We start from the raw sequence: 57,052 nt of genomic DNA on the forward strand, positions 1-57,052 counted from the left end.
TCTACACAATTGATCTGGCTGGGTCACCCGGCTTACCTGTGCTGCCCACTCTTCCCGAGAAGGACAGTCGTTACGTTCCAGGGAAAGCGGCAAAAGTGGTGAAAGTGGCCTGGGCGGATTTAGCGCATCAAGCGCCGCATGGGCATCAGCCAACTCTTGTTCACGATCGCGGTCATCGAAGCGCAGGTTGAGTGACAGCATTGTCCCTTGCTCACAGCGCTTGAGTTCTATGCGCGGCAGCAAAAAGTAGCAGTGGTTGAAGTTCGCCCACCCCGGCGTAGTAGGGTCAAAGGCCATACCACCGAAATAGTCGGGCTGCTCTCCCGGGTGGGCCGCCAGCGCGTATTGGTCGCTGTGCAACGCCGCTAGCGAGTCCAGCGCTTTGACCACGCCGACCATTGCGTACTCGGGCGCATCAAGCTCGCGAGCTTTCCAGTAAAGGCGCGGGAACACGCTCTGCACATTCAGCCAGCCTATTAAATGCTCTATCTGGCAGGGCGTGCTCAGCCGTATAAATCCCTGCGGCTGCTCAATACAAAGCTCATCCAGCCGTTGCTTGAGTATTGCCACGGGGGTTGCCAATTCCGTCATGTCACGCTTACTTCCTCAAAATACCCATTTCACAATGCTGTAAGCATGGTTCAGGCGTGCCGATCGCGTACTATTTTGTTTCTGATATAGGGCAGCACCCAGCGGTCTCCGCCAAAGCGACCGGCATTGGCGCCTGCCACTAGCAAGAAGAAGGTCAGCGCGATCATCCACGGGTTGGTCGAGACGGTGCCCGCCATCAAGAAGGACATGTTCATCACAATGGCGAAAAAAGCCGCGTAGGAGGTCAGGACGCCAACAATCAGCCCAAGCCCTACCAGAACCTCGCCGAACGGAATAACGACATTGATAATATCGGCATAAGGCAGCGCGACGTTGTCTAGAAAGGCAACGTAGTTAGGATAAACCATGCTGCCTTCACGCATTACAGGGTTGGCAACCGCATTACTCAAAAAGCCCTGAGCATCAAAGCCGCTGGTCATTTTGCCAATCCCCAGCGTTAGCCAGGTAATACCCAGATAGAGGCGCAATACTAGCCAGACAAAAGCTGCATATTTGTTTGTTCTAAATAAGTCGCTGATCATCCCGTAGGCTCCACATTAGAGGGGGAATGCCAGTAGTGTGGGGGAAAGCACGTCGGCTTTTTTTGACTTAAGTCTACTTTTTAGCACTTAATTATACATAGAGAGATGTTTTGGCCTCTGCTTATTGCATGCTGGCTCTACTAACGGTTTCTTTACCGCTGATGCCAAAAGGAATAGTCAATAAATGCTCCAATCTGTAAAACGCCCTCACTACCACGCCTGGTTACTGGCGGCGCGACCACGCACACTCCCACTGGCCTGCGCGTCCATTTTACTGGGAACTGGACTTGCCTCTTATCAGGATAGTTTTAATGCAGGCGTATTCTTACTGACCCTGTTAACGGCGATCTCACTCCAGATACTCTCCAATTTGGCCAACGATTATGGGGATGCGGTATCGGGAGCAGATGACCAGGAGCGTATTGGTCCCGTTCGAGCGGTGTCGTCGGGCCTGTTAAGCCCTCAAACGATGCGTAGAGGAATGGTAATCACAGCCACGGCTGCTGCGCTTTTAGGACTTTCATTGCTGCTTACTGCCTTCGGAAACCAGTGGGGGCATATTACCCTCTTCGTACTGCTAGGCGCCGCTGCTTTATTAGCGGCGGTGACCTATACCGTGGGGCTTGGCGGTACGCCTTATGGATATCGGGGGCTAGGTGACATCTCGGTTTTTGTATTTTTTGGGCTGCTTGGCGTGCTGGGGACTTATTACCTGTATACCCAGCAGTTAAGCGGGCTGGCGCTTCTTCCTGCGGCGACCTGCGGACTGCTATCGGCTGCGGTACTGAATGTGAACAACGTCCGCGATATCGAGAACGATGCGCGCAATGGAAAAATCACCCTGGCCGTAAAGCTTGGTCGCGCTAACGCGGTCAACTACCACTGGGCATTACTGGGTATGGCACTGCTGCTTACCTTGATTTATCTGATTGCACTTCCGGTGCCGCTGGTGGGATGGAGCTGCCTGCTGGTCGCCAAGCCGCTCTCTGATGCCGCCAGAACATTAAGCCATAGCCGCGATGGCGAGACTCTCACCGGTATGCTGAAGAAGACTGCCATTTCAACACTGATTTACAGCATGCTGCTATCCATTGGCTTGGCATTTTTTAGTGGCTAACAAGCTTTCTGTTTCAAGGATGATAAATTATGACCATCTCTACTACGCCTTTATCGGTAAATGAATTTCGTCAAGAATTGTCAGTATCAAACCAGCGCAAAATGCTCACCTGGGCTGGCTGCGAGTTACGTGTGGCCTTCTGGCGCACCGTATCAGGCAAGGAGCGACCTGCGGTAATAAAGATAAACGCGCAACGCTACTACGTCGCCTCCACCAGTGCTGACAATATGCAAACGTGGTTTGCCCGAATACAGCGCGAAAAGAACCTTCAAGAAAGCCCTGGAGACGAAACTTCTGGAGACAGTTCTGGAGAAGGTTATGAGAAAAGTTCTAAGAAAAGTTCTGAAGAAAGCTTTGAAGAAAGCAGCGAGCTGGTAATCAAGTCACTGTCGCTTGCCGAGCTTGCCCGCAACGCGCATATCCACCAGTTGGGCATCCACCTGAGCGATGAGCAGGCAGCCATGTATTTTTCAGGCTCTATCATGACACTCTGGGGAGAAACGGCCATTCTAGAGGATAAGAAAGGCCAAGAAATCATCTACCGAGCGGCCGAGGTCTTCACTTTCGAATCGCCTGATGAGCCCGACCCCATCCCCTATGGCGCTGTTCAGTACTGGCACGACGGCGAACTGGAGTACAACCCTGACCGAGATCTGAGTAAGCAACAGTCACTGCATGTGTTCGATGATCAGTGGGACTGGAACAGCCCTCTATTTCCTACCCTACCCGATAAGGTACAGGCACTCAGTAGCCTTTCATCTAACGCGCAAGCCTTTTTCGAGCGTATGAGGGTGCCACCACTGCAAAGCCCAGAGCCTGAGCCAGTACAGCCTCCGGCCCCAGAGCCTTCCTACCAAAACGCTTTTGTCGGCGCGGATAATCTCGCCTCTTTCCACTCACTGCGTGGCATGGTCGATCAGGACATCGTACCGCCTGCCGACGATATCACTCTGACAATCACAAAAGACGCCAAGCATCGTGACAAGCGCACCGACAGCACCGAACGCTGGGGAATAAGGATAAGCTTCACCACGCCCATGGGATTTAATGCCGTTTTCGACCCCGACTGGCTAGATGCTTCTCTCTGCAAAGCCAATACAACACTGCCAGACACTACAGGCGTCCATCATGCCAGCGATGTACTACGCGAGCGTATTGTCAATCATCTTGCCTGGAGCTTCTTTCAGCACGGCCGCGGCTTCGTAAAAACACTGTTCGGTACAGCCTTGAAAGGACTACTACCAAATTGCATTACCAACGGATACGGGGCTTTTCAGCTGGACTACGCGGATAAACGTTTCCCCTGTCTGGCACGCTTTCAGTGCGGTGAACTAGAAGTGGCAGTGCTTTTATTAGGGCAGGATAAAGGCAACTACGTATGCATGCCATTGAAGTTCGAGGAGATCCCGGAGGCGGATTTGCCCACGCTGGTCCCCCGTCGCAGCGAACTGATAAGCATGGAGTCAAAGAGTATAATACTTTCAGAGCACCACCATAGATTGATAATTCCCATGTCGCTTATCGACTTTCCTGACCATTGGTATCGTGGCATTCGAGTCAGCAATCAGCATATCAAATCTCAGTTTATTTTCGGCATGCGCTTCAACACCATGATCGCCGAAATGGAGAACGAACAAACTACCACTGCAAGGTTCCCTCTTAAGTGGATCATAGCAGGCTGTGCGGCAGTGGTTTTGGGCGTAATATTGGGGGTGAGTTTATAGCCCCCCCTTCCTTTGCTAGCCTTTCCATTTATCGCCGCTTGCCCTGCGCTAACGATATTGCCTATGGCTTAAAGCACCATCTCATAGCCTTCAAATTTCGGCGGTCCCAGGTAAATACCTTCTGCGATTTGGCGCCCGCATGGGCTTTGCGGAAGGCTTCTGACTGGGTCCAGGCGCGGAAGGGCTTATTATATCCATGCTGAGCAATGTCATGGCCTGACACTAGAGTTTGCTACCCCACCATGCCATAAGCGCTTAACCGGCGGAGCCCATCAATTTTGCCTAAATAAGTTAGAAACAATAAACTATGTTTTCTTAGGGCTCGGAAGCGCTGGGCGATAAACACTGAACATTGATTTTATCAAAACCCAGTGCCCACGTCTGATTAAGCACGATGAATAAGCACGCGTACTCGCCGCTTCTTATTGTTCATTACTATTTAAAAGCCTGTTGTTTTATAGGGCTTTGAACTGCTATCTAACTCAGGGATGATAACCATGACTACGGATACTTTTACACAATTCTCTTTAACCGAATTTCAGAAAGATCTGTCATCGTCGGATCAGCGCAAGTTACTTCGTTGGGCCGACTGCGAGCTCTATACGGCCTTGGTACGCAATGCGGCAGGCCATGAGGAGCCGGTGGTAATTCAGATAGATGAAAAATCTCGCTACGCCGCTTCAACAAGTGCGGATACCCTGCACAATTTATTGGCTAGCGCCAAGCTTGAAGAAGGTAGTGAAGCAGTGATCAAGCCCCTGCCGTTGGCCGAACTGGCTCGTAATGCGCACCTTTACGGTGTGGGGCTACATATAGTCGACGATGGAGAAGGTGATTATATCGCAGGCCGCACTACACTCGTGCTGGGCATGAAGGCCGTGGTGGAAACACCCGAAAATAAAGAAGTCCTCTATGAAGCGGAGATCTTCTTTTTCAAGCCAACCAATGACGTTCACATGCTGCCGTATGGGTCCGTTCAGTACTGGTACGATGCCAATCCTAAGCATACGTACACGTCGGATGAGAGCCAGGCCGCCTCTATCTACGTATTTGACGATCAACTGGACTGGAGCAACCCTCTTTTCCCTGACCTGCCCGAAGGCGCCATGCCATTGAGCACGTTATCACCCAGTGCTCAGGCTTTTTTCGAGCGCACACGGCTTCCGTTGCTACAGCGCTGGAACGATGCGCCAGCAGAGCCTATAGAACCAGAGCTTCTCTACCACAATAGCCTGATTGGAGAACCCCTTCTCTCTTTCAGCCAGCTACGCGCCATGGTGGATCAAGACATTGTGCCAGCGGCGAATGACATCATCCTTAAGGTTGCCAAAACGGTCCAACTGGAGGGAGAGCCAGCCGATGCCTCTGAACGCTGGGAAGTTAAGGTCAGCTTTACCACGCCCATAGGTATCAAGGCGCTCTTCGATCTGGACTGGGTTCAAGCGTCATTGTGCCAGGCAAATACAGAGCTACCCAATACCATCGGCACCCATAGCGCCAGCGAAGCGCTGCGCGAGCGTATCGTCAATCACCTCGCCTGGGTATTTTTACAACGGGGTCGTAGCTTCGACGTGGCAAGGTTCGGCGAATGCCTAGACGGACTATTCCCCGATCAAGTGATCAACAGTGACAAGGCCTACCAGCCGGACTATACCGACCGCCGTTTTCCCTGTCTGGCCCGCTTTCAGTGCGGCGAATATCCTGTGCCGGTCATGCTGCTGGGGCAGCAAGGCGGCAACTACGTATGTCAGCCACTAAAGGATGTAGACATACCAGAGAAGCACGCCCCTACCTCTATTCCTGGGCGCAGCAGTTTTATCGATATGACGAGACAGACCATGATGCTTTCCAATATTGGGGAAAGATTGGTGCTCCCCACCTCGCTCATCGACTTTCCAGAAGCCTGGTACGAAGGCATTCGCCTCAGCAATCAAAACCTCAAATCCAAATTTGTTTCGAGCATGCGTGTAAACACGTTTTTAAGCGAACTTGAACAAGCAGATGGCGCCACCAGTAGCTCGGCCAAATGGCTCATCGCGGGCTGTGTAGCGGTGGTGATAGGCGTGATAGCGATGATGAACTTGTAATACAGACCAAACAGATAATGCTTGTATTCTGCATCAAGGATGAAAGGTAATGTTAGAAACACTCACCAACCCACTTCCTTTTGATCAATTCAGAAAAGATGTAGAAAGTAATGCAATAGCCAAGATAATAGGTTGGGCGGATCACGAAGTTTATGTGCCGTTTACTCGTTATACGTCAGGTGAGGAGGTAGCACTATTATTTCACGGACGCCTTTTATGTCACGTCAATGCCTCTTATATGGCGGGAGCTGAACAAATATTAAGCTCCACCGAGCCATATACCCATCTTAAAGAAATAGTGATCAAGCCGCTGACGCTTGGAGCGCTATTTTGCACTGCCAATTTTCACAAACTAGGCATCAATATATTCGGTGAAGATCATCGTTTGAACTTAGGCAGTCATGCTATGTGCGTATTGGCCGAGCTTGCTCTTTACGACGATAATGAAAAGGAAGAATCACTTCATTCTGTCACCGCTTTCCCTTTTGAAAATGATGATTGCACAACCCTCCTGCCCAAAGGGGCTGTTCAGCTATGGATGCCTAGCCACCTCTCGGTAACGCTTCCATGGCCCAGCAAGCAGGAGCAAGCTCTACTCATCTTTGATGATCGACTCGACTGGACCAACCCTCGCTTTCCGCCACTGCCGGATAATGCCAAGGGGCTTAGCCAACTCCCCACTATGGCGCAAAAATCGTTTCAACGAATGCAGTTATCGCCCCTACCCATCAAGCGGGACACCCCAAAGGCTTCAGCCGTCCCAGCCGCTATTTACCATAATTCACTGCTGGCTGAGGAAAAAATCAAGAGCTTCAGCCGATTACTGTCAAGGGTAGATAAAGAGATTGTACCCAAAGCGATCAATATCAAGCTGAACGTCACCCATCCTTCAGCGCGAAGTTCCGCACAAGACAGGGCTAACTCCTGGGAACTTCAAGTCAGTTTTATCTCGCCAAGGGGGGGCAATATCATTTTTGCATCAGAGCTGGTCGACACTGCGCTTTGCAAGGCAAATGCCGCGCTACCCAATACCGTCGGTACTCAATGCGCCAACCATCAACTACGTCAACGCATCGTCAAGCATATTGCCTGGATGCTCTTTCAACATGGTCGTGACCTTAATTTCTTGTTCTCTGGGTTCTTTTTAGACCTCCACGGACTCCTTCCATACTCCATAATCAATGGTCGCGGACAATTTCAGCCGGACTACACAGATAACCGTTTCCCTTGCCTTGCACGCTTTTCATTTGGCGAACACCAAGTCCCGGTCATGCTGCTGGGGGCGGATAAGGACAACTATATCTGCATGCCGTTGGCGTCAAAAGCTTTGCCGGAAACAGATGCCCCCCGCCAGATACCTCATCGTAGCGACCTGATCGACAGGTCGACCGGATACGTGGAATTAAAGCGCAGAATCGACAAGCTTTTGATCCCCGAGTCACTTATCGACTTTCCTGATCACTGGTATCACGGGGAGCGAATCAGCAATAAGATGGTTATCGAAGAATTCATCTCACGTATGGAAGAGAAAAAGCTGCACGAAAACACCAACCAGCCAATCAAGGATGAAAGCGGCTCGCCCATGCTGTGGATGATGGGGTGTGTTGGGATCATGGCATTGTTAATTATACTTGACTTGATTCTATAGTCCCCTATTAGCAGCCCTGCATCTCCATGCTTACTTCATCGCTAAGCGCCAGTTTGTTTAAAGTACCTCCGCATAGCCTTCACACTTGGGCAGTCTTAAATATAGCCCTCTGCCCAAGCTGGCATTTCCCTTTTTTGAGTTGCGCCTGAGTGGAATCACAGATTTCACCCCCTTTGCCTCAAGAAGCTTGTTAGGCTTATTTTCTTATGAAGAATGCCGCACGTTGCAACCCAGCATTGCGACGAGCTTTTGCGCAGAATGAGATGGCGCTGCTGGGCGCATATTGAAGGCAGCGCACCTATTGGCTGCGTTCACTGACTAATCGTTGGTGAGCCGTCCCAGATAATGCTGATAGAACAGATTATTAAACACCCCTCCCGGGTCGTAATTGAGTTTGCAGTCTATTAGTGCCTGTGCGCTCGGATAGGCGCGTTGAAACTGCGGGATGGTAGGAAATCGTTGATAGACAAGATAGTAGGTCCCGCTGTGCTCGAGCGCGCGGTCTACCAACATACGAGTCCACTGCTCAGCGTGGGTTAAAGCGCTCTCGTTCAGGTCCATGTTGATGTAAAGCACCACTGCTACCTGGTTTTGCGTGGCGTAAGGCAATAGATTCTCAGTATTGGCGTGGACGTAGCGCAGGGTCACACTCAGTAGATTCACCTCATTTTCTTGCACAACATTTTTCAGCGCACGCATGAATGCCGGAAATTCGTCGAGAGGAACGAAGTACTCCTGCAGAATGTCAGTGTCGGTCTCACTGCTGTAATCGAGAAAGCGGATTGGTGGTCGCATGGCGTTGTTGCGTGATATCAATGCGGTGCTGCCGGGCTTATCCAATAGCCCCTTTTGCAGCTCCCAGCGCAGGGTTTTGCCAATATTACTGCCTCTGGACCAATTGAAGAGCAGCCTATCGCGAGCCACATGGGCCTCTTGCTGCAAAGGCTGAGGCAGGTTTTGCGCGCCCGCAGGCCGGTAGTCGATGGCAAAGCATTCCTCTAAGAAGCGCTCCCCTGGTGCGATGGAGCAACGGCCATAGTGCAGCGAGAGGGCGCTGGCATTGGTGCGCAGATGCGCTGCATAGCCTTCAAAATCGACCGGCGTGACGGTTTTTATTAGCATCTGGTCATCTACCAGTTGCAAGGTCGCATCCAGGATGACACCAAGGGTGCCGAAGCCACCGATCGCGGCGCTGAACAGCTCAGGATGAATATCCCGGCTGGCGGTCACGATCTGCCCGTTGGCGAGTGCGATGCGCATACTACGCACAGTGGAGATAATTGGCCCTTGCTGCGTATGGCGGCCGTGGATGTTGGCGCTGATCGAGCCACCGACCGAAAAAATATTGGACGACTGCATGACCGCGACGGCAAGACGCTGGGGATTGATGGCTTCCTGCACCTGCGCCCAGGTCGCCCCTGCTTGAACTGTGATGGTTTTATGCTCGGTATCTATATTCAGTACACGATCATAACCACGCATGTCGAGCATGACCGCATTCGGGTACAGAATGTGACCGCCTTGACTGTGCCCTGCCCCGGCAATCACCACCTGTTTGCCCTCGATGCGCGCATCTTCCAGCGCGCCGATTACGTCTGCTTCGGTACGCACGCTTACCACATGGTCGATCTCGACGCGATCAATGCGGCTGACGTCCTGTTGAGTCGAGGCTAGACTAAGGCTGCAGCGAAGCAGCAGCATGAGTGCCAAGGCGCACAGGCCGAGCCAGCGCGCCAGAGGCACTGCCGCCAGGCAGAGGGTTTGCGCTGTGTTGATTAAGCTGGCTACAGTGCATCAGTGCGGGTCTCTTGGAGTACTACCGAGGTGAAATAGATGAAATTCAGAGGGTCAAGTGTGGCCTTCTCCATTGCCTATTATTCTAATGAAAGGGCGTTCATCAGCTGGGTAGCGGAGAGACTCTTGATCATAGTGATGAGAGGCCAAGACACCGACGTTTTCGGGTAGTCCCAAAGATAAAATCCCTTTACTTTTTGATGATTTGCCATTGTTCCCTATTTCACAATGCGTTTCGTATAATGCCGCCAGCATGCGCGTCTACGAAATGAAGCCGAAGGTGCCATGCAGTAGCGTCGCATGCCTGGCTTTGTTAACAAGACAAAAGATAGGTTTACCTTTGTCACTCTTAGTCACTGCTAGAATTCCTGAAAATTCGGAAGTAGGCTAAAAGGCAGAAGCTTAAAATCACGCCTATCCAAACGGGTCCCTTTGTACACGCATTGATTTCGGTGGCTCCAGTTCTTGAACCTAAAACAATCCCGTTGCATTGAAAAACCGAACTCACTTCAAAGACATAAGCTGGCCCAAACGTAAGAGCCAGCATCATTGGAGTAAATGACAAGATAAACATAATGAATGGGAATGCGAACATTGCAATTATGTATAAAAAGAACGGCATCTTGTCCATGCATTTATCCATCAGGGAACTATCCATAACCCCGGATCTATCGTCTATAAGCATCCCAAGCATGAAGAACAAAAGGTAAAACCCAAGATAAAGGGCACTACCGACAACCAATCCATGAAAAACAAGAATCAAATCTTCCATGATCTGAACACCTTCCCTATTGTTAACGCTTCAAATACCGGCTTGGTGAAGTTGGCGGCTTTTTTGGAAAAAAAGGTAACAGCTTTGCCATGTCCGCGTGCTTTGACTAGTTAAGCATTTTCACGGCTTCTATGATAATACTCATCAATAATTTCAAGCAAATCATCGTAGCTAATTTTCAAGCTATTTGCTGAAATATTTACTGGTGTTCCGCACATTTTTATATTTGCACGATTTGCCATTCTTTTTAAGGCATTTCCATTATTTGCGTATATTTCAGCGTCTTTCACCTGAATGGATATAAACTTTTGCTTTTGGATTTGATATTCACCAATACTAACTATATCATCCCACGGAATCATTCCCGCTGACACACCACTAGAATTATCTAAAACTCCTTCAGAATTAATAATTAAACCTGGCGAATTATCAAACAGTTTCTTAACCCCTATAAGGCCACACAAGCCAAAAAACACAATAGAAACAACACCAACGCCGTAAACCAAAGTTGGGCTATTAAATTTCCTCTGACTTTCAATGGTTTGAATGTCCATGAAAAGAAACCACACACCAAGCAATACAAAAGCAAATGCTCCAAGCGTGAGCAGAATAATTTTTACCTTATTTAGTTCGATTACTCTTTCTTCAGGCATGTGCTCCGATTCTCTTTTAGATGCTTAACGCTTTACTCACCGGAAAATGACGAGTGCCAGCGAGTTATTTTTCCGGTGCAGTAACTTGTTAAGTTTTGGCACCCCAGACTTCAAAGTTATTGCCATGTATGACAATCGCTTGCATGTTACTAATTGGGCAAAGATCTATTTTCCCTTCATAACTAGAGATAATTCTCTCAACTAACTCTTTGAATGGAAAGTTTGTATGATGAGGAACCGGATAAAAATCAATCATACCTAATGATGAAAACGTGCCAATGTTCGACGCGGCAGTGAAATCATCCATGTCTTTTACATACTCAATATTGCGTGAAAGCACAATGGAACCGGCAGACTCACCAATATATATTTTCCCTGAATTTATTTGTTCATATATGACTTTATCCGCGCCTGTTCTTTTCAGCTCTTGAAGCAGAAAGAAAGTATTGCCACCAGTGACATAGATATAATCATTTTTTTGGAGCGTACTATCTATTGTTTCTTTGGTTGCCGTTGAAATTTCAAGCTCGTCAACAATTAGCCCGCGTTTTTCAAGGGCCTTTTTGCCAGCATCCACATAAAATTTAACATCTTCGACAAGACTCGCCGTAGGTATGAATGTAACAGTTTTGCCTGCACATTTTTCCCCGGCGAACTTCACAAATAAATCTGCTACATCCACGAAAGAAGAAGTTAAAAACATCTTTTTCATTACACCTCCTTTCTGCCCAAGCACTTCTCTAGAAACTTAACGCCTGAGTTGAGGGGCTTTTGTGGAGTACGCGCAGCGTACGGAAAAAAGTCCCTCTCCAACGATTTGTTGGGCCGCAACTTACTCCAAGACCCTTTTGAGGGTTCGAGATTCGGAAACAATCTTGTTCTCCGTTTTGCCGTGAAAGGTCGTATTGCCGATCATAGTATTTCCATCGTTTTGGACTATAAAAACGTAGGTGCCTACATCGAAACCCACACCCTTCTGATCTTCAAATAAAAGTGTTGCTTGATGCCCGTGCATTGAACCGGTGTACGCGAATTTGCGATTCGACGATTCCCCGCCGCGTGTTTGTGAACGAAGGCTTGAACCAGTAAGGCGACGCCCAATTTGTTTAAGCTCAATTTTCCCTACGACCCGAGATACTCCGTTGCGTTCCTCTACGATTTGCCAGACGCCGCTGAGATTAACGCCGCGGTAAAAGACACGCTCCCACAGCACTGGCCATAGAAAGCGCCTGGTGACATACACCAATCCCGCGGCTATCAAACTGGCGGCAACACCAACCCAGAATTCACTCATGATTTTTCACTTGCGGCCCAACGCGGAGCGAAGCGGCGGCCAGTCAGGGGCGTCCGACTTACGCGGCTTGTTAATGCTTTGTCCATCCGTCCAGCCCTCCTCTGGTTAGAACTGTAACCCAAGGGTGGTGCTCCGGATCGAAAGCTACTCCGTAAGCTGGACTCACTATGAACCCGTGCTTTTCAAATGATTGAGGATCATTAGAGAAGATAAAACCTGATAGCGCAGTAAACTGAACACTCACTTGGTCAAACTCTACTCGCTCAGCCTTTATGGTCACCTCACTCAAAAACCCACTTGGCTCAAATCGAAAAATCCGATCCCTATAATCAAATTCCTCCAAGCCTATCCGATTAACTTTGGTGCCCAATGGAGCACCAAGCAGACGGCTCAAATCGTCACGGGTTGCATTTAGGGAAACATCATCAAGCTTGGAAAATGGTTCAATTCTCATAGGCCTTTAACGCTTGCAGCATGCGCGCCCATGGAATGGAGCCGAAGGCGCAATGTAATGGGCGTCGCTGTGCCTGCACTGGTTAAATGCCTCAGACAGAGATCGGCCACTCGGGTTCGTCTTCACCAAATTCCCAAGATTTCAGGTATACCAGCTTCTTTTTTGAGTCGATCTGGTAGGCAACATAAAAGCCCTCCCAAAGCTGGCTCGTTATCCACCAAAGGCCCTGCTTTGAATCAACTGGTTCCCAACCGGGGATAAGAAAAGTAAATTCCTCAGGCTCCCCGACTTTCGCTGTTAATTCATCGATGAAATTTTGAGCTTCTTCCTTGGATGTCATATCTCTCCCCGCATTTAACAGTGATTATATACCCGTCTGCATAACCTCAATGAACGTGCTGGCGCGTTTATTGGGGTTATGCCATCAGCGAAGAAAACAATAAATTTTTGATAAATATCATATTTTCAAATCTTCAGGCAGCCTATCCACTCTTCGCGTGCCCGCTTGTTTTACTCGATTCAATCATACTTTATTCACAAACTTACCTTAGGTCACGCGTAAATTCGATGACAGCCGCCAGCCATAGGTCGTAGGCCTTCGCTCATCCACATTTCGGGCAAGCCCAATACAACACTGCCGCTCATAAGCGGCAGCATCGAATGCGCGATTGGAGCTCAAGGCTCAAAGCACCACTTCATACCCTTCAAACTTCGGCGGGCCAAGGTAGATACCTTCCGGCGATTTTGCACCTGCATGAGCTTTACGAAACGCCTCCGACTGAGTCCAGGCACGGAAGGCGTCTTCTGAATCCCACACGCTATGGGAAATAAACACGGTGTGGTCTTCCTGGCTGGCACCCTGGAGCATCTTGAACTCCTTGAAGCCCGGCACTTCATCCAGATGCGAATCACGGTTGCGCCACACGTCTAAAAAGTCCTCTTCGCGGCCTGGGGCAATCCGGAAACGGTTCATGGCGATATACATGCGCTTACTCCTTTTGAGATGGTGGCGTTGCAGTGCTTGATGGTAACGTCGTCAATCGGGCACGGATAGCCCAAGGTAGACTAAGGGGGCGTTATGGCAAAGACCGGCATCCAGGTGGTTTGGTTCAAACGCGATTTACGCATACACGATCATGCGCCGCTTTCAAACGCCGCCGCGGCAGGGCCGGTGCTTCCTGTCTTTGCCATCGAACCCGGGCAGTGGCAGGCGCCGGACAGCGCGCTGCGCCACTGGCAGTTTGCCGCCGATTCGCTTTTGGATCTGACCCAAGCGCTTAAAATCCGAGGATTGCCGCTATGCCTGTGGCAAGGCGATATATGTGATTTGTTGGCCGCTCTCAAAACGCACTATGGCGATTTCGCCCTGCACTCCCATGAAGAAACCGGCAACGCCTGGAGCTTTGCCCGTGATCTCAAGGTCAAGGCGTGGTGTAGAGAGCACAATATTCCTTGGCATGAAGCGCGCCAGCATGGCGTGGTGCGCGGATTGAAATCCCGTGTGGCTGACCGCGACGCCTGGGAAGCCCAGTGGGAGGCGCTGATGACCGCGCCGACCTGCCCGGCGCCGCCGAATGCCCGAGTAGCCCAGGGTTGGGAAGCCTTTCATCATATTGAAGTCAGCGAGCTTCATGACCTGACGCTCGGATTTGACACTACGCCCTGCCCTGAGCGCCAGCCCGGCGGCCGATATGCCGGTCGGGCGCTGTGGTACAGCTTTATTACCCAGCGTGGGCGGCGTTATCGGGGCTCTATCTCTAAGCCTTTACTGGCCGAGGAATTCGGCTCGCGGCTTTCGCCGCATCTGGCCTGGGGCACGCTATCCATGCGCGAAGTGGTGCAGTCGCTGCGCCGCCAGCGTAAAAAGCATGGTGTGGACTCTGCCTGGAGTCGCTCGCTGCGTGCTTTTGCCTCGCGGCTTCACTGGCACTGCCACTTCATTCAGAAGCTTGAAAGCGAGCCCGGCATAGAGTCGCGCACGTTGCACCCGGCGCTACGCGGCCTGCGCGAACGCGACCCCGCGCACCCCAACTTGATCGCCTGGAAACAGGGCCAGACCGGCGTTCCGCTGGTGGATGCCTGCATGCGCTGCCTGATTCACACCGGCTGGATCAACTTTCGCATGCGCGCCATGCTGATTTCCCACGCCACCTTTGGCCTCGGGCTGCACTGGCATGAGCCCGCCCTGTATCTGGCGCGCCTGTTCACCGATTTCGAGCACGGCATTCACTATCCTCAAGTGCAGATGCAGGCAGGTGCCACAGGCACCAACGCGCTGCGGGTCTACAACCCCATCAAACAGGCAGAGGACAACGACCCGAGCGGTGAATTTGTCGCTCGCTGGGTGCCGGAGCTGACCGTTCTGCCCATCGAGTGGCGCGCCACGCCTTGGGCGCTACCCCAAAGCCTGCAAAAGCGCTTCGGCTTTCAGCCCGGCGAGCACTATCCCCTGCCCTACGATTTTGAAGCCGAAGCTCGCCACTGGAAAAAGATGCTTTACGAGCTCAGGCGAACGCCCGAGGCTAAAGAAGCCAGCCAGGCCATTGTGGATAAATTGGCCAGCCAGCGCCGCCCCCCAAAACGCCACTCCAAACCGAAAAAACCCGCCAGTCGCCAGCAGCTTTCGCTGTTTGACGAAGGCGGGTCTGAAGATGCCTAACGCGGCGTATTAGCTAAGCGCTTCCAGCGACTGCTCAATAATGCTCAAGCCTTCTTCCAGCACCTCGGAAGATACGGTCAGCGGCACCAGAATACGGATGCTGTTGCCGTAGAAGCCACAGGAAAGCAGGATCAACCCTTTCTCACGCGCTTTCGCGCAAATTTGCTGGGTCATCGCGGTGTCGGGCTTGCCGTTACTATCCAAAAGCTCGAACGCGGCCATGGCGCCCAGTTGGCGGCCGTGTGCCACGGCGGGGAAGCGCTCTTCCCAGACGCCAAAACGTTCCGCCAACAGACGACCCATCTGCGCGCTGCGCTCAAGGATGTTTTCTTCCTCGATCACGTCAATGACCGCCAGCGCCGCAGCACAAGAGAGCGGGTTACCGCTGTAGGTGCCGCCGAGCGAGTTGGGGCCGGAGGCGTCCATCACTTTGGCACTACCCACGACCGCAGACAGCGGCATGCCGTTGGCCAGGCTCTTGGCGGTGGTCAAAATATCCGCCTCGATACCGCTATGTTCCAGCGCAAACAGCTTGCCGGTGCGCGCAAAGCCGGACTGCACTTCATCGGCAATCAACAGAATGCCGTGCTCGTCGCACAGCGCGCGCAGCGCCTGTAGGTATTCGGGTGAAGCAATATAGAAACCGCCTTCGCCTTGTACCGGCTCGATCACGATGGCCGCTGTGCGGTGCGGGGCGATATCGGTCTTGAACAGCGTGCGAATGGCATCGAGTGACGCTTCTTCGCTGATACCGTGCAGTGGGTTCGGGAACGGGGCACGGAACACATCGCCCGGCATCGGGCCGAAATCATTCTTGTAGGGCAACACCTTGCCGGTCATGGCGAGTGTCATCATGGTGCGGCCGTGGAAGGCGCCGTCAAAGGTGATGATGCCGGTGCGGCCAGTGGCGGCGCGGGCGATTTTCACGGCGTTTTCCAGCGCTTCGGCACCGGTGTTGACCAGCATGGCTTTACGCTCGGGGCCGCGCACCGGGGTCAGTTCACACAGCTTCTGACACAGCTGCACATATGGCGCGTAAGAGATCACCGCGGCGCTGGTGTGCATGACCTTGTGCAGCTGCGCTTCAACGGCGGCCACGATTTTCGGGTGGCGATGGCCCAGATTCAAAACGCCGATGCCGCCCGCGAAGTCGATCCAGCGGTTACCGTCGGCATCCCAAAGCTCGGCGTTTTCAGCACGCTCGGCAAAGGCCGTGTTCAGGGTCGCTGCGCCGTTGGCCACATAGCGGTTTTTGAGTTCGTTCAGTTCGTGATTGGTCATGCTCATTCCCCTTATAAGCCGCCGACGCAGACGTATTTCAATTCAGTAAATTCATCGAGACCGTGGTGGGAGCCTTCACGGCCAAGGCCAGACTCCTTCACGCCGCCAAACGGCGCCAGCTCGGTCGAGATCAAGCCTTCATTGACGCCGACCATGCCGTACTCAAGCGCTTCCATGGTGCGCCAGATACGGCGGTAGTCGGTGGCGTAAAAGTAGGCTGCTAAGCCAAACGGCGTATCGTTGGCCATCTGGATGGCCTCTTCATCGCGCGTAAACCGGAACACGGGCGCGACGGGGCCAAACGTTTCTTCATCGGCCACGGCCATGGCGGTCGTCACATCGGCGAGCACCGTGGGTGTAAAGAAGCGCTCACCGGCTGCATGAGGCTCGCCGCCGCACATAAGGCGGGCGCCATTGTGCATGGCGTCGTCCACATGGCGCTGCACCTTGTCGACCGCTGCCTGATTGATCAGCGGACCAATCACGCTGCCGTCTGCCAGACCATCGCCCACTTTGAGGGCTTTCACCCGCTCGGTGAGCTTACTGATGAACGCATCGTAAATGCCGTCCTGGACCAGAAAGCGGTTGGTGCACACGCAGGTTTGCCCGGCGTTGCGGAATTTGGAGGCGATGGCACCGTCCACGGCAGCGTCCACGTCGGCGTCGTCAAACACGATAAACGGCGCGTTGCCGCCCAGCTCCATGGCGGTCTTCTTCACGGTGCTGGCGCATTGGGCGAGTAGGCGCTTACCCACTGGTGTGGAGCCGGTGAACGATACCTTGCGCACCCGCGGGTCGGTGGTGAGCACTTCGCCGACTTCCGCTGGTTTGGAGGCGGTCACCACGTTGATGGTGCCTGCAGGCAGGCCCGCTTCCAGGGCAAGATAAGCCGCGGCCAGTGCGGTTAAGGGCGTCGCTTCAGCGGGCTTAATCACCACGGTGCAGCCGGCGGCGAGCGCCGGGGCGCACTTGCGGGTAATCATCGCCAGCGGGAAGTTCCAGGGCGTTATCGCGGCAACAACGCCGACCGGCTCGCGTAGTACTAACAGGCGCTTGTCGGCGCCGTGGCTGGGCAGGGTTTCACCCGCCATACGCTTGGCTTCTTCAGCGAAAAACTCGATAAACGAGGCGCCGTAAGTGACCTCGCCCTTGGCTTCCGAAAGCGGCTTGCCCTGCTCCAAGGTCATCAGCCGCGCTAAGTCATCGGCATGTTCAGTGATCAATTCAAACCAGCGGCGCAGCAGGGCCGAGCGCTGTTTTACCGGGGTAGCGCGCCAGGCGCTACCTGCTTCATAAGCGGCGGCGACCGCATCACGGGTATCCTCTGCGTTTAATTCAGCAACGCGGGCGATGGTCTCGCCGGTGGCGGGATTGTCCACGGCAAAGGTCTCTGTGCCCTTGCGCCACTCGCCGCCTACCAGGGCGGGGACGGCTTCGTGCAACCACTTTTCAATAAAGCTCATACAATGCTCCTATCAACGTATTTCAACACGCTAACAGGGAACTGCCCTATGGCGAATGCACCACTTTCCCGTTCAACCAGACCACTTTTCTGATTTACTGGTGATCAAAGGATATATACCTGAGACCAGAGAGTGACAATGGATGACCAATTAGCCTTACAGCAACTTTTAAAGCGTTATACGCAGCAGCCAGAAAACTTGAGTAAACAGGCACGAATAGAGCAGGCCTTAAGGCAGGCAGTCACTCAGGAGTGGCCTCATCAAACCCGCCTGCCGTCACATCGGCGGTTGGCAATAAACTTGGATGTTGCTCGGCATACGCTGTCTCTGGCCGTTGCCACGCTTGTAAAGGAAGAATTGCTAACAACATCTCATGGCAGAGGAACTTGGAGTTGTAAACCAGCGGTTTACAATACTCCTGTTCAAACCAAGGCTCGGCTATCGGCTCGTGCTTCGCGGGTGCTTCGTTGGCCCGGCGCCAGCCTGGTTCAAAGTGGCGCCTTTGTGCCAGGCATTCCCGATATCGCCCAGTTTCCCATGCGCAAATGGCGCCAGCTTTATGCTAGCGTCACCGTGCCACAAAACGCCTTGTTGCTCTCCTACTCGACCGGCGGCTACGGGCCGTTAAAGCGTGCGATACGCGATTTTCTGGAGCGCTGGCGCAATATTCGCTGCGATATTGATCAGATTATTATTACCGATGGTACGCACAACGGCATTGAGCTGTGCGCCATGGCTTTGGCGGATGTGGGAGATACCGTGGTAATGGAGTCGCCCTGCTACTGGGGAGCGCGCAACGTATTTACCGCTGCAGGGTTAAATATTGCAATGTTGCCGTGGCAGCCCGGCCAGGGCCATAGCCTGCCCGCGGCATCTGCTCCTGTGCAGCTTACTTATTTCACAGGTTCCCATCACTACCCGCTCAGCGTGCCTACCAGCGCTCACGATAAGCAACGTTTGTGTGATGCGTTAGCGCCTGCGTACATCATTGAAGATGATTACGAGTTCAGTCGCGACGACCATACCAATCTGCTGTTTGATCCACAGTCCGAGCGTCACTTTCTGGTGGGCTCTTTTTCCAAAATGATGTTCCCCGGACTACGGCTAGGCTATTTGGTGGTGCCACGCCAGCTATCCGAACCTATGAATCGGCTGCGTAGCGAGCTGTTTCGTGAAGGGCGCATGCTGGACCAGGCGGTGCTTTCCCAGTTTATCTTTGATGGTGATCTTGATGCCTGGTGCCGGCGTATTCAGCGTGACTACCTGGGTCGCCAGCAGGTAATGCATGACCAGCTGCGTACCTTGCCTCGGTTGAAGCGTATTTCACCGCCCAGTAGCGCCATCAGTCTATGTGTGGAATTTGAACCGCCTATTGATGACGTAAAGCTTGCCCAGGCACTGCTTAAGGAGCATTTGATCGTGCGCCCTTTAAGCCCGGTGTGCGCCGCGAATGATCCACGTGTTGGTTTGGTCATGGGGGTGGGTATGCTTTCAGGTGAGACGCTGGCCCGCGAGGCTCAGCGACTGCGCCGCTGTCTGGAAAACCTGTTACGCTAGCCGCTTATAGCTAGGCGTTTATAAAAAAAGCTGATACCAACAATCATAAAAGAGTCAGTGACGACAATATTATCCACAAGGAACTCATCATGCTTCGCCCTGTTGATAGTTTTCCCGCTGCGACTTTATCTTGGTGCATAACATTCCGCACCTGGGGCTTGATAGGCCTTGTTCTACTGCTTTCAGGCTGCGCGACGTTTGCGCCCAACCCACCGCAGGATCAGAGCAATATCTGCGAAATATTCCGCGAACAGCCCACCTGGTACGACTACTCGCGGGATTCTCAGGAAAAATGGGGCACCTCAATTGCTACTCAGATGGCGTTCATTCAGCAGGAATCTTCTTTTAAAAGCCATGTGCGCCCCGACCGCAAATACTACCTTGGCTTTATTCCCGGCCCTCGCCCGTCTTCAGCCAAGGGCTATGCCCAGGCCCAGGACCCGGTATGGGGAGAGTACCGCGACCAGGCCGGCAGCCTGTTTGCCCGGCGTACCAGCATGAAGCACGCCACCGATTTTATCGGCTGGTATAACCGCCGCTCCCAGCAGCAGGCGGGCATTTCGCTGACCAACCCCGAACACCTCTACTACGCCTATCACGAAGGGGCTGGTGGTTATCGGCGCGGCACTTACCGTAATAAGCCGCATGTATTGCGTGCCGGGCAGCAGATTGCCACCCGCACAAGCCGCTATCAGGCCCAGCTAAACGCCTGCGAAGCCGAGTTTCAATGCCGCCGTTTTTATCAGGTCTGGCCATTCTGCCGAAGTTAATTGCCATAGCTAATTGTCGTAATTAAGAAGTCTTAATATGTCACTACTCATCGGTTCAGCGTTTGTCCTGGTCGTTTTTTTGACGTCGATGCTGTCAGGCATCTTCGGCATGGCGGGCGGCCTGGTGCTGCTGTGGTTCCTGCTGCTTATTTTTCCTGCGGGTACTGCCATGGCGGTGCATGGCGTGATCCAGCTTACCGCTAATGGCTCGCGCGCATGGCTATCGCGGCGGTTTATTGTCTGGCGTATTGTCGCGTTTATGACACTGGGCGTGCTGAGCGCGGCGGGCCTACTGCTGCTGTTCAACTACAGCCCCAATGCAGCCACCGTTTCGATTCTGATCGGCCTGATGCCGATTCTGGTGTGGATGCCCAAGCGCTGGTTTCACCTGGATGCTAATCGCAAAAGTCACGCGCTGTGCTGCGGGATAGCGTCTGGAGGATTAACCATTGCCGCCGGGGTTTCGGGTCCGCTGATTGATATCTTCTTCGTCCGCTCGCATATGGATCGCCGCCAAGTCGTTGCCACCAAGGCGATGATCCAGGTGGTTGCCCATAGTATTAAAATCCTCTTTTACCTGGGTGCCGCACTTTCGCTTAGCACTGCGGAATGGGGCATGATACTGCTGGCAGCGCCGTTTGCCATTCTGGGTACCCAAACGGGCACGCGTATCCTGCATCGCCTGACCGATGCCAACTTCCGCACCTGGACCCGCTGGATTGTGACCGGTATTGGCGCGTTCTATTTTGCCCAAGGGATTTACCTGCTTAGCCGTTAAACCTTAAAGGGGCTGGGCAATACGCAAAGCTCGCACCTTTGATTGACAGGACAATTGTCTGGCGCTATCGTTTCGATAGATGAAAATGAGAAACAATCTCTTTATGAAATCATTTAGCCAGTAATAATACGCAGGTAAGCGACATGACCAGTGAACAGCGACAGCTTCGCCAAACCATCGTGTTTTTGCGAACCTCGTTTGAAGCGATTCAACACTCGATCGCAGGCCGTCTGGATGACCCGCTTCCCTGCTGGCTGGATGCGGGAATGCTTTCGATGTTATCGCGCGAGCTGATACGCTGCAGCCAACAGGCCAAACCGCTGTTTGCTGCGCCCACGGTCGAGCAGATATTTGTCGCCTCACAGCAATGCGAGCTGTTGTTAAAGCAGTGCCCGGGCGTGCTGAGTAGCGCCTTGTGCTACCGCCAGCTAGCGGCCATCATGCTGCCGCTCAATACCGCGCTTCAAATGATGGCGGTGCCTCCTAAACGCCGCTGGTTTTGGCAGCGTAGCTAACTAAGCCCTTGTTCCATACATTATCCAAACCCCATCTTATTTTAAGATGGGGTTTTGTTTTTATGCGTGCGGCCTTATGTATCGGAGCATAAAACGGTGGGTGGCACTTAATAGTAAACTGGTCTATTCTTGCCTGTATTGTTATCCAATCACGCAAAAGGAGTTGGCTGAATGGCATTTGAAGCGCTTTTTCAACCACTGGAACTGGGCAGCCTGTCTATCCCTAACCGCATTGTCATGGCGCCGCTGACGCGTGCCCGCACACCGGACAGCGTGCCGAGCAAGCTGCAGGAAGCCTATTACGGCCAGCGCGCTGACTCAGGGCTGATTATCAGCGAAGCGACCAATATTTCCCCGACCGCCCGCGGCTATGTTTACACACCGGGTATCTGGACCGACGAACAGGAAGCTGGCTGGCAGCGGGTAGTGAATGCCGTGCACGCCAAGGGCGGGCGCATTGCGCTACAGCTGTGGCACGTTGGGCGCGTTTCGCATGAAATGGTTCAACCCAACGGCGAGCAGCCAGTGGCACCTAGCGCATTGAAAGGCGAAGGCGCCCAGTGCTTTGTTGAGTTTGAAGACGGTACCGCTGGGCAGCACCCCACCAGCACGCCCCGCGCACTGGAGACCGACGAAATTCCCGGCATTGTGGACGACTACCGCAAGGCCGCCGAACGCGCCAAGCGCGCGGGCTTTGACATGGTGGAAGTACACGCGGCCAACGCTTACCTGCTCAACCAGTTTCTGGCGACGGGCACCAATCAGCGTACCGATCAATACGGTGGCTCGGTCGAAAACCGCGCCCGCTTCCCGCTAGAAGTTATTGATGCGGTCATTGAGGTGTACGGTGCAGATCGTGTAGGCATTCGTATGACGCCGTTCATCGAACTGTTCGGCCTGACCGATGATGAGCCGAAAGAGATGGCCTTCTATATGGCAGAGCAGCTTTCCAAGCGCGGTCTTGCCTACCTGCACTTGAACGAACCTAACTGGGCGGGTGGCGACATCCAGTTCCCTGACGGTTTTCGTGAGCAGATGCGCGAGCGCTTTACCGGCAGTCTGATCTACTGCGGTAACTACGATGCCGAACACGCCGAAGCGCGTATTAACGATAAAACTACCGATGTGGTGGCATTCGGGCGACCCTATATTGCCAATCCTGACTTGGCCGAGCGCTTTCGTGTAGGGGCTACGCTTAACCAACCCAATCACGACACGTTTTACGGTGGTGACGAGAAAGGCTATACCGACTATCCGTTCATGGATAACGGTTATGACCGTATTGGCTAACCATGGCGTAGGCTTTAAACGCTAACTGATTGAAAAGAACTATCCCAAGCACTACTTAGGTAGTGCTTTTTTTATGCTTCAACGTCGGGAAAGGCTGGTAGTCTAAGAGGCTGTACAAAGCAGAGCGGGGATGACGCCCAAGACGCGTTTGCTTTGCTACCACCATGTTGCGGCTCAAGCAGCCATAGTCGTTATGGAATAGTGACCATGAAATAGTCCATGGAGACGGTGGTATCGATGATCGAAAAACAAGGAGAGGCAAGTTTTGGAAAATACATCGCTGGCAACACTACTGGCACTGGGTTCCATGCTATTGGGCTGCGTGGCGTTGGCTCTTTTCGTGTTTATCGTTCGCCCCATTCGGCAGCGCAAAAAGGCGCAAGCCGCCTTGAAAAAACAGTCGCAAGAGAAAGTGGCCGTGAGCGACGTGCCCGAACCAGCGCCCGCGCCCGCCCCTGTCCATGCCAAACCTGCCGCCAAGGTTTCTCAGCACTCTTTATTTATTATTTTTGCGGAACCCGGGCAAGCCACCGAGCAGACGCTTACCCAGTGGCTTAAACAGATCAATGCCGACTACGACCCGTTAAAGAAGATATTTCTGGTCGCCGGGCAACAACCCGCCAATCCCATTACCATTGCCAACGCCTTCTTACCTGGCGAGCTGCCGGATCTATTCAGAGACGAAAGCGCTGACGATGCTATCAAAGGCATCAGCCTGATCGTTAAGCCACCTTTACGCAAACGCCGCAATCAACAGATGATTGCCTATGTGGCGATTGCGAAAGAAGCGGCAGCGCTGTTTAACGCCGATGTGTTGGATACCCAGCATCAAAGCGCTACCGAAGAGACTTACCAGCAGATTATTGGCTAGCCTTACACAACGCCTTGGCTACGCAAGTAGTCGTCATAGCTGCCGCTGAAATCGACAATGCCTTCTGGCTGCATATCGATAATGCGCGTGGCGAGGCTTGAGACGAACTCACGGTCGTGGCTTACGAACAGCAACGTGCCTGGGTAGTTTTCCAGCGCCAGGTTAAGCGCCTCAATAGACTCCATATCCAGGTGATTGGTCGGTTCATCCATCAGCAGCACGTTAGGGTTGGTCAGGGTTAGCTTGCCAAACAGCATCCGCCCCTGCTCACCACCGGAAATAACCTTGATAGATTTTCCGATATCGTCGCTTGAGAACAGCATGCGCCCCAGCGCACCGCGTACCACCTGCTCGCCGCCCTGAGTCCACTGCCCCATCCACTCGAAGAGCGTCATATCAACGGCAAAGTCATCGGCGTGGTCCTGAGCAAATACGCCAACGTCGGCCGCATCGGTCCACTTCACTTCGCCTTTATCGGGGTGCAGCTCACCTGCCAGGGTTTTCAGCAAGGTTGTCTTGCCGATACCGTTGGGGCCGATGATTGCGATACGCTCACCGGCTTCGACGGTCATTGAGAACCGGTCGAACAGCGGCGCACCGTCATCGTAGCCTTTGGTAATCGCGTCAACGTTGACCGCATTACGGTGAATCTTCTTGTTCTGATCAAAGCGGATAAACGGGCTTACCCGGCTGGAAGGCTTGATGTCTTCGAGCTTGATTTTATCGATCTGGCGCGCCCGTGAGGTTGCCTGCTTGGCTTTTGAGGCGTTCGCCGAGAAGCGGCTGACAAACTGCTGAAGCTCGGCAATCTGGGCTTTTTTCTTGGCGTTATCCGAGTGCTGACGCTCACGCGCGGCGGTTGCCGCCGTCATGTAGTCATCATAGTTACCTGGGAACAGGGTAATCTCACCGTAATCCAGATCCGCCATATGCGTACATACGCTGTTTAAGAAGTGACGGTCGTGCGAGATGATAATCATGGTGCTGTTACGCGCCGTCAGAATATCTTCCAGCCAGCGGATGGTGTTGATATCCAGGTGGTTGGTAGGCTCGTCGAGCAGTAGCACATCAGGGTCTGAAAACAGCGCCTGGGCTAACAGCACGCGCAGCTTCCAGCCGGGAGCCACTTCACTCATTGGGCCGGTGTGCTGCTCAATGGGAATCCCCAGACCCAGAAGCAGTTCGCCCGCGCGGGCTTCGGCGGTGTAGCCGTCAAGCTCGGCAAAGCGTACTTCAAGGTCGGCCACGGCCATTCCGTCTTCTTCGCTCATTTCCGGCAGGCTGTAGATACGTTCGCGCTCGGCGGCAACCTTCCAAAGCTCAGTATTACCCATGATCACGGTATCGATGACCCGCTCGTTTTCATAGGCGAACTGATCCTGACGCAGCTTACCCAACCGCGTGCTGCGATCCAGCATGACCTGACCCGAAGAGGGCTCAAGTTCACCGCCCAGGATCTTCATAAAGGTCGATTTACCGCAACCGTTGGCGCCAATCAGACCGTAGCGATTGCCGTTATTGAATTTGACGGAAACGTTTTCAAACAGGGGCTTGGCCCCAAACTGCATGGTGATATTGGCGGTAGCGATCAAGATGTGGACCCTGGTTGGCGAATTGCGCGTACAAAGGCTCGCGATTCTACGCGCTCTTGGGCGTGGTTACACCTATCGACTAATGTGGAGTACGGGGCAGCGCAGGCAGCTCGAGCAGAAAACGTTCGCCATCAATTGCTTGGCGCAACCGGGAATAGAGAATATCCACAACGTCTGGATGCTCGCCCACAAGCTTTGTGGTCACCACGCTAAGCGCTGAATGACGCTTTTGTGCCGCGCGACAGATCTCATCGATATCGCCGCCCTCACCCGCGTGGCGGCCAGGTGACAAAAACAACATGGCCAGAATCACCGGCCCGGCCTGAAACTCATTGGAGTTCAGCAGATTTTCCAAAAGAGGCTCATTGAAGCGGTACTCCTCACCTTCGCGCCGCTCCATTGACGCTGCCGCTACACACAAGGCGTCGTCTGCCAAAAGGGCACTCAACTGCCCGGCCAGCCGGTTACGAACAGCGGTCACTTCAGCAATCGGGCTGCCGTGGTCGACAAGAGCAACGCGAGTCGGCTTGCCGTTAAGGTGCTCACGCACGTTGTCAGCCAACAGGTGAGCCAAACGCAGATCGTTGCCACCGCGCTCGTCTACCAGCGGCTGGGCGACGCGCACGCTAACGTTTGGGAACGTTGCCTGCAGTGTCGCCATGCGCTCGGGTAGATAGCCGGTCAAAGCTTTGCTTGGACCAAAAAAGAACGGCACCACGATGATCTCGGTGGCTCCTTGCTCAGCGCTGCGCTCAGCCGCAGGGCCAAGGGTAAGCGCGGGCGTACCATCGAGTTGATCAGCGGGGATCTTATTGGAGTGGAGCAGCGAGGCGGCCTGTACCGTTTCACCTATTTGCTGGCTGAGGGCGGCTGCCACGCGGCGTAAATTTAGCGTTGCCGCCGGACGTAGTGAGCCATTATCGACGAGAAAAATAGCGCGCATGATCGCTCCAGAAGAAGGTGCTAGGGCATGGTACCATGGCGTTTTAAGCCACATTCAGATTACCCATGTTGATCGATACCACGGCCATTAACCAGCAGCGCAACCACTTCGATGAAAACGCCGACATCTGGCTATTTGGCTACGGGTCGCTTATCTGGAAAGCGGATTTTGCGTATCTGGAAAGGCGCAGCGCTTATATTAACGGTTGGGAGCGACGCTTCTGGCAGGGTTCCCATGACCACCGCGGCACCTTGGAAGCCCCAGGGCGCGTGGTCACATTAACCCCTGTTCCGGGTGCGATTTGCCATGGTATGGCTTACCGCATTACGCCAGAAACCTTGGCCCCGCTGGATCATCGCGAAAAAAATGGCTATTTGCGTGAAGTGACGCCGCTACACTTTACTGACGGGTTTCAGGAGCAAACAACAGGATTGGTGTATCTGGCCACCGAAGATAACCCTGCATTTTTAGGGCCCGACACGCTTGAAGCCATGGCCAGCCAGATTGCCCGCGCCTCCGGCCCTAGCGGCCCCAACCGCGACTACCTGGTCAATCTGGCCCAGGCGCTGCGTCACTTGAAGGTTGAGGATGCGCATATCTTCGCACTAGAGCAGCAGTTAAATAGCCTCTAGGCATTAATGGCTTAACCGTTGAAGGGTTACCAGTAGCGCGGGTAGCGGCGATGGCGAGCCAGGTTATTGACCAGAATGGCGATCACCAGCATTACCACGCAGCCCATGCCGATAGGCAACAACGGATACCACCAGCCCAGCTGATGTACGCTAGCGCCGCCGCCTACGGCAATTAGAGCCGCCGCCGCACCTGGCGGGTGCACGGTATGAGTTAGCTGCATTACCAGAATTGAAAGAGATACCGAAAGCGCCATGGAAATCGGCGTCGCCCCAAGCAGCTGATAGCAGCCTACGCCTATGCAGGCCGACAGCACGCTGCCAAACAGCACGTGGCTTGGCTGGGCAAAGGGGCTTTCAGGGGCGGCATAGATGAGTACTGACGTTGCCCCAAACGAGCCCACAATCAGCAGTTGCTGGGAAAGCCAGGCGGAACTTAACCAGCAAATCACGGCCATGCCGACAAATGCGCCAACCCATGACCACACTGCGTCTTCCCATCCTACTAAATTACGCTGGATGCGCTCGCCACGCATTTTGCCAAGATACGTTTTCATCTCGCTCACTTTGCACTAAAGAAGTGCGAAATGATGGCAAATTGCACCAAATAGGCAAATGATAAATCGTCATACACTTATGAGCTAAATTCAGGCATGAGTAGAGCGCGCCATGTACCCTTAATCAATACAAATACTTAGCGCGCTTATTTATAGCTAACTTATAGCTTTTTGGTAGAAACGAGAGACCACTACATCATCAACCAGGAAAGAATAAATAGCGCGATGAGGGTTTTCACGATGCCGCCAACAATGGAGCCACGTAAAAACGATTTTATCCCTCCCCATAGAATCAGCAGCCCGATTACCAGCACTGCAATGCTCAAAAACGAGTCGTTGATTCCTAGGGACCGAGTCAAGCCGTCAACAAAATCGCCAAAGGCACCAAAAAAGTTGGTAAAGATGCCCAGAAGAAATTCCACCACCGTACGAATCACATCGCCAATGGTCTCGCCTACCCGGTCAAAAAATCCATTTCCCTGCATGTAAAATCCTCAAGCTCAGCCATCGCGATGTTTTGCATTGTCGGCTAAAACCTTGCAGGGGGCAAAGCAAACGCTCTGTACGCGTCCTTTTACCGGTTGGCGTCGCATTTTTCTGCGCTGTTTGCGCTTTTGACTAACGCTTCCTCTGGTAAGCTTCCGGCCACATCGTTAAACATTTGCCGTATGGTCATCACCTTATGCTTAACCAGCGCGCCCTGACATATCTGAACGAAGTGATCCGGCGTGGGTCATTGCGTCGTGCCGCGGCACACCTGGACGTTGACCCCTCGGCGCTTAGCCGCCAGATCAAAGCGCTTGAAGAAACCCTGGACACCAAGCTTTGCGAGCGCCACGGCAGCGGTATGCGTGCCACCCAGGCGGGGCAGTTACTGGTGCAACATTTTCACACCCAGCGCGCTCAGGAAGAGTCGGTATTATCGCAGCTGATGGCGCTTCAAGGACTGGCACGTGGGCATGTCCGGATCGCCGTGGGTGAAGGCTTTATCGCCGATTTAATTGCCAAACCGCTAGGCGATTTCATGTCGATGTTTAGCGGCATTAACGTCGAGATTCGCATGGCTGGCGTGAATGAAGCTATCTCGCTGCTCAAAGACCGCGAGGTGGAACTTGCGCTACTCTATGCGCCGCCCGTCGACCCTACGCTTGATTGTCATGTCGAGACGTTCCAGCCGCTGGATTTAATTGTGCCTCCTGACCACCCCTTATGCGCACTGCACAGGCCAATCAACTTAAACGATTTACGCCCCTGGCCACTGGGGTTAATGGACAACCCTTTTGGCATGCGTCAAATGGTCAATATGGTAGCTCAACACGAGCGAATTCATATTGAGGCGCGCCTTTATACCAACTCCGTTGCGGTGCTTAAAAATTTTGTACGCTCAGGCATTGGCGTCACCTTTATGCCGGAGATCACCATCATTGATGAAATTGAACGCCAGGAAATAATCGCGCTGCCCATGAAGTATCCGTTAATGAATAGCGCACGGGCACAAATCGTCAGCCTGCAGGGCCAGGAGCTTACCGTGGCCGCCCACGCCTGCGTTGAACAATTACGCCAAGGGATGCGTTTCTTTTCTGCCGACGCGCCTCGCCTGTTGTCTTAAAGACAACGCTTTAGGTATTGCATAGTCAACACATCAATGCCTAGTCTTCTAATGTAATGATAAAAAGAACCTGAGCAGGTAATTCTCTCAACCTGCCATTTATGATAATAAGCAAGGAGATCTCCATGTTACCGTCCCATTTCATGCCGAAATTACTTACCGGCGCTTGCCTAGTGGGTTCTGCACTGATGGCTGGTAGTGCTTTTGCGGCTACCACCATCAACTTAAGCTACAACGGCCAGCCCGATGCCGAAAAAAACGCGGTTCACGTCTTCGCGACCAACTTGAAAGAGCTGGTTGCCGAGAAGACGGATAACGAAGTCGAACTGCGTCTTTTCCCCAACAGCATGCTGGGCAGTGAAGAAGACCGCATGGAGCAGACCATGAACACGCCGATGCTCAACATCGCGTCGTTCGCGGGTGTTTCCCCGTTGGTTGAAGAGCTGTTCGTTAGCGCCATCCCCTTTCTGTTTGACGATTTCGATGCCGCCCGCACCTTCTTTGATGAAGGTGATTACTGGCAGGAGTTAACTGACACGCTTGCCGAGCGTGCCGGTATCGATATGCTCGCAGTGGTTGAAGAAGGCGGCTTTTTGGCCTTCACCAATAACGAGCGCCCGATCAGCCACCCGGATGATTTTAAAGGGCTGCGTTTCCGTGCCATGGACCCAAGCCAGGTAGCGCTTTATGAGTCCTTCGGCGCGTCCGGCACGCCCATCCCGTGGACCGAAACCTACATGGCCCTGCGTACCGGCGTTGCCAATGGGCAGATGAACCCGCCGATGTACATTGCTCTTGCAAGCCTTTACGAAGTGCAAAAGTACCTGACGCTTGCCAACATCCAGTATTCCGACCAGTTCCTGGTAGGCAATAGCGACATGATCGCCAACTGGGATGAAGAGCTTCGCGCTACGTTTATGGAAGCGGTTGCCGAGGCTAACCACAATGCCCGTGAATCCAACGAATCTCAGGTAGAGTCACGCATCGAGTACCTGGAAGCGCAGGGCATGGAAGTCATCCGTCCTTCGCATGATGACCTGGAAGCGTTCCGTACGATTGGTCAGCCCGCTTACCTTGAGTGGCTGACTGAACGTGGCATCGAGCAGCGCTGGATCGACATGGCGCTCGAAGATGCTGGTATGGATGAGCTGAATAACTAACCAGCCACTGACTGACGCGTAATCATCAGGGCCGATTAACGTCGGCCCTTTCCATTCGTGCTTTCGGAAGTACTCTCATGCTGACTTCGCTTCGACACCGGCTGCTGACGATTAGCCGTCCAGTTACGCTTACCCTCGCGGGCGCTTTACTGTCCGTTAATGTACTCGCCATTCTGTATGGCGTCTTGATGCGTTATGTGGTTGGCGGCGCGCCGATCTGGACCGACGAGCTGTCGCGCTTCTTGATCATCGCCACCGTAATGCTGGCGGCGGGTGCCGTGTGGTCAGAAGGGGGGCATATGCGTGTTGGGCTACTGGAACGCTTGCTGCCAGCGTCTCTGGCCCGCCTGTTAAATATTTATCAGTGGCTGCTTACTTTAATCATCGCCTTGGGCGGCGCCGTCATCAGCTACCGTTATGCGCTCTCAGTGAGCATGTTCACCTCGTCAGGGCTGGGCATCAGCCGTTCGATACCACTCCTTTCGCTTCCTTTAGGCTTTGCCCTGCTTGCCTGGCATGCCGTGCTGTATGGGCCTGCACCGCTTAAAACCGTGGAGGAAACCGCATGATTTTAACTATGCTGGGAGTCTTTCTTGTCCATGTGCTGCTTGGGCTGCCGCTTTTTCTTTCGCTGCTGGTAACAGCCATTGTCGGGTTCATCTTTGTCGACCCCTCGATGATTCCGCGCATGCTTCCACAGCAGTTTTTTGGCGGCATCAACGTGTTCTCCTTGATGGCCATCCCGCTGTTTATTCTGGCGGGTAACTTAATGAATGCCAGCGGCCTTACCGAGCGCCTGATGGGCTTTGCACGCCTGATGGTTGGCCACCTACGCGGCGGTATGGGCCACGTTAACGTGGTTTCGAGCGTGTTCTTTGCCGGGGTCAATGGCTCAGCCGTGGCCGACACCTCAGCGCTTGGCTCGCTATTGGTTCCGGCCATGGAGAAAGAAGGCTATTCGCGGGCGTTTGCCGCTGGTCTGACGGCCGGCAGCTCGCTAATTGGACCGATCATTCCACCCAGTATTTTCATGATCCTGTATGCGTCACTGACCAACACATCGGTTGGCGACCTGTTTCTTGCCGGTATTATTCCCGGTCTGCTGTTGGGTGCTGCCTTTATGGGCATGAACGCCTGGTATGCCTGGCGCCATCGGCTACCTAAAAGCGGACGGCTACCCACACTTAAAGAGCTCACCGTTACGTTCGTCGCTGCCATGCCCGCATTGGTAGCGCCTGTGATTATCGTGGCCGGCATCGTGCTGGGGTTTGTAACGCCCACCGAATCTGGCGCCCTGACGGCGCTTTATGTCGCGCTATGTGGTGTCCTGCTGGGTAACCTGCGTCTGCGCCATTGCTGGCGGGCGATTATCGATACGGCAAGACTGACCTGCGCTATTTTCCTGATTATGGCGGCATCGGCGACCATTAGCTGGTTGCTCTCCTATGCCCAGGTGCCCAGTCAGTTCGTCTCGCTGCTGTCACCTTATGTCGACAGCGCGATTATTATTTTGCTGTTGCTTAGCGCCATCACCTTTTTGACCGGCATGTTTATGGAAGAAGTGTCGGCGCTGATGCTGCTCACGCCTATCTTTGCACCGGTGGCCATGATGGCAGGCATCGACCCCGTGCATCTGGGCGTCATTATCACGCTCAATATCACCATTGCGTTAATTACACCGCCTTTGGGCGCCTGTGTATTTGTGGCCGCGGCCGTGAGCCGGTTAGAGATCGTCTCGCTGTTTAAAACGATCTGGCCCTTTGTACTAACCGCCATTGCCGTACTGTTACTGATTATTTTCTTCCCCGCGCTTGCGCTCTGGCTGCCCTCTACTTTTGGATAAGACAATGCCTGCACCTTCGATTTCTGATAAGGCCTTGTCGCCTATACCTAGCCACCCGGCTCCCCAGTGGGACAAGGTCAGCCGCCTGTCCATTACCGATAACGGCGAGCGCTTGCTTCCCATGAGTCTGGCACCCGCTCCTATTCGGGTGTTCCCGGCTTACGCACGTCTGGGCATCCCTGGTGCTGTGAACGAGTGCTTCGTGCGCGAAGGCGTTTACCGGGCGCTGATGACCGCAGCACGCAGCCTGCCTGACGGCATCGGGCTTATTGTGCTGGATGGCTGGCGCCCGTGGCGGGTCCAGCAATACCTGTTTGAAACCCTGCAGGCGGCGATTCAAAACCGTCAGCCTGAATTATCGGAAAGCGAGCTCTTAGCGCGTACCCGCGAGTTTGTTTCCGTGCCCAGCCAAGATCCCAGCGCCCCAAGCCCTCATCTAACCGGCGGCGCGGTGGATGTCACGCTTTGCGACGCAGATGGCGTCCCACTAGACATGGGCACCCTGTTTGATGAAACGCTGCCCGCCTCTCATACGGATCACTTTGAGAAGCTAGATAGCCTAACTGCTAATCAGCGTAACGCCCGCGACCACCGCCGCCTGCTCTACCACACCATGGCTGAGCAAGGTTTCACCAACCTCCCCAGCGAGTGGTGGCATTACGACTTGGGCGATCAGCTGTGGGGGCACTATTGTGCCAGCAGCAATTCAGGCACCAACAGCGTTTACTACGGCCCGACGGAGCCTGAAACCATCGAAAACCGTTGGCGGCGTCAGCTTGGCTAGCCTGAAAAGCGCAGTATTTGCTCTGCACACCCAATCGCTTACGGTAAGAGCAAATAGCCATCAACTCTTCATTAAGTAAGCCCAAACAGGCTACATTAGAGCTGAGCCTATTTTCCCCCTTGATGAAGGAGTCTTCGCGATGCCTAGCGTTTTAATTACCGGTGCTACCTCTGGCTTTGGTAAAGCCGCCGCCATGCGTTTTGCACAAGCCGGCTGGTCATTGATTCTGACCGGCCGTCGGGAAGAGCGCCTAAAGGCGCTTGAGGAAGAACTTTCTAAGCAGGTGCCGGTACTCACTCTGACCCTGGATGTTCGCGATAGCGATGCTGTCACCAAGGCACTGGGCGAGCTACCCGAAAGCTTTTTACCCCTCACCTGCCTGATCAACAATGCAGGTCTGGCGCTAGCTCCAGAACCGGCACAGAAGGTCGATCTTAAAGACTGGCACACCATGATCGACACCAACATCACGGGCCTGGTTAACGTTACCCACGCCGCACTTCCACTCCTGCTTACTCAGGGTGAAGGCGCCAGCATTCTTAACCTTGGTTCCGTTGCTGGCCAGTGGCCCTACCCCGGCGGCCATGTGTATGGCGCCTCCAAAGCATTCGTTCAGCAATTTAGCTACAACCTGCGCTGTGACCTGCTGGGCACCGGTATTCGTGTGACCGACCTTGCCCCCGGCATGGCAGAAACTGAATTCACGCTGGTACGCACCAAGGGCAACCAGGAGGCGTCTGATGCGCTTTATCGCGGCACTACGCCGCTACAGGCCGAAGATATTGCCGAGCAGCTTTATTACCTCGCCACGCTGCCTGCGCATATCAATATCAACCGTCTGGAAATCATGCCGGTTCGCCAGGCGTGGTCGCCGTTTAACATCAACCGCGACGCCGAATAATGGCTAAGCGCAGATAAAACGCGTAAGCATTTTTAAACGCCTGCCTGAAAGTTTGACGGCTGTGCGGTGATGATCATGGCGATATGCGTTCTATGCCATGTCCTGACCGCGCAGCAGCTTTAAGCCCTCTGTACCCAAGCCACTCTCTTGCTCTGCAATACGCTTTTCTGCACCTAAGCATTCCAGCTAAAGCCCGTCTGGCTGTGGCTTTCAGCGACCTCTTCGCCCTATGTCTACCCTTCTGCCTCTTGACCCAGATATTTTAAACCTCTATTTGTTATATATAACAAGCCACCTGATACATCTCTCTAGCGCCATCGAGCGTGCGCTGCTAGCGAATTGTCCATCCAGAGGTCGATGTGCATGAATGTGAACATGACGTTTCTTCAAGGGCTACTCTCCAATATCAGCACGCGTACTCGCCTATTAGGCAGCGCTGCTAACGCCACGCAAAGCAGTGATGCGCACCTTCACGCTCTCTCTTCGGCTTGTGAAACGCTGATGCAGCGCGGCGGTGAAGCCTCCCAGATAATGACCGCGCAGCGCGCCTTAACCCACTATCAGCAGCTGGAGCCCGAAGAGCGCCTGGCCTTCTTCTCGCTGCTTGCCAGTGATTACGCTGCCGAGCCGGGAGCCATTCATGCCGCGTACCAGGCTTACTGTGAGACTGAAGATAACGCAGCCCTTGAAAAGCTGTTTAACGCTTGTGAGCCACGTCGCCAGGATTTACTGCGCCGCTTGAACCTTTGCCCGGGCGGTACCTTTGAGCTCGTGAAAATGCGTGCCGACCTGCTCAAGCAGCTACGTCACGCACCCGAGCTTGCCGCGCTGAATAGCGATTTTTCCCATCTGTTTAATTCCTGGTTCAACCGGGGCTTTCTGGTGCTGGAAAGCATCGACTGGAACACGCCCGCCGCCGTGCTGGAAAAGCTGATTCAATACGAAGCCGTGCACGCCATCAGCGACTGGCGTGACCTGCGCCGCCGACTAGACCCGGAAGATCGCCGCTGTTACGCCTTCTTTCACCCGGCAACCGGTGATGAGCCGCTTATCTTTGTGGAAGTGGCGCTATGCAAAGGTATCCCCGACAACGTGCAGCGCATTCTGGAACACGGCGAAGAGGTGCCGCTGGATGAAGCCGATACCGCAGTCTTCTACAGCATCAGCAACTGCCAGGCAGGGCTTAAAGGCGTATCGTTCGGCAATTTCTTAATCAAGCAGGTGGTTCAGGAACTCAGCCGCGAGCTGCCGCAGCTCAAGAACTTCGTCACCCTGTCACCGGTACCGGGCTTTGCTGACTGGCTGGCCGATCAGCGGACCTCTCAGGCCATCACGCCGTCCGGCCCTCTGGAAGCCTTTCTGGACACTCCTGAAACAAACGAGCTACCGGCGGCCGCACATAAGGAATTCATGCGCCTCGCCGCGCATTATCTGGTCGAGGCCAAGCACCGAAGCGGCCAACCGCTTAATCCTGTCGCGCGCTTTCATTTAGGCAATGGCGCAAGCCTTCACCGGCTTAACTGGCTGGGCGACACCTCCTCCAAAGGGCGCCAACAAGCGCACGGGCTGATGGTCAATTACCTCTACCAGCTGGACCGTATCGAACAGAATCATGAAGCCTACACCCGCGACCACAGCGTGGTATGCGCCAATGATATTCGTCGACTGGCAAGCCAGGCTAGCCAGCATTTCAATACTGAAGCGAGCGCTTAACGGTTAGCGCTCGCAAAATAACAAGGCACCTTTCATGAACCACAACCTTTACCTGCAGTTTTACCCGCACTTTGAACGTCAGCCCAACAAGGTGTTGATGGATACGCTGGAGGGTAAGCGCTACCGATATGGCGATGTCCTAACGACCAGCCGAAAAATGGCCAGCGTCCTTCTGGAACTAGGCGTTTCGCCGGGCGACAGAGTCGCCGTCCAGGTCGATAAAAGTCCTGAAATCGTCATGCTGTATCTTGCCTGCCTACAGGTCGGCGCAGTGTATTTGCCGCTTAATACGGCCTATACCGATAGCGAGATTGCCTACTTTCTAGAAGACGCTGAACCACAGCTTTACGTGTGCCGCCCGGCAGTACTCAAAGAGGCTCAGGAACGCGCCAGCACCAGTGGCGTTGCCCATGTAGAAAGCCTGGGCACTAAGGTCGACGGCAGCCTGATGGACAAAGTCGCTAATGCGCCGGAAACCGAACAGGTGTGCGAAGTAGCAGGCGACGATCTGGCGGCAATTCTATATACCTCCGGCACCACCGGACGCTCCAAGGGCGCCATGCTCAGCCACAAGAACCTGGCCTCCAATAGCCAGTCGCTTAGTGAAGCGTGGCAGTATACCGAGCAGGATCACCTGATCCACGCACTGCCGATTTTCCACACCCACGGCCTGTTTGTGGCGTGCAACATCACGCTGATCAACGGCGCTTCGATGACGTTCCTGCCCAAGCTCGATGTTGATGAGCTGCTGGATCTCATGCCCCACGCCACCGTGCTGATGGGCGTGCCGACCTTCTATACCCGCCTGCTTGCCTCCGAGCGTTTGAACCGCGAGGTGGTTGCCAATATGCGCCTGTTTATTTCAGGCTCGGCACCCTTGTTGGCTGAAACCCACGAAGCATTCGAAGAGTGCACCGGCCATGCCATTCTTGAGCGTTACGGCATGACCGAAACCAATATGAACACCTCCAACCCTTACCACGGTAAGCGCCGCCCGGGCACGGTAGGCATGCCGCTTCCCGGAGTAGAAGTGCGTATCGCTGACCGCGAAAGCGGCAAGGCGCTCGCTCAGGGCGAAACCGGCATGGTTGAGCTACGCGGCCCTAATATTTTCCAGGGTTATTGGCGTATGCCGGAAAAAACTCAGGCCGAATTTCGTGATGACGGCTTCTTTATTACCGGCGACCTGGGGCTTATCGACGAACACGGTTACCTGAACATCGTGGGCCGTGACAAGGACCTGGTGATTTCCGGTGGCTACAACGTCTATCCGAAAGAAGTCGAGCAGTTGATCGATGACTTACCGGGGGTGATGGAATCCGCCGTCATTGGCGTGCCGCATGGTGATCTTGGCGAAGGGGTTGTGGCAGTGGTCGTGCCCAGCGCTTCAGACGCGATTAGCGAAGCGCAGATATTTGCAGCTCTCAAGGATCAGGTAGCCCGTTACAAACAGCCTAAGCGAGTCTTCTTTGCCGAGTCGTTGCCGCGCAACGTGATGGGCAAAATTCAGAAGAATCAGCTGCGCACCACCTACACGGATACATTCACTCAAGAGCGTGCGACGGCTAACGTTTGAGCCTACTTCCCGCGCCGCAGGGGATCGGGCCAAGCCCTGACTGCGGCCATAAAAAGTGCTCCTCACAACAACGATAAGACAGGAATTGTGCCATGGTGATTTACGGTGTTGCCCTTCTGGCAGGGTGTATGTTGGTCGGCCTATGGGCTGGTGATGTGCTGGGCATGCTGCTCGGCGTCAATTCGAACGTAGGGGGTGTTGGCATTGCCATGCTGATGCTGATCTTCCTGGGCGGCTATCTGATGGACAAAAAGAAGATGCCCGCCAGCACGGAAGACGGTATCAAGTTCTGGAACGGCATGTATATTCCGATTGTGGTCGCGATGGCCGCCAGCCAGAATGTCGCCGCCGCGATCGATGGCGGTCTGATTGCGCTACTCGCAAGCCTGGTCGCGGTAGTCGCAAGCTTTGCGTTAATTCCCTTTCTCAACAAGCTTGGCCGTCCCAAGGCCTCCGATACTCAGGAAAGCACTCCGCCACACAAGCCGCGTAAAGTGTTAAGTGCCTCCTCACCATCTCATGCTCGTGCTCGCGCGCGTCATGCCCGCTAACTGGAGGCCACTATTATGATTGAATCGTTAGTCACTCAGCTTGAGAAACAGCACCTGATCGCGGCGTTTGCCTTAGTGGGCGGCGCCATGTACCTCTCCTATCTGATCAGCGACAAACTGACCAAGGGGCGTATTCACGGCTCGGCCATTGCAATTATCGTGGGGCTAGGCTTGGCCTATTTTGGCGGTATTCATACGGGCGGTACGCGAGGTCTTGCCGATATCAGCCTATTTGCCGGGCTAGGCTTAATGGGCGGCGGCATGCTGCGCGATCTGGCGATTATTGCCACGGCTTACGGGGTACGTTTTCAAGAAGTTCGCGAGGCGGGTCTCAGCGGTATTATCGCCCTGTTTCTAGGTGTGTTCGTATCCTTCATTGCCGGGGTGGCGGTAGCCTACGCGTTCGGTTATCGCGACCCCGTTTCGCTGACAACCATTGGCGCCGGTACCGTAACCTATATTGTCGGGCCCATCGCGGGCGCCTCAATCGGCGCGTCCTCCGAGATCATCGCCCTTTCGATTGCCGCCGGCCTGTTCAAATCGATTCTGGTGATGATTCTAACCCCCGTCGCTGCCCGTCATATCGGTCTGGATAACCCACGTTCAGCGATGATCTTCGGCGGTTTGATGGGCACCACCAGCGGCGTGGCGGCTGGCCTTGCCGCCACCGATCCGAAGCTGGTGCCTTATGGTGCCATGACGGCCACGTTCTACACTGGCCTCGGCGCGCTGCTTGCCCCTTCAGTCCTGTATTTTGCTGTTCGCGCTATCTTTTAACGAGCGTTATACCTAACGCGGCACCAATGCCTCTAACGCTTCACGGCGAAGGTGCTGCGTCAAACCTGCCAGCAAGCGCCCGCCGTTGCGCCAGTAATGCCAATAGAGCGGTACATTGATGGCGCGCCCGGGTATCAGCTCCACCAGCTTGCCTTCGGCCAGCTCATCACGCACCTGAAGCTCCGGCACCATTCCCCAGCCCAGTCCGCTTTCCAGCAAACGTACGAAGCCTTCCGATGAAGGACACAGGTGATAGGCAAAGCTGCCGATAATACCAAGCGCCGCTAGGTAGCGATGCTGTAGCAAATCATCGGTACCAAACACGATAGCTGGCGCCTGGGGTAAGACGTCTGCATCCACGCCATCAGCAAAGTACTGTTTCATAAAAGCTGGGCTTGCAACCGCCAGATACGGCATGGCGCCTAACGCGACGCTGTTTGCCCCCGCGACAGGGCGCTCGGCCGCACATACACAGCCTGCCACTTCGCCTGCCCGCATACGCTTTAATCCCACCTCCTGATCCTCGACGACCAGCTCTAGCAGTACGTTTTGGTGGGCACAAAAACCACTCACCGCCGAGGGCCACCAGGTGGCCAGACTGTCTGCATTAATCGCCAGGCGCAGGCGCTCCGGCACTGCGTCATCCAACGCGGGTACCTGGCGCGTGAGATCACGCTCGAGTAAGCGTACCTGCTGTACATGGTTGAGCAGCCGTCGACCGATTTCGGTTGGAGCAGGCGGCGTCGCGCGCACTAACACCGGCTGGCCGATACGCGCCTCCAGCAGCTTGACCCGCTGCGATACCGCCGACTGGGATATCCCCAGCATATTCGCGGCGCGCTCAAACCCGCCCTGTTCTACCACGGCGGCCAGGGCTGCCAGCAATTTATAGTCGAGCAATCAGTTTTCCTTATAGGGCATCAGGAGTATTCATTTTGCTTATAAAAATGATTCTAGCAAACTGGGCCACTACGGGCGGCATAACGCACCTTAAATAGCGATTAATAAGGAATACACGCAATGTGGCAGAGTTATAGCAACGGCCTGCTGGTGGCGATTGGATTGATCATGGCGATTGGTGCGCAGAATGCGTTCGTTTTATCGCAAAGCTTGCGGCGCGAGCATCATATAGCGGTCGCGTTGCTGTGCATTTTATGTGATGCCACGCTAATAACCGCGGGCGTATTTGGCCTGGCAAGTATATTGACGCAAAGCCCGCTACTGCTTGCTATCGCACGCTGGGGCGGCATTGCGTTTTTGCTTTGGTATGGCAGCCAGGCGTTATACCGCGCCTGGCGTCCGCAAGCGCTTCGGGCGACTGACACATCATGCCGCTCGTTAAGCGCCGTAATGCTAACCGCGCTGGCGGTCACGCTGCTTAACCCACATGTCTACCTAGATACCGTATTGCTGATTGGCTCACTCGGCGCCCAGCAACCGATGCCCGGCGCCTACGCCTTGGGGGCCACTAGCGGCTCATTTATATGGTTCAGCGCACTGGCCTTAGGTGGCGCAAGCCTTGCGCCTTGGCTTGCGCGCCCAGTTACCTGGCGTCTTATTGATATTGGCGTAGCGCTTATGATGTTTAGCGTGGCTGCTCAATTGCTTATCGGTGGGCTGTAGCGCGTATATTATTCAGCCACCTTTACCGCCTTAACTTTAATCAACTCTCCTTTTTGAAAACTTTAAAAAATGATGTATTAAAATACTTAATATACAACTCAAAGCTTAACTTACGTAAATTTATCCAGCACAAATTCCCTGCTAGTTTTAAAAGGGCTGTAAACGTTTATTACGGATGATCCTTTTTAATCAAGCAGGAGCGATACGATGGTTATTAAAAACGCCAAGGACCTTTTCATTCATCTTCTTTCCGACACGAACAGTGCTGAAAAGCAGATAACAAAGGCGCTACCCAAATTAGCTCGGGCAGCTGATGACCCCCAACTGGCTGAGGCATTCAAGCACCACCTGGAAGAAACCCAAGGCCAGCTGGAAAGGCTTGAAAAAGTAGCCGACAGCCTGCCAGATATCCGAATCAAGCGCATGAAGTGTCATGCAATGGAAGGCTTGATCGAAGAGGGCCAGGAGCTGATAGATGCCACTGAGAAAGGCCCGGTGCGCGATGCAGGCCTGATCGGCGCGGCTCAGAAAGTCGAACATTATGAAATTGCGACTTACGGCACCCTGTGTGCTCTTGCCGAGCAGCTAGGCTATAGCGAAGCCAAAAATATTCTGGCTGAAACGCTTGAAGAAGAAAAGAACACCGATAATAAGCTAACCCAGTTGGCTAAGACGCTGGTTAACCAAAAAGCGGGATAAAAACCCTTTAATGAAGTAGCCATCAATGGTTGGTCGTATTGGCCGTACGTTATCTAACAAACGGTTAATTATTAATATCCAACCTATATGATATTGCTTCATTGAAAGCCAATTTTAAGTCTTATTAACTTAGGTGAGCTGATAGTTGATAGCTCACCTAAATTTCCTACATAACTTTTAAGGCCATATTGCGCCCCTGAATTCAAACATTAAGCACGATTCAAAGCGCTTTCATTGTCTACGCCTTTTTCTCCCCCTTCCCCTACGCTTGGTCAGGTTCCTTATTCAGCTACTTGAGCCGACGCAAACGGCCTGCTATCTTATCGGCAATAATTATCATTAACATAAGGGACAGTATCTCATGCAGTTTGCCGATAGAGGTACAGAATCAGACAATACGCCTGCGCCTCGTGAGGTCGAAAGCCGCGAATTGCTTGGGCCGCAAGGTCAACTGGTGATTCAACATGACAATCGCCGCTACGTATTGCGTATTACCAGAAGCGGAAAACTTATTTTAACGGCGTAACGCTCCATCAGTTCTTACGCCGCTTAACGCCAGCCAGGTAGCCAACGCACCCAGCCAGCTTCAATTACCCTCCTTATTGTTGGAACGGTCTGGCTCATGAAACGTGTTTACTCGCTTTGCCCGCTTTACCTTGCTCTTTGCCCCTTGCTTATCGCCCCTGCGTTAGCGCAATCAACGGCGGATCCAGTGACCGTTACCGGCACGCGGACGCCTACCGACCTTTCTCGCGCACCGTTGATTGTCGATATTATCGACCGTGATGATGCCGTTCTGGCTACCGCTGGCCGCATTGAAGATGTACTGAGCCGTCAACCAGGCCTGCATGTGGCCGGGCCAGGACGGCGTAACGGTCAAACGCTGAGCATGCGGGGGTTTGGCCGCCAGGGCGTGCTGGTTCGACTGGATGGCGTTCGCCAGGATATTTCCACTGGCCACGTAGGCAACTTCTTCCTAGACCCAGCGCTGATCCAGGAAGTCCAGATAGCGCGCGGCGCACTATCAAGTCTTTATGGCAGTAACGCCATGGGCGGCGTGGTAAGTTTCACGAGCGTAGAAGCCAAGGACTTGCTTGCCCCCGGCCAAGACAGCGGCGCCCGGCTTTCTGTTGGCGGCGCTACAGCAAATGATGAGCTACGTGGCAGTCTGACAGCCTTTGGGCGTCACGCTGCACCCAGTGGTCAAGTGGATGGCCTGATTTCAATAGGCCGTAGCGAGTCCGGTGATATTCGCCGCGCAGGTGGCGAGGAGGCCGAAGACGATGCCTCGCTCAACAGCCTGCTGGTCAAAGGCGGTTGGGAGCCGAGTAGCGATCAGCGGGTGTTTATCAGCTGGCAGCATTACGATGAGCGTGCTACCCAGCCCGCTAACCCTCAGCAGTTATCACGCGATGCCAGTAACCCGCTGCGCGACCGGAATGTCGAAAGTAACAATCTACAGCTTGGCCACCGCTGGCAGCCCGGCCAAGCGACAGAAATCACCTCACGACTGACGTTTAGCCAGCAGGATATTGATGAGCCCCAAGCCAGCCGCACGCTGGAACGCGTTGGCCTGCAAAGCGATGGCTACCACACCATCAATCACGGCTGGCTCTCCCAAACATTGGTATTTGGTGGCGAACTGGAGCAGGCGCGCCAGCGCCCGGAAGGTAACGCCAACGGCTTTCCAAAAGCCGATATCGACACTCAGGCCGCTTATTTAGACACCACGCTAACCGCTGGCCGCTATCTAGCAGAGGGCGGTGCCGGCCAGTTTGATGTAGGCCTGGGGGCCCGCTATGACCGTTACGACGCCACCGGCCAAGGCGATGCCGATAGCGTGCATGACCAGGTCTCGCCACGTTTTCGCCTGGCCTGGCGCCCCGATGAAGCGCTGATGCTGTTCTCCGGTTACGCCGAAGCCTTCCGCGCGCCAAGCCTTTCTGAGCTATACGCCAACGAGCGCCACTTTGCCGGTTTCTGCGCCGGGCCTTTCTTCTGTACCCCCGACAATTACTGGGTGCCTAATCCTAACCTGTCTCCTGAATCCAGCCATACCTGGGAAAGTGGCGTGGTCTGGCATCAGGGCGATTGGCAAGTGCGCGCCAGCTACTTCGACACCCGAGCCGATGACTTTATCGACACCCAGGTCGACATTATGGCGGGTACCACTCAGGCCGTGAACGTACAGCGCGCCCAACTATGGGGCTATGACGCTCGTGTTGCCTGGCAGCCCGGCGCCTTTCCTCTACTTACAAGCTTTATAGGACTCTCTGAAGTTTCCGGTAAAGACCGCGACAGCGGCGGCGCGCTAGGCAGTCAGACCCCCATGGAAGTGACCCTCGGCAGTGAAGTGGCCCTCTACAACCATGATGTGCGTATCGGCTGGCAAAGCCGCTTGGCGCGTGATTTTGATAAACAGGGCGATGACGAGCGTCTGCCTGGCTATGGGCTGCACGATGTGCACCTGGCCTGGCGCCTTACCCCCGCCATCGATACCTCGCTACGCCTGGCTAACCTGGGCGATAAAGTGTGGTACCGCCCCGATGGCAGCTTAGGCGATGGGCGCAGCCTGTTCGCTACCCTCAACTGGCAGTGGTAAATCCATTCAGTGAACCCGATATAGGTGCGCTATGACTCAATCCCAACAAATCGCTATTCTGGAAGCCTTTGATGCTGCGCGGGCGGCCCAGCCGCGTCTGCCCGCCATCGACATTGCCGAGCGTCTAGCCATTAGCGAAGGCGAGTTACAGGCGGCTCGCCTGGGCCGTGATGTATGGACACTGCCCTTGCCACCCAGCGAGATCGCAAGCTATCTGCCCACGCTTGGCCGCGTAAAATCGCTGACCCGCTCACGCCTGGCCGTACTTGAGCAAACCGGGGTCTATCCTGAACTGCGTGGCGGATCCCAAACAGGTCTGCTGCTCGACCCTGGCGGTTTGGATCTTCGCTTGCTGTATCCCCACTGGCACTGGGTGTGCTTGATTCGCGATGCCATGCCTTCGCAAGATGGCTCAAAGGAGTGGCGCTGGAGCCTGCAAATATTTAACCAGCACGGCTGCGCCGTGCACAAATGCTTTGCGCTGGAAACACCACTTCCCAGCGCCTGGAACGCGTTAGCAGCACTCGGCACCCAGGACACTCCGGCGTTCACTCAGAGTGCACCGCGCCTAAAACGCCCGCTTCCCAACGCCCCCGACCTTGCGAGCGAATGGGGAGCGATGCAGGACGTGCATCAATTCTTCGCTCTGCTGCAGCGCCATCGCCTGGAGCGTATTGAGGCCAACCAGTTGATGGAGGGCCACTACACCCGAGCGCTACCGGCTAACATATTGGAAAACGTGCTCCATCAGGCAAGCCAGCACACCTTGCCACTCATGCTGTTTGTCGCCAGCCCCGGCTGCGTACAAATCCGCACGGGCACACTGCCCACACCCCAGCGCGCACGGGGCTGGCTGAATCTGTTTGGCGATAGCTTTACCCTGCACTTGGACGACACTGCCATTGATCAGGTGTGGCAAGTGTCTAAACCCAATCGTGATGGAGGCGTCACCAGTATTGAAGCGTTTGACGCACAAGGCTCATTAGTCCTGCAACTATATGCCGAGCGCCGCGAGGGCAACCCAGAATCCGCCGCCTGGCGGCAGCTATTGAATGAGCTTCATCAGCGTGAGGCCGTGGCATGAAGCAGCATATTCGACTGCTCTCCAGCGTTTTGCTTGCGCTGTTGTTCAGCCTGGAAACGAGCGCCAGCGAACGTTGGGTTGTGCTGGGCGGCGATATTGCTGAAACGCTTTCGGCCTTGAATGCTGACATTAATTTGGTCGCCCGCGACGATACGGTTCTCTATCCTGAGCCCCTGACAGCGCTGCCCTCCGTAGGTTACTTGCGCCAGCTCTCGGCCGAAAGCGTACTGTCGGTTCAGCCTGACCGTATCCTTGCCAATCAGCATGCCGGCCCTAAAGAAGTGCTTGAGCAGCTGGACGCTGTCGGCGTTACGCTGGATGTGGTTAACGCACCCGCTACGCTAGCGGCCATTGCTGAAAAGGTTCGCGCGGTGGGTGGCTACACTGACCGGCCTGAACAAGCCAACGCTTTAGCGCAAACCTTGACTGACAAGCTTGAATACCTAGCCGATTTGCCCCCCTTACCTTCAACTCGGACGATGTTTATTCTCCAGCATAGCGGCTTAACGCCGCGTGCGGCTGGTCGCCAAACCGCGGCGCATACGGCGCTTGAAGCCGTCGGGCTGGAAAACGCCTTCGCAGCAATGGAGGGCTACCACAGCGTTGGCGCCGAGGCGTTGGTGCGCGAGGCGCCTGAGCTGATCATTATGTCGGCGCGCGGTTTAGAGGCTATGGGCGGCCCAACGGCCTTATGGCAATTACCCGGTATGGCACTTACTCCGGCAGGCCAGAAGCAGCGGTTAATCGTTATCGATGATCAGGCACTGTTGGGCTTTGGGCCGCGTGCGCCCGACCTGCTGTTAGCCTTACGCCAGGATGTTGAAGCGATACTTAACGTCTCGCCCACTGCGCTGGCTGCGCCGTAATGGTCAGCTTAACGGCTTATCGTCAGCGCACGATGCGACCGATGGGGCGCGCTCCACGAGTCCTTATCGGTTTAACGCTTGCGCTGTTACTTGCCTTGGCGTGGGGCTCGGCGTCAGGAGCGTTAGGGCTTTCCCCATGGGCACTGCTAAGCGGCAATGCCGATACGCTCAGCACACAGGTTTGGTGGCAGCTGCGCTTACCGCGCTTGCTGCTGGGGGTTGCCGTAGGCGCCATGCTCGCGGGCAGCGGCGCAGCCATGCAGGGGCTATTTCGTAACCCTTTAGCCGACCCAACGCTGCTCGGCCTTGCCAGCGGTGCCGGGCTATTTGTGGCGCTATGGATCGTTGTTTTTCAGGATAGCGCTGCCAACAGCCTTTACGGTCAGTTCGCGGCGGGCTTTTTGGGAGCACTGAGCGTATGTGTGGTCGTGTTTAGCTTGGCCAAACGCCAGGGTGGCAGTGCCGCCGTTATGACCCTGCTGCTAGCAGGCCTGGCGATTAACACCCTGGCCGGTGCTGCGGGTGGTGTTCTTGCGTTTATCGCCAGCGATGAACAGCTTCGACAGTTGAGCCTGTGGGGGATGGGCACGCTAACCCATGCCTTATGGCGAACCACCGCTATCGCCCTGGTACTGATGAGCCTGGCACTGTGGATGCTAATGCGCAGCGCCAGCGAGCTTGACCTGCTTCAGCTAGGCGAAACCACAGCCCATGCGGCGGGACTGGACGCCAACCGCCTAAAACGCCGCATTGTCGTCGCCACCTCACTTGGCGTCGGGCTTTGCGTGGCACTCACGGGTGTCATTGGCTTTCTTGGCCTGCTGGTTCCCCACTGTTTACGGCTTTGGCTAGGGCCTGGGCACCGGCTACTCTTGCCTGCCTCAATGCTGGGCGGGGCGCTGCTGTTAGTGGTCGCCGATACCCTGGCACGTACGCTAGGTGCACCTGCCGAGATACCGGTCGGGCTGCTAACGAGCCTTTTGGGCGGGCCCTACTTCCTGTATCTGCTTATGCGCCGGAGCCCGTCATGCTGACTCTGCATCAAGCGGGGTTCACCTCGATTCCCGCACTAGCGCCTATCGATGGCGAGATCCACCCGGGCGAGCTGCTCGCGATTGTAGGGCCTAATGGTGCGGGCAAGAGCACGCTGCTCAGCATGCTGTCAGGCTATCGCCGCTGCGAACAGGGCAGCGTACAGTTGGATGGCCACTTGCTGCATGAATGGGAGATCACCGCGCTCGCCAACCGCCGTGCGCTAGTCGCTCAGCAGGAACCTGTCGGGTTCGATTGGCGAGTGGAAGAATTGGTGTGTCTGGGGAGCAAACCTGAAAAAGCACTCATCGCCGAACTGCTCGATGACCTGGACCTCGTCCCGCTCGCCAAGCGCAGCGTACTCTCGCTTTCGGGCGGCGAGCGCCAGCGAGTGATGATCGCCCGCGGCGCCTGCCAGTTGCTCTCGCGGCGCTCAAACACAGCAAAGGATGGCGGCCTGCTTCTGCTGGATGAACCTACCAGCGCGCTGGATATTGGCCAGCAGCAACGGCTAATGCGTCAACTACGCGCCTGGGCAACACAGCATCGTATGGCCATCGTATGTGTCTTACATGACCTGAACCTGGCCGCTACTTACGCCGACGGTGTGTGGCTACTTCATCAGGGGCAGCGCATCGCCTACGGCAAGCCGCATCACGTGCTAACCCCCGCCCGCATCGCTGATGTGTACGGCGCAGAGTTTCAAGCGACCGCGAACCACGCAGCGTCTCCTCCGCTTCTTGCCCTGGCACGCTAATGCGTCGAGAGAGTTAAGCAGTTTTAAATACGGCGTAGTATGCTTAGCGCATTAACGTATTAGCCTGTCAAAACTGACCTGGCGCATCGCTAATCACGGTTATCCATGAGAAGCTGGATACATGAACGAGAAACCACCCATCGGCTCGCCCCAAAAGCGCCACTCAAAGCAACCCATCACGCTAGTACGTGCCTTATGGGTAGGCCTTGCTGCACTGAGTTTCGGCATTGGCGTCATCGGTATCTTCTTGCCCTTGCTGCCGACCACTGAGTTTATGCTGGGCGCCGTTTACTGCGCCTCTAAAGGATCACCACGTTTTGAAGCGTGGATTCGCTCGCGCCGCTATGTAGGGCCGCTTATCAATAACTGGGAGCGCGAGAGGGCGATCTCCCGGCGCGCCAAATTTATTGCCGTAAGCATGATTAGCGCAAGCGCGCTATTTATCCTACTGCATCTGAGTAACAGCTGGTTACGGTGGAGTATTATCGCGCTCTTGATAGGCGTGGCAATATGGCTAGTCACACGGTCGGAACCTACGCTAAACGACTAACGTACACGTGGAACCGACTGGTGGGCTAAACGATCTATCAATGATCAGATAAAGTCTTAGTTTCTGCCTGAAAAGTGCCTACACAGCTTCAATAATGCGAGTTGCTCGGCAAATATGTCTGTTCGGTATGTGAGCTGAGACTCTGATGATTAGCCAGCTTAAACCGCTCAACGGCGGTAACCAGCAGCTGCGCCTGGCTCTTGAGGCTAGCAGCCGCCGCGGCAGACTCCTCAACTAGAGCAGCGTTTTGCTGAGTTGTCTGATCGATCTGGTTAATCGCCTCACTTACTTGACCAACTGCGGTACTTTGTTCGTTGCTTGCATCACTGATTTCACTGACGATATCACTGACCCGCTGAATCGACGTGACGATCTCCTGCATGGTGGTGCCAGCCTGGTCAACCAACACTGATCCTTTTTCAACACGCTCAACGCTGACGCCGATCAGTTCCTTGATTTCCTTTGCAGCTCCAGCGCTACGCTGAGCCAAATTGCGAACTTCGCTAGCCACAACCGCAAAACCACGGCCTTGTTCTCCCGCTCGGGCGGCCTCAACTGAAGCGTTCAGTGCCAAAATATTGGTCTGAAATGCAATACTATCAATAACACCAACAATATCATTGATCTGGCGGCTGCTGTCGTTGATATCTCGCATGGTATGTACCACCTTTTCAACCACGTCACCGCCCTGCTTCGCCACGTGACTTGCGCTGACGGCCAACTGACTGGCGGTATGCGCATTGTCCGCATTTTGCGTAGCGCTTGATCCCATCTGCTCTATAGAAGCTGACGTTTCCTCAATTGCCGAAGCTTGCACTTCAGTGCGCTGACTCAAATCGTTATTGCCCAGCGCTATTTGAACACTGGCCGTTGCCACATTCTCTGCATTACTCCGCACTTCTGAAACTACCCCGGCCAGGCTATTGACCATGGTTTTCTGAGCCATCAGGAGCTGGCCAATCTCGTTATTTGAGAATGGCTCGATACTGCCGGACAGATCACCTTCCGCTACAGCTTGCGCCTGGTTGACCGCTTGGCCCAGTGGGCGGGTAATACCTCGTGTAATAACAATAGCGACCCATATTGATATCAGTACAGCTGCCGCTCCTAGCCCAATCGTTTCCATCATGGACGTACGGTACTGAGCATCACCGCGCTCCATACCATGCCTGGCCTCAGTCAGCTGCAGGTCAATGAGTTCGCTGATGACGCTGCTAATAGGATCAATAGATGAATAGAGCTGTCCGTTGTACGCGTTCAACTCACCGCCGACCATACCGGAGTAGGTTTGTAGCGTATTTTCCAAAGCACTCAAGGCACTATTGGCAGGGCCAAAGCGCTTTTGCACCTCAGAAGCCATACTTGCTTCTTCGGGAGTAAGTGACGTCGCCATATAAGATGCCCACTCGTGATCAATGACCTCACGTGCGTTTTGCACTGCTTGCAGTGCCTCCTCAGCGGTAATCAGTCCCGCATTGGCTTTATTGACGGCATCAATCACATTAACCGCGTAAGCATCGGAAATAATCTTGAGCCCCCGTAATGGAACCACGCGATCTTCATAAAGGGATTGCATAGTTTGATTAACGTTTCGAAGGCTAAACGAACTCAACAGACCACTAAGGACCAAAAACAGAACAGCGACCAGGAAGCCCAGCCCAATCTGTTTGCTGATTGATAAATGTCTAAACTGCATTTTTAATGCTCCAGGATGCAACAAGGATAAGCGATTGTCTCAAGCCAGCCCAAAGGGGTTGTCATAGCGTTCCAGGGGAGGCGTCGCCATGATGAGCAGGCTCAACTTTTCGTCGAACTTATCTGAGCGAAGGGAGGGAAAGAAAAACAACTATTTACATACGTAAGCCAAGGCTAAAAGTATGCCTTTCAGCAGCACTTACTGGATCATCACCGGTACCACTCATGTGATACCTGACCCATCAGTTGAATTACGAAAGTTAATAGCGCGTCAGTAATATCGGCATCATAAACGGATACTTTAGGTCAGCTGACGTTTGTTGAAGCGCCGATAGTAACTGGAAGGGCATATTCAATAGAGCATTGCCGGGCAGTGAGATGCTTAGCTTACCCATAAAGACGTTACTTACTGGTCCGTTTTTTATACGCTTTTGTCTCATCTTCAATAGCTAGCCAGTTACCGGCTCGCCGTTGGCGTACTTTATCCAGGTTTTGCCTAAATGGTTGCGCAACTCGCGCCCAACGCGTACGCCATCACGAGCCTCCAGCGCCTTTAGAATGGCCTCGTGCTCTTCCATGGCGGTTGCCCATTTCTCATTTTTCTGATTAGAAAGATACCGCACCCTATATAGCTGCCGGCTAAGCGTGGCGTGCATGTCAATCAGCGTCGTATTACCTGACAAAGCCACAATACGGTTGTGGATATCCTGGTTCAAACGAAAGTAGTTCTGTCGATCGCGCCTTAGAAAGGCTGCTTTCATTTCATAATGCAGCGCTTGAAACTCAGCAATATCCTCATCACTGGCAATAACGCAGGTGAGTTCGGCTGCCGCCTGTTCAAGCACACTCAAAACATACGCTTTCTCTTTCATATCAGCCGCGCTGACCTCAGCCACCACCGCCCCGCGGTTGGGGGAAATCACCACTAAACCTTCTGTCGCGAGAATCTTGAGCGCCTCGCGTAGCGGCGTGCGCGAGACCTGCAGTTCAACGGCCAGCGTACGCTCGGGTAACCGCTGCCCCGGTTGAAAATGGTCCATTACGATATGTTCGCGTAAGTAATGCGCGACTTTTTCAACAAGCCCGGCGTGATTGATTGGGGCGATATCTTCCATGGAGTTATTCACTTTAATTAGCGACTACCAAGAATGGCATACCAAAAATTTCCTTTCAAATAATAACGCATATAGAAAAATATTAATTAATTAAATAATTTAATAAAATCAATAATTTAATCGGATAAACAAACATGACAAGACTAAAGTACTAGACCACGTATATTGACCCAAAAAATGGTATACCACTACATTTCAGCATCTGTATACTACGTTTGCGTGACAAAAAAACATCAATACGTTCATGGTCACCGTTCAGAAAGCTCTGACCTAAACAGGAAATACCTTTTACATATGAATTACTTACAACACTTTGATACGACCAAGGTAGTTGAAGCCTGTATCGCGGGTGCTGGTGATTTTGGTCGTGGCGTATTGCGTCAAGCCCGCCAGATGCCAGGACTGTCGGCGCGTATTGCGATCGATATCAATCCTGAAAAGGCGGCTGAAGCCTTACGCCATGCGGGTATTCCCAACACGCAAATAATGGTATGCCATTCTTCAAACGATGCCGAAGACGCTTGGCAGAAAGGCTTTTTCATTGCCACGGCTTCTTTCGAAACGGTCGCGGCACTTCCGTTCGATATTCTGGTTGAGTCTACCGGTATTCCTGATGTCGGCGCCCGTTATGCAGAAGCGGCCTTGCTGGCGGGTAAACATGTCGGTATTGCCACCAAGGAAACCGAATCGGTGGTCGGGCCTTACCTTACTCGCCTGGCCGAAGACCAGGGGCGTCTTTTCACGCCGCTGGATGGCGACCAGCCAAGCCTGCTGATTGGCCTTGTCACATGGGCTAGAACGCTGGGGTTTGAGATCATTTCTGCTGGCAAGAGCAGTGAATACGACTTTATCTGGGATGAAGCGCAAGGCACCGTAACCTGTAACGGCACCCAGTACGATGCCACTGAAATGGCCGCACTCTGGAAGCTTGACGATAGCGATGCACGCGCCACAGTCAAATCCCGCGGCGAGGCTTTATCCGCTATTCCGCAGATTTCAGTGCCTGACCTATGTGAGATGGTCAACGTTGCCAACGCAACCGGCCTGCAGCCTGACCTGCCCGAATTTCATGCCATGGTGCTGCGAACCACAGAAGTGCCCACACTTCTGGATACCCAGGCAGAGGGCGGTGTTCTAAAAGGTAACCAGCGCCTTGAAGTCTTTAACTGCCTGCGCCGTCCAGACGAGCTGAGCTTTGCTGGCGGTGTGTTTGTAGTGGTGCGCTGTGAAGACCCGCATGTCTGGACACTGCTGCGCGATAAAGGTCACGTACTAAGCCGCAGCGGCAATAGCGCCATGGTTTATCTGCCGCGCCATTTGCTGGGCCTGGAAGCGCCCATTTCGCTGCTCGATGTGGTACTCAACGGCTTAACGTCCGGTGGCGGTCATGCCACCACGCCTAAATTCGATCTGACCGCGCGCGCCACTCAAGCGATCAAAGCGGGCCAACGCCTTGAGATGAAAGGCCACCATCGGCACATCGAAGGGCTGCGTCCAGAGCTTCACCCCGCTGCGGCGCTTTCCGATGGCGCAAAAGTCCCCTTTTATCTGTTACCAGGCGCCGACGTTATTCGCGATATTGCGCCTAATCAACCCATTACCCTAGCCGATGTCACGCTACCATCTTCCCGATTACATGAGCTTCGTCTTAAACAGGATGATCTGTTTTTTACAGCCGACAGCCAGTAACTAGCGGTAGAGCGCCTTTTAAAGTGCCTACTTTCTGTATTGATGGCCCCTAAAAGCAATAACAATCACCATGGAGAAAATTATGATTACTAAACATAGTGTTAAATACGCTGCTCTAGGTCTTGCCATGCTCGGTGCGGCTACCGGCGCAAGTGCAAGCGATGCCGATAACTTCCCCAGCAAGCCGATCCAGTTCCTGGTAGCTGCGGGTGCTGGCGGTGGTACTGATAACTTCGCTCGGGTCGTTCGCCCGATGTTTGAAGAAGCCATTGGCGGCGCGCGTATTACAGTGGTTAACCTGCCCGCCGCGTCCGGCGCTTTAGCCCACCAGCGTACCGCGACAAGCGCGGCTGATGGCCACACTCTGGACTTTGCCTCCACGACGCTTGTGACCTCACTTGCGGCGGGCCAGAATCCCGTGGGTCTGGATCAGTTAACGCCAGTGGCACGTATGCAGTCCGACGTCATGGCGCTTTTTGTCAATCCTGAGCGTTTTCCTGATTTTGAATCCTTCGTGAAATACGCTGAGGAAAATCCTGGCAAAGTCACCGTTGGGGGCACCCATACGGCAAGTCCTGACCACGTGGCTTTCCTGTCGCTGCGTGATGCGTCGGGTCTGGACATGAACTTTATCCCTTATGACAGCACCGGCAATGCCACTGCTAACGTGCTGGGCGGCAATATTGATGCGACCACCACCTCGCTGAGCCCACTATTAAGCTACATCGAAGCCGGCCAGATGATGCCGATTCTGGTTTTCATCGATGAGCGCCTTGAAGACTACCCGGATGTGCCGACCACGGTTGAAAACGACTGGGATCTGACCGACGGTAACGATCGCGCCATCTTTGTACATGCTGATACGCCAACGCCGATTCTGGAACGTCTGGAAGGCGCCTTCAAGGATGTTTACGACTCCGAGGAGTATCAGAGCTACGCGGAGCGTGTAAACCTTGACTACCGTGCAGGCTGGATGGGTAGCGACGAGTACCGCCAGCGGCTTGAGAACAACTACGAGCTTTACTCACGCTTGCTGCAAAACGACTAAACCAGTAGTTACTGGTGAGTGGAGGGGCATGCCCCTCCTGTATCCATTTGAAAGATCGGCCTTATGGGGCCGACCTTTCACTGTCCCCTTCAGGGTTTACCATGCACGCCAGGATCACTCTTTTTGCGCTGGGGGTCGTGTCACTCGCGGTGGTGAGTCTTTATCCCACGCTGCAATTCCCAAGCTCTGCTCAAGTGTCCACGTTTATCGGGCCTCGCGTTTGGCCATTAACACTGCTGATCGCTCTGTTTACGCTGGGCCTTATACTGCTCGCCATCACATGGAGTGACCGCAAGAAGGCATTAGCCACTGAGCATCAGTCCACGTCGGACACCACGGCTGAAACAGCGCTATCTTCGTCACGTTTCTCCCTTGGACGCACCCGTCACTGGTGGTTTATAGCGGCGGCTATCGCTTACACGCTCTTGATGGACAGCGTCGGTTTTTTAATCGCCAGCCTGATATTTACCTTTATCGGCACACTGCTTCTGGGTGCCCGCTCATGGCTGACCATTGCCATTACATTAGTTATTGCTGGCGTACTGATGCAGGGCGTTTTCGTTTCGCTGCTCGGTATCCCCATGCCGTAAGGCTGCCCCATAACCGACCCAACCTTCTAGGGAGTCGACTATGCTAGAACATTTTTTGGGCGGGTTAGCCGTGGTGATGCAGCCACTCAACCTGTTGCTCTTAACCTCTGCCGTATTTATCGGTTTTATTGGCGGCGCATTACCCGGCATCAGCGGCGTTATTCTGGTGGTTATCCTACTGCCGGTTACTTATGGCATGGAGCCGACCACGGCCTTTATGGTGCTGACCGCTATTTATGGCGCCACGGTCTTTTCGGGTCTGATTACCGCTATTCTTTACCGGGCTCCCGGCACGCCTGAAGCAGTAATGACGGCGTTTGACGGCTATCCCATGACGCAACGTGGCGAAGCAGGCAAAGCCTTAGGCATCGGCGTTTTAAGCTCGGCTATCGGCGGGCTTGTAGGCACCGTGGCACTGATTATATTCACGCCCATGCTGGCCAAAATGGCCTTGAAGTTTTCATCTCCCGAGTACTTTGCCTTAGCGGTACTCGGTTTAACCGTGGTGGCTTCACTAGGCGGTCGTCTCATATTTGGCTTGATTGGTGCGGCGCTAGGTTTATTCATTGCCACTATTGGTATTGATCCGCTCACCGGCACCAGCCGCTTTACCTTTGGCAATCTTAATCTGGCCGAAGGCGTGGGTTTGATTCCCGTCATTGTCGGCCTGTTTGCCGTGTCAGAAGTCATGAAACGTACGCTGGACCATGAAAGCCATCAACCGCTGAAAAAGGTGAAGGTAAAGATTTTCGATCTTCCCGTTTTGCGCCAGATTGGCATGACCCTGTCACGCTCATCCATTATCGGGGTCGTCATCGGTATCCTGCCGGGTATCGGTGCCAGTACCGCGGCGATGGTGAGCTATAGTGAAACGGTCCGCTGGTCCAAGCATCCTGAGAAATTTGGCAAGGGCGCGCCGGAAGGTATTGCCGCCCCGGAGTCTGCCAATAACGCAGCGGCCATGGGTGCACTGGTGCCGCTTTTTGCGCTGGGTATTCCGGGTAGTGGCACTACGGCCGTTATTCTGGGCGCTTTTATCATGCATGGCCTGCAGCCTGGGCCAATGTTTATGCTGACCAGCAGTGACCTGATCTACGCGGTATTTGCCGGGCTGTTTATCGTCAATTTCATGATTCTGCTTTTCTCAAAGCCGTTCATCGTGCTGTTTACCAAATTGCTGAATGTACCTTATTCCGCGCTTGGCCCCATCATTATCATGTGCTGCATCGTGGGGACTTTTTCGGTGCGCAACTCTATGTTTGATGTATGGTTGATGATGGGCTTTGGCGTGTTGGGTTATCTGCTTGAGAAAATCAACTTTCCATTGGTATCGATTATTTTGGGATTGGTTTTGGGCCCTATCGCAGAAAGCGAGCTGCGCCGGGCACTATCCATGTCACAAGGCGACTTCAGCATCTTTATTGATCGTCCTATCAGCGCCACACTGCTGAGTATTGCTTTCATTCTGCTGGCCGTCACGCTGATTACGCCGCTGATCAAACGCGCACGTCGCAAGGCCACTACCTGAAGCCCGTATCCTGGAGAATGCTATGACCATCGTACTGGGCGCTATCGCCGACGATTTTACCGGTGCCACTGACCTTGCCAACAACCTGGTACGCGGCGGTATGCGCTGCGTTCAGGTCATCGGCGTGCCGACCACCCCACCCGACTTAAGCAACGTAGATGCCGTGATAGTGGCGCTCAAGTCGCGCTCCTGCCCGGTTGAAGAAGCTACTAGCGATTCACTAGCAGCTCTTGAATGGCTACGTGAACAAGGTGCACGGCAGATATTTTTTAAATACTGCTCGACCTTTGATTCAACCGACAAGGGCAACATCGGCCCGGTTGCCGATGCGCTACTTGATCGACTCGGCGTCTCGCAAACCGTGATGGTCCCGGCGTTTCCGATTAATGGCCGTACGGTATATCAAGGGCACCTGTTCGTTGGCGACCGCCTGCTTAACGATAGCGGCATGCAGCACCACCCGTTAACGCCCATGACCGATGCGGATCTGGTTCGCGTGCTTTCACGTCAAACCTCTCACGCCGTTGGTCTGGCCAACCGCGCTATGCTAGCCAAAGGCGGCGAGGCTACTCGTCAACACCTTGACGCTTTAGCAGCTGAAAACATACGCCATGTCATTTGCGACAGCGTCGATGACAGCGATCTTGACGTATTAGCGGAGGCAACGGTAACGATGCCTCTGGTAACCGGCGGCTCAGGGCTTGGCCAGGCGTTGCCTGCCCAGTACCGTAAACAGGGTTGGCTTGCCGAAATTGCCGAGCCAGGACGCCTTCAGCCCGCCTCTGGCAATATGTTGGTATTGTCAGGCAGCTGCTCACGAGCAACGCTTGCTCAGGTCGCTGATTTTCTAGCCCGTCATCCTGGCGCGGGCTTTGCGCTTGACCCCCAGGCCCTGGCCAAGGGCGACAAACAGTGGGAGCAGGCGCTGGCCTTCGCGTTCGAGCGCCTTGAACAAGATGCACCTGCCCTGATCTACGCCTCGGCCGATCCTGAAAAGGTCAAGGCCGCTCAGGCGGAACTGGGCGTAGAGCAAGCTGGCCGGCTAGTCGAAGAAGCGTTAAGCCAGCTTGCCGTTACTCTGGTCAATGAAGGCGTTGGCCGACTGGTGGTTGCCGGTGGTGAAACTTCGGGGGCAGTGGTATCTGCCCTGGGCATTTCAGCGCTACGTATTGGCGAGCAGATTGATCCCGGCGTGCCCTGGACACAAGCGACACTAGCTAACCGCGAGGCGCCGCTTTCCCTGGCGCTCAAGTCAGGCAACTTTGGGGGCGTTGATTTCTTCACCCGAGCGTTTGAGGTATTGGCATGAGCACTCACGACCAGAACCACCTGCGCGAACAGATCAGCACGCTGGGGAAATCGCTGTTTGATCGCGGCCTGACCATGGGTTCAAGCGGCAATATCAGCGTGCGCTTGGATGACGGTGGCTGGCTGATGACGCCTACCAACGCCTGCCTTGGGCGCCTGGACCCTGCACGCATCTCACATCTGGATACCCAGGGCCAACTGATCAGTGGTGATAAGCCCACCAAAGAGCAGTTTCTGCATATGGCGATGTACGATGAGCGCCCTCAGTCCGGCGCCATCGTTCACCTGCACTCCACGCATTCGGTGGCGGTTTCCTGCCTGCCGGGTATCAACCCCTGCGACTGCATTCCGCCTCTCACCGCTTATTACGC

General features: G+C 54.2%; 56 protein-coding genes and 1 pseudogene (2 of these 57 running past the window's edge). 37 read left to right on the forward strand and 20 right to left on the reverse strand.

The features are described from left to right. Positions 1 to 591, reverse strand: the beginning of a protein-coding gene (locus ACT3XD_RS03500; RefSeq protein WP_192536604.1) for an isochorismate synthase. 738 nt of this gene lie to the left of the window's left edge; 591 of the gene's 1,329 nt are visible here — the first part of the coding sequence; its start codon is at positions 589 to 591; the stop codon falls past the left edge of the window. Positions 592 to 641: 50 nt separating this feature from the next. After that, positions 642 to 1,133 (reverse strand): DoxX family protein, encoded by a 492-nt coding sequence (locus tag ACT3XD_RS03505; RefSeq protein WP_192536605.1) that lies wholly within the window; start codon positions 1,131 to 1,133, stop codon positions 642 to 644. A 184-nt stretch (positions 1,134 to 1,317) separates the two neighbouring features. On the opposite strand from ACT3XD_RS03505, the gene menA reads away from it, so the two are divergent. Next, a complete protein-coding gene (gene menA, locus ACT3XD_RS03510) occupies positions 1,318 to 2,250 on the forward strand; it encodes a 1,4-dihydroxy-2-naphthoate octaprenyltransferase (protein ID WP_192536606.1) in 933 nt (310 codons plus the stop codon). Between the two features lie 29 nt (positions 2,251 to 2,279). Beyond that, the gene (locus tag ACT3XD_RS03515) at positions 2,280 to 3,974 is read left to right on the forward strand and encodes a hypothetical protein (protein WP_192536607.1); all 1,695 of its coding nucleotides are present in this window, start codon (positions 2,280 to 2,282) and stop codon (positions 3,972 to 3,974) included. Between the two features lie 68 nt (positions 3,975 to 4,042). On the opposite strand, the pseudogene ACT3XD_RS03520 reads toward ACT3XD_RS03515, so the two are convergent. Then, positions 4,043 to 4,155: pseudogene (locus tag ACT3XD_RS03520) on the reverse strand (antibiotic biosynthesis monooxygenase family protein); the annotation flags it as partial. Between the two features lie 316 nt (positions 4,156 to 4,471). Between ACT3XD_RS03520 and ACT3XD_RS03525 the strand changes: the two are divergent. Continuing rightward, positions 4,472 to 6,061, forward strand: coding sequence for a hypothetical protein (locus ACT3XD_RS03525; protein ID WP_192536608.1), 1,590 nt, complete (start codon positions 4,472 to 4,474; stop codon positions 6,059 to 6,061). Between the two features lie 49 nt (positions 6,062 to 6,110). Continuing rightward, a complete protein-coding gene (locus tag ACT3XD_RS03530; RefSeq protein ID WP_192536609.1) occupies positions 6,111 to 7,709 on the forward strand; it encodes a hypothetical protein in 1,599 nt (532 codons plus the stop codon). A gap of 318 nt (positions 7,710 to 8,027) precedes the next feature. Here ACT3XD_RS03530 and ACT3XD_RS03535 read toward each other — a convergent pair whose 3' ends face one another. From ACT3XD_RS03535 to ACT3XD_RS03570, 8 genes are all read right to left on the reverse strand, one after another. Next, positions 8,028 to 9,452, reverse strand: a complete 1,425-nt coding sequence (locus ACT3XD_RS03535; protein WP_192536610.1) for an FAD-binding oxidoreductase — start codon at positions 9,450 to 9,452, stop codon at positions 8,028 to 8,030. Between the two features lie 400 nt (positions 9,453 to 9,852). Further along, a complete protein-coding gene (locus tag ACT3XD_RS03540; RefSeq protein ID WP_192536611.1) occupies positions 9,853 to 10,275 on the reverse strand; it encodes a hypothetical protein in 423 nt (140 codons plus the stop codon). Between the two features lie 110 nt (positions 10,276 to 10,385). Next, complete coding sequence (locus ACT3XD_RS03545) at positions 10,386 to 10,928, reverse strand: STM3941 family protein (RefSeq protein ID WP_192536612.1); 543 nt, start codon at positions 10,926 to 10,928, stop codon at positions 10,386 to 10,388. A gap of 88 nt (positions 10,929 to 11,016) precedes the next feature. Then, complete coding sequence (locus ACT3XD_RS03550) at positions 11,017 to 11,640, reverse strand: peptidase E (RefSeq protein WP_192536613.1); 624 nt, start codon at positions 11,638 to 11,640, stop codon at positions 11,017 to 11,019. Positions 11,641 to 11,760: 120 nt separating this feature from the next. Further along, on the reverse strand, positions 11,761 to 12,222 hold the full coding sequence (locus ACT3XD_RS03555; protein ID WP_192536614.1) for a hypothetical protein: 462 nt from the start codon (positions 12,220 to 12,222) through the stop codon (positions 11,761 to 11,763). Between the two features lie 70 nt (positions 12,223 to 12,292). Next, on the reverse strand, positions 12,293 to 12,676 hold the full coding sequence (locus ACT3XD_RS03560; protein WP_192536615.1) for a hypothetical protein: 384 nt from the start codon (positions 12,674 to 12,676) through the stop codon (positions 12,293 to 12,295). A 91-nt stretch (positions 12,677 to 12,767) separates the two neighbouring features. Next, positions 12,768 to 13,016: a hypothetical protein gene (locus ACT3XD_RS03565; protein ID WP_192536616.1), complete on the reverse strand. Its 249-nt coding sequence runs from the start codon at positions 13,014 to 13,016 to the stop codon at positions 12,768 to 12,770. 342 nt (positions 13,017 to 13,358) lie between these two features. Further along, positions 13,359 to 13,661, reverse strand: a complete 303-nt coding sequence (locus tag ACT3XD_RS03570) for an antibiotic biosynthesis monooxygenase family protein (RefSeq protein ID WP_192536617.1) — start codon at positions 13,659 to 13,661, stop codon at positions 13,359 to 13,361. A gap of 93 nt (positions 13,662 to 13,754) precedes the next feature. On the opposite strand from ACT3XD_RS03570, the gene ACT3XD_RS03575 reads away from it, so the two are divergent. Next, complete coding sequence (locus ACT3XD_RS03575; protein ID WP_192536618.1) at positions 13,755 to 15,335, forward strand: cryptochrome/deoxyribodipyrimidine photo-lyase family protein; 1,581 nt, start codon at positions 13,755 to 13,757, stop codon at positions 15,333 to 15,335. A gap of 9 nt (positions 15,336 to 15,344) precedes the next feature. On the opposite strand, the gene gabT is transcribed toward ACT3XD_RS03575, so the two are convergent. After that, the gene (gene gabT / locus ACT3XD_RS03580; RefSeq protein ID WP_192536619.1) at positions 15,345 to 16,616 is read right to left on the reverse strand and encodes a 4-aminobutyrate--2-oxoglutarate transaminase; all 1,272 of its coding nucleotides are present in this window, start codon (positions 16,614 to 16,616) and stop codon (positions 15,345 to 15,347) included. Positions 16,617 to 16,627: 11 nt separating this feature from the next. Further along, positions 16,628 to 18,079 (reverse strand): NAD-dependent succinate-semialdehyde dehydrogenase, encoded by a 1,452-nt coding sequence (locus tag ACT3XD_RS03585; RefSeq protein WP_192536620.1) that lies wholly within the window; start codon positions 18,077 to 18,079, stop codon positions 16,628 to 16,630. Between the two features lie 138 nt (positions 18,080 to 18,217). On the opposite strand from ACT3XD_RS03585, the gene ACT3XD_RS03590 reads away from it, so the two are divergent. The 6 genes from ACT3XD_RS03590 to ACT3XD_RS03615 all read left to right on the forward strand — a co-directional run bounded on the left by ACT3XD_RS03590 (position 18,218) and on the right by ACT3XD_RS03615 (position 23,860). After that, positions 18,218 to 19,636: an aminotransferase-like domain-containing protein gene (locus ACT3XD_RS03590; RefSeq protein WP_192536621.1), complete on the forward strand. Its 1,419-nt coding sequence runs from the start codon at positions 18,218 to 18,220 to the stop codon at positions 19,634 to 19,636. An 89-nt stretch (positions 19,637 to 19,725) separates the two neighbouring features. Next, complete coding sequence (locus tag ACT3XD_RS03595) at positions 19,726 to 20,406, forward strand: transglycosylase SLT domain-containing protein (RefSeq protein ID WP_192536622.1); 681 nt, start codon at positions 19,726 to 19,728, stop codon at positions 20,404 to 20,406. Between the two features lie 37 nt (positions 20,407 to 20,443). After that, positions 20,444 to 21,184 (forward strand): sulfite exporter TauE/SafE family protein, encoded by a 741-nt coding sequence (locus tag ACT3XD_RS03600; protein WP_192536623.1) that lies wholly within the window; start codon positions 20,444 to 20,446, stop codon positions 21,182 to 21,184. Between the two features lie 143 nt (positions 21,185 to 21,327). Next, positions 21,328 to 21,699, forward strand: a complete 372-nt coding sequence (locus ACT3XD_RS03605; protein WP_192536624.1) for a hypothetical protein — start codon at positions 21,328 to 21,330, stop codon at positions 21,697 to 21,699. A 171-nt stretch (positions 21,700 to 21,870) separates the two neighbouring features. Then, complete coding sequence (locus ACT3XD_RS03610; RefSeq protein ID WP_192536625.1) at positions 21,871 to 22,989, forward strand: alkene reductase; 1,119 nt, start codon at positions 21,871 to 21,873, stop codon at positions 22,987 to 22,989. Positions 22,990 to 23,254: 265 nt separating this feature from the next. After that, positions 23,255 to 23,860 (forward strand): cell division protein ZipA C-terminal FtsZ-binding domain-containing protein, encoded by a 606-nt coding sequence (locus ACT3XD_RS03615; RefSeq protein WP_192536626.1) that lies wholly within the window; start codon positions 23,255 to 23,257, stop codon positions 23,858 to 23,860. Positions 23,861 to 23,862: 2 nt separating this feature from the next. Here ACT3XD_RS03615 and ACT3XD_RS03620 read toward each other — a convergent pair whose 3' ends face one another. Both ACT3XD_RS03620 and ACT3XD_RS03625 read right to left on the reverse strand, forming a co-directional pair. Further along, on the reverse strand, positions 23,863 to 25,452 hold the full coding sequence (locus ACT3XD_RS03620) for an ABC-F family ATPase (protein WP_192536627.1): 1,590 nt from the start codon (positions 25,450 to 25,452) through the stop codon (positions 23,863 to 23,865). A 79-nt stretch (positions 25,453 to 25,531) separates the two neighbouring features. Then, entirely contained in the window at positions 25,532 to 26,395 is an 864-nt protein-coding gene (locus tag ACT3XD_RS03625; protein ID WP_192536628.1) for a sirohydrochlorin chelatase, read from the reverse strand. Between the two features lie 65 nt (positions 26,396 to 26,460). Here ACT3XD_RS03625 and ACT3XD_RS03630 point away from each other — a divergent pair, with 65 nt between their 5' ends. After that, on the forward strand, positions 26,461 to 27,027 hold the full coding sequence (locus ACT3XD_RS03630; RefSeq protein WP_192536629.1) for a gamma-glutamylcyclotransferase: 567 nt from the start codon (positions 26,461 to 26,463) through the stop codon (positions 27,025 to 27,027). Positions 27,028 to 27,053: 26 nt separating this feature from the next. Here ACT3XD_RS03630 and ACT3XD_RS03635 read toward each other — a convergent pair whose 3' ends face one another. Continuing rightward, a complete protein-coding gene (locus ACT3XD_RS03635; protein ID WP_192536630.1) occupies positions 27,054 to 27,581 on the reverse strand; it encodes an HPP family protein in 528 nt (175 codons plus the stop codon). Between the two features lie 191 nt (positions 27,582 to 27,772). Beyond that, entirely contained in the window at positions 27,773 to 28,066 is a 294-nt protein-coding gene (locus tag ACT3XD_RS03640) for a hypothetical protein (RefSeq protein ID WP_192536631.1), read from the reverse strand. Positions 28,067 to 28,263: 197 nt separating this feature from the next. On the opposite strand from ACT3XD_RS03640, the gene ACT3XD_RS03645 reads away from it, so the two are divergent. From ACT3XD_RS03645 to madM, 10 genes are all read left to right on the forward strand, one after another. Next, positions 28,264 to 29,190, forward strand: a complete 927-nt coding sequence (locus ACT3XD_RS03645) for a LysR family transcriptional regulator (protein WP_192536632.1) — start codon at positions 28,264 to 28,266, stop codon at positions 29,188 to 29,190. Between the two features lie 125 nt (positions 29,191 to 29,315). Then, positions 29,316 to 30,350: a TRAP transporter substrate-binding protein DctP gene (gene dctP / locus ACT3XD_RS03650; protein ID WP_192536633.1), complete on the forward strand. Its 1,035-nt coding sequence runs from the start codon at positions 29,316 to 29,318 to the stop codon at positions 30,348 to 30,350. A 77-nt stretch (positions 30,351 to 30,427) separates the two neighbouring features. Next, positions 30,428 to 30,919 carry a TRAP transporter small permease gene (locus ACT3XD_RS03655; protein WP_192536634.1) on the forward strand — a complete coding sequence of 164 codons (492 nt, stop codon included), beginning with the start codon at positions 30,428 to 30,430 and terminating at the stop codon, positions 30,917 to 30,919. Beyond that, positions 30,916 to 32,193, forward strand: a complete 1,278-nt coding sequence (locus ACT3XD_RS03660) for a TRAP transporter large permease (RefSeq protein WP_192536635.1) — start codon at positions 30,916 to 30,918, stop codon at positions 32,191 to 32,193. The genes ACT3XD_RS03655 and ACT3XD_RS03660 overlap by 4 nt, the downstream gene beginning before the upstream one ends. A 4-nt stretch (positions 32,194 to 32,197) precedes the next feature. Beyond that, positions 32,198 to 32,977 carry a M15 family metallopeptidase gene (locus ACT3XD_RS03665; RefSeq protein WP_192536636.1) on the forward strand — a complete coding sequence of 260 codons (780 nt, stop codon included), beginning with the start codon at positions 32,198 to 32,200 and terminating at the stop codon, positions 32,975 to 32,977. Positions 32,978 to 33,116: 139 nt separating this feature from the next. After that, positions 33,117 to 33,878: an SDR family NAD(P)-dependent oxidoreductase gene (locus ACT3XD_RS03670; RefSeq protein ID WP_192536637.1), complete on the forward strand. Its 762-nt coding sequence runs from the start codon at positions 33,117 to 33,119 to the stop codon at positions 33,876 to 33,878. A 375-nt stretch (positions 33,879 to 34,253) separates the two neighbouring features. Continuing rightward, the gene (locus ACT3XD_RS03675; RefSeq protein ID WP_192536638.1) at positions 34,254 to 35,591 is read left to right on the forward strand and encodes a malonyl-CoA decarboxylase; all 1,338 of its coding nucleotides are present in this window, start codon (positions 34,254 to 34,256) and stop codon (positions 35,589 to 35,591) included. Positions 35,592 to 35,625: 34 nt separating this feature from the next. Beyond that, positions 35,626 to 37,167 (forward strand): malonate--CoA ligase, encoded by a 1,542-nt coding sequence (locus ACT3XD_RS03680; protein WP_192536639.1) that lies wholly within the window; start codon positions 35,626 to 35,628, stop codon positions 37,165 to 37,167. A gap of 92 nt (positions 37,168 to 37,259) precedes the next feature. Continuing rightward, complete coding sequence (madL, locus tag ACT3XD_RS03685) at positions 37,260 to 37,718, forward strand: malonate transporter subunit MadL (protein ID WP_192536640.1); 459 nt, start codon at positions 37,260 to 37,262, stop codon at positions 37,716 to 37,718. Between the two features lie 15 nt (positions 37,719 to 37,733). Then, a complete protein-coding gene (madM, locus tag ACT3XD_RS03690) occupies positions 37,734 to 38,495 on the forward strand; it encodes a malonate transporter subunit MadM (protein ID WP_018917029.1) in 762 nt (253 codons plus the stop codon). A 12-nt stretch (positions 38,496 to 38,507) separates the two neighbouring features. Here madM and ACT3XD_RS03695 read toward each other — a convergent pair whose 3' ends face one another. Further along, positions 38,508 to 39,395, reverse strand: a complete 888-nt coding sequence (locus ACT3XD_RS03695; RefSeq protein WP_192536641.1) for a LysR family transcriptional regulator ArgP — start codon at positions 39,393 to 39,395, stop codon at positions 38,508 to 38,510. 120 nt (positions 39,396 to 39,515) lie between these two features. On the opposite strand from ACT3XD_RS03695, the gene ACT3XD_RS03700 reads away from it, so the two are divergent. The 9 genes from ACT3XD_RS03700 to ACT3XD_RS03740 all read left to right on the forward strand — a co-directional run bounded on the left by ACT3XD_RS03700 (position 39,516) and on the right by ACT3XD_RS03740 (position 47,708). Then, positions 39,516 to 40,118: a LysE/ArgO family amino acid transporter gene (locus tag ACT3XD_RS03700; RefSeq protein ID WP_192536642.1), complete on the forward strand. Its 603-nt coding sequence runs from the start codon at positions 39,516 to 39,518 to the stop codon at positions 40,116 to 40,118. Positions 40,119 to 40,325: 207 nt separating this feature from the next. Continuing rightward, positions 40,326 to 40,817, forward strand: a complete 492-nt coding sequence (locus ACT3XD_RS03705; RefSeq protein WP_192536643.1) for a YciE/YciF ferroxidase family protein — start codon at positions 40,326 to 40,328, stop codon at positions 40,815 to 40,817. 361 nt (positions 40,818 to 41,178) lie between these two features. Continuing rightward, the gene (gene hemP / locus ACT3XD_RS03710) at positions 41,179 to 41,343 is read left to right on the forward strand and encodes a hemin uptake protein HemP (RefSeq protein WP_192536644.1); all 165 of its coding nucleotides are present in this window, start codon (positions 41,179 to 41,181) and stop codon (positions 41,341 to 41,343) included. Positions 41,344 to 41,439: 96 nt separating this feature from the next. Continuing rightward, the gene (locus tag ACT3XD_RS03715; RefSeq protein ID WP_444280541.1) at positions 41,440 to 43,419 is read left to right on the forward strand and encodes a TonB-dependent receptor domain-containing protein; all 1,980 of its coding nucleotides are present in this window, start codon (positions 41,440 to 41,442) and stop codon (positions 43,417 to 43,419) included. 31 nt (positions 43,420 to 43,450) lie between these two features. After that, positions 43,451 to 44,503, forward strand: a complete 1,053-nt coding sequence (locus tag ACT3XD_RS03720; RefSeq protein WP_192536646.1) for a ChuX/HutX family heme-like substrate-binding protein — start codon at positions 43,451 to 43,453, stop codon at positions 44,501 to 44,503. Then, positions 44,500 to 45,369, forward strand: a complete 870-nt coding sequence (locus ACT3XD_RS03725) for a heme/hemin ABC transporter substrate-binding protein (RefSeq protein ID WP_192536647.1) — start codon at positions 44,500 to 44,502, stop codon at positions 45,367 to 45,369. Before ACT3XD_RS03720 ends, ACT3XD_RS03725 begins: the two co-directional genes overlap by 4 nt. Positions 45,370 to 45,410: 41 nt before the next feature. Continuing rightward, the gene (locus tag ACT3XD_RS03730) at positions 45,411 to 46,403 is read left to right on the forward strand and encodes a FecCD family ABC transporter permease (RefSeq protein ID WP_192536648.1); all 993 of its coding nucleotides are present in this window, start codon (positions 45,411 to 45,413) and stop codon (positions 46,401 to 46,403) included. Beyond that, positions 46,397 to 47,158, forward strand: a complete 762-nt coding sequence (locus ACT3XD_RS03735; protein WP_192536649.1) for an ATP-binding cassette domain-containing protein — start codon at positions 46,397 to 46,399, stop codon at positions 47,156 to 47,158. Before ACT3XD_RS03730 ends, ACT3XD_RS03735 begins: the two co-directional genes overlap by 7 nt. A 121-nt stretch (positions 47,159 to 47,279) precedes the next feature. Continuing rightward, positions 47,280 to 47,708, forward strand: a complete 429-nt coding sequence (locus ACT3XD_RS03740; RefSeq protein WP_192536650.1) for a YbaN family protein — start codon at positions 47,280 to 47,282, stop codon at positions 47,706 to 47,708. Between the two features lie 88 nt (positions 47,709 to 47,796). Here ACT3XD_RS03740 and ACT3XD_RS03745 read toward each other — a convergent pair whose 3' ends face one another. Continuing rightward, complete coding sequence (locus ACT3XD_RS03745; protein ID WP_192536651.1) at positions 47,797 to 49,404, reverse strand: methyl-accepting chemotaxis protein; 1,608 nt, start codon at positions 49,402 to 49,404, stop codon at positions 47,797 to 47,799. A gap of 448 nt (positions 49,405 to 49,852) precedes the next feature. Continuing rightward, the gene (locus ACT3XD_RS03750) at positions 49,853 to 50,518 is read right to left on the reverse strand and encodes a GntR family transcriptional regulator (RefSeq protein ID WP_192536652.1); all 666 of its coding nucleotides are present in this window, start codon (positions 50,516 to 50,518) and stop codon (positions 49,853 to 49,855) included. A 294-nt stretch (positions 50,519 to 50,812) separates the two neighbouring features. Between ACT3XD_RS03750 and ACT3XD_RS03755 the strand changes: the two genes are divergently transcribed. From ACT3XD_RS03755 to otnC, 6 genes are all read left to right on the forward strand, one after another. After that, positions 50,813 to 52,207 (forward strand): flagellar biosynthesis protein FlgA, encoded by a 1,395-nt coding sequence (locus tag ACT3XD_RS03755; protein ID WP_192536653.1) that lies wholly within the window; start codon positions 50,813 to 50,815, stop codon positions 52,205 to 52,207. 82 nt (positions 52,208 to 52,289) lie between these two features. Then, entirely contained in the window at positions 52,290 to 53,255 is a 966-nt protein-coding gene (locus ACT3XD_RS03760; RefSeq protein ID WP_192536654.1) for a Bug family tripartite tricarboxylate transporter substrate binding protein, read from the forward strand. A 101-nt stretch (positions 53,256 to 53,356) separates the two neighbouring features. Then, complete coding sequence (locus ACT3XD_RS03765) at positions 53,357 to 53,845, forward strand: tripartite tricarboxylate transporter TctB family protein (protein ID WP_192536655.1); 489 nt, start codon at positions 53,357 to 53,359, stop codon at positions 53,843 to 53,845. 40 nt (positions 53,846 to 53,885) lie between these two features. After that, a complete protein-coding gene (locus ACT3XD_RS03770) occupies positions 53,886 to 55,373 on the forward strand; it encodes a tripartite tricarboxylate transporter permease (RefSeq protein ID WP_192536656.1) in 1,488 nt (495 codons plus the stop codon). Positions 55,374 to 55,395: 22 nt separating this feature from the next. Continuing rightward, the gene (otnK, locus tag ACT3XD_RS03775) at positions 55,396 to 56,682 is read left to right on the forward strand and encodes a 3-oxo-tetronate kinase (RefSeq protein ID WP_192536657.1); all 1,287 of its coding nucleotides are present in this window, start codon (positions 55,396 to 55,398) and stop codon (positions 56,680 to 56,682) included. Next, positions 56,679 to 57,052, forward strand: partial view of a 3-oxo-tetronate 4-phosphate decarboxylase gene (gene otnC, locus ACT3XD_RS03780; RefSeq protein ID WP_192536658.1) — the 5' portion only. The gene runs 274 nt beyond the window's last position; only the first 374 of its 648 coding nucleotides appear in the window; its start codon is at positions 56,679 to 56,681; the stop codon falls past the right edge of the window. Before otnK ends, otnC begins: the two co-directional genes overlap by 4 nt.

Source organism: Halomonas sp. AOP7-B1-5 (assembly GCF_052353045.1).
In the GTDB taxonomy this organism is placed as follows: Bacteria; Pseudomonadota; Gammaproteobacteria; order Pseudomonadales; family Halomonadaceae; genus Vreelandella; species Vreelandella colorata.

Coding starts and splice junctions, on each gene's coding strand:
- ACT3XD_RS03525 (WP_192536608.1), top strand. CDS start 4,472: ATGACTACGGATACTTTTACACAATTCTCTTTAACCGAATTTCAGAAA.
- ACT3XD_RS03700 (WP_192536642.1), top strand. CDS start 39,516: ATGTGGCAGAGTTATAGCAACGGCCTGCTGGTGGCGATTGGATTGATC.
- hemP (WP_192536644.1), top strand. CDS start 41,179: ATGCAGTTTGCCGATAGAGGTACAGAATCAGACAATACGCCTGCGCCT.
- ACT3XD_RS03730 (WP_192536648.1), top strand. CDS start 45,411: ATGGGGCGCGCTCCACGAGTCCTTATCGGTTTAACGCTTGCGCTGTTA.
- ACT3XD_RS03560 (WP_192536615.1), bottom strand. CDS start 12,676: ATGAGAATTGAACCATTTTCCAAGCTTGATGATGTTTCCCTAAATGCA.
- ACT3XD_RS03630 (WP_192536629.1), top strand. CDS start 26,461: ATGTTGATCGATACCACGGCCATTAACCAGCAGCGCAACCACTTCGAT.
- gabT (WP_192536619.1), bottom strand. CDS start 16,616: ATGACCAATCACGAACTGAACGAACTCAAAAACCGCTATGTGGCCAAC.
- ACT3XD_RS03505 (WP_192536605.1), bottom strand. CDS start 1,133: ATGATCAGCGACTTATTTAGAACAAACAAATATGCAGCTTTTGTCTGG.
- ACT3XD_RS03540 (WP_192536611.1), bottom strand. CDS start 10,275: ATGGAAGATTTGATTCTTGTTTTTCATGGATTGGTTGTCGGTAGTGCC.
- madL (WP_192536640.1), top strand. CDS start 37,260: ATGGTGATTTACGGTGTTGCCCTTCTGGCAGGGTGTATGTTGGTCGGC.
- ACT3XD_RS03600 (WP_192536623.1), top strand. CDS start 20,444: ATGTCACTACTCATCGGTTCAGCGTTTGTCCTGGTCGTTTTTTTGACG.
- ACT3XD_RS03610 (WP_192536625.1), top strand. CDS start 21,871: ATGGCATTTGAAGCGCTTTTTCAACCACTGGAACTGGGCAGCCTGTCT.
- ACT3XD_RS03770 (WP_192536656.1), top strand. CDS start 53,886: ATGCTAGAACATTTTTTGGGCGGGTTAGCCGTGGTGATGCAGCCACTC.
- ACT3XD_RS03670 (WP_192536637.1), top strand. CDS start 33,117: ATGCCTAGCGTTTTAATTACCGGTGCTACCTCTGGCTTTGGTAAAGCC.
- ACT3XD_RS03555 (WP_192536614.1), bottom strand. CDS start 12,222: ATGAGTGAATTCTGGGTTGGTGTTGCCGCCAGTTTGATAGCCGCGGGA.
- ACT3XD_RS03570 (WP_192536617.1), bottom strand. CDS start 13,661: ATGTATATCGCCATGAACCGTTTCCGGATTGCCCCAGGCCGCGAAGAG.
- ACT3XD_RS03735 (WP_192536649.1), top strand. CDS start 46,397: ATGCTGACTCTGCATCAAGCGGGGTTCACCTCGATTCCCGCACTAGCG.
- ACT3XD_RS03530 (WP_192536609.1), top strand. CDS start 6,111: ATGTTAGAAACACTCACCAACCCACTTCCTTTTGATCAATTCAGAAAA.
- dctP (WP_192536633.1), top strand. CDS start 29,316: ATGTTACCGTCCCATTTCATGCCGAAATTACTTACCGGCGCTTGCCTA.
- ACT3XD_RS03640 (WP_192536631.1), bottom strand. CDS start 28,066: ATGCAGGGAAATGGATTTTTTGACCGGGTAGGCGAGACCATTGGCGAT.
- ACT3XD_RS03725 (WP_192536647.1), top strand. CDS start 44,500: ATGAAGCAGCATATTCGACTGCTCTCCAGCGTTTTGCTTGCGCTGTTG.
- ACT3XD_RS03660 (WP_192536635.1), top strand. CDS start 30,916: ATGATTTTAACTATGCTGGGAGTCTTTCTTGTCCATGTGCTGCTTGGG.
- ACT3XD_RS03750 (WP_192536652.1), bottom strand. CDS start 50,518: ATGGAAGATATCGCCCCAATCAATCACGCCGGGCTTGTTGAAAAAGTC.
- menA (WP_192536606.1), top strand. CDS start 1,318: ATGCTCCAATCTGTAAAACGCCCTCACTACCACGCCTGGTTACTGGCG.
- madM (WP_018917029.1), top strand. CDS start 37,734: ATGATTGAATCGTTAGTCACTCAGCTTGAGAAACAGCACCTGATCGCG.
- ACT3XD_RS03585 (WP_192536620.1), bottom strand. CDS start 18,079: ATGAGCTTTATTGAAAAGTGGTTGCACGAAGCCGTCCCCGCCCTGGTA.
- ACT3XD_RS03715 (WP_444280541.1), top strand. CDS start 41,440: ATGAAACGTGTTTACTCGCTTTGCCCGCTTTACCTTGCTCTTTGCCCC.
- ACT3XD_RS03740 (WP_192536650.1), top strand. CDS start 47,280: ATGAACGAGAAACCACCCATCGGCTCGCCCCAAAAGCGCCACTCAAAG.
- ACT3XD_RS03760 (WP_192536654.1), top strand. CDS start 52,290: ATGATTACTAAACATAGTGTTAAATACGCTGCTCTAGGTCTTGCCATG.
- ACT3XD_RS03625 (WP_192536628.1), bottom strand. CDS start 26,395: ATGCGCGCTATTTTTCTCGTCGATAATGGCTCACTACGTCCGGCGGCA.
- ACT3XD_RS03565 (WP_192536616.1), bottom strand. CDS start 13,016: ATGACATCCAAGGAAGAAGCTCAAAATTTCATCGATGAATTAACAGCG.
- ACT3XD_RS03605 (WP_192536624.1), top strand. CDS start 21,328: ATGACCAGTGAACAGCGACAGCTTCGCCAAACCATCGTGTTTTTGCGA.
- ACT3XD_RS03765 (WP_192536655.1), top strand. CDS start 53,357: ATGCACGCCAGGATCACTCTTTTTGCGCTGGGGGTCGTGTCACTCGCG.
- ACT3XD_RS03545 (WP_192536612.1), bottom strand. CDS start 10,928: ATGCCTGAAGAAAGAGTAATCGAACTAAATAAGGTAAAAATTATTCTG.
- ACT3XD_RS03575 (WP_192536618.1), top strand. CDS start 13,755: ATGGCAAAGACCGGCATCCAGGTGGTTTGGTTCAAACGCGATTTACGC.
- ACT3XD_RS03595 (WP_192536622.1), top strand. CDS start 19,726: ATGCTTCGCCCTGTTGATAGTTTTCCCGCTGCGACTTTATCTTGGTGC.
- ACT3XD_RS03675 (WP_192536638.1), top strand. CDS start 34,254: ATGACGTTTCTTCAAGGGCTACTCTCCAATATCAGCACGCGTACTCGC.
- ACT3XD_RS03680 (WP_192536639.1), top strand. CDS start 35,626: ATGAACCACAACCTTTACCTGCAGTTTTACCCGCACTTTGAACGTCAG.
- ACT3XD_RS03645 (WP_192536632.1), top strand. CDS start 28,264: ATGCTTAACCAGCGCGCCCTGACATATCTGAACGAAGTGATCCGGCGT.
- ACT3XD_RS03590 (WP_192536621.1), top strand. CDS start 18,218: ATGGATGACCAATTAGCCTTACAGCAACTTTTAAAGCGTTATACGCAG.
- ACT3XD_RS03755 (WP_192536653.1), top strand. CDS start 50,813: ATGAATTACTTACAACACTTTGATACGACCAAGGTAGTTGAAGCCTGT.
- ACT3XD_RS03745 (WP_192536651.1), bottom strand. CDS start 49,404: ATGCAGTTTAGACATTTATCAATCAGCAAACAGATTGGGCTGGGCTTC.
- ACT3XD_RS03720 (WP_192536646.1), top strand. CDS start 43,451: ATGACTCAATCCCAACAAATCGCTATTCTGGAAGCCTTTGATGCTGCG.
- ACT3XD_RS03550 (WP_192536613.1), bottom strand. CDS start 11,640: ATGAAAAAGATGTTTTTAACTTCTTCTTTCGTGGATGTAGCAGATTTA.
- otnK (WP_192536657.1), top strand. CDS start 55,396: ATGACCATCGTACTGGGCGCTATCGCCGACGATTTTACCGGTGCCACT.
- ACT3XD_RS03655 (WP_192536634.1), top strand. CDS start 30,428: ATGCTGACTTCGCTTCGACACCGGCTGCTGACGATTAGCCGTCCAGTT.
- ACT3XD_RS03635 (WP_192536630.1), bottom strand. CDS start 27,581: ATGAAAACGTATCTTGGCAAAATGCGTGGCGAGCGCATCCAGCGTAAT.
- ACT3XD_RS03665 (WP_192536636.1), top strand. CDS start 32,198: ATGCCTGCACCTTCGATTTCTGATAAGGCCTTGTCGCCTATACCTAGC.
- ACT3XD_RS03515 (WP_192536607.1), top strand. CDS start 2,280: ATGACCATCTCTACTACGCCTTTATCGGTAAATGAATTTCGTCAAGAA.
- ACT3XD_RS03705 (WP_192536643.1), top strand. CDS start 40,326: ATGGTTATTAAAAACGCCAAGGACCTTTTCATTCATCTTCTTTCCGAC.